Below are 57,671 nucleotides of genomic sequence, written 5' to 3' on the forward strand. Positions count from 1 at the left end.
AAAGTAAATGATGGTCAATTATTTTTAAACTTCGCTTAACCCGAACTCAGGTTAAAATAATACACAGAATGCTTCCGGCAATAAAAAAAGCAACCCTCCGGCTGCTTTTTATTTTTACTGTTGTATCATCTCCTCAGTTCAAATAGAATTCATACTTATTGAGAAGCTGGATCTCCTTAATAAGATCACCGTTCAGATGTACCGAGTGCTTCATTGATTGTACTTCGATATGGGAATCATCTTCAATATTCTTAATAAAAAATTTCAGTTTATGATCACCCCTGTTTTTTTCAAGCACATTTTTGAAAAATTCCAGATCTTCCGGTCTGAAATCCATCACATCCATTACCAGAGAAATGCTTTTAGCAAACCGTTCAAAGGCTTCCTGGAGCTCAATAACTTCATTAACGTTTACAAAAACACGTCCGTCCTTTACCTGAGCAAATTTGATCTTCAGTATCACAAATCTCTGAACTTCAAGCTTTTCCTTTAACCTCATGTAATCCCGGTCTCCCAATCTGAAGGAATAAGACCCGGAATAATCTTCCAAAGTAAGAAAAGCCACCTTTTCACCGCTTTTGAAACCATCCTGAACCCGATATTCTGTAATCAGTCCGGCAACAGTATATTCCTTCCCTGCCCCGCCATTTTCTCTTTCTCTTTGTATCTGTCTCCAGTCTTTTTTCTTTTCTTCAAAAAGCTCTTCCTGCTTATTGGCAAAAGCCTGTTCTTTGTAAGCATCAATCTCATCCAGGTTTAGAAACCCGAAACTTCCTTTCGGCTCTGCTTTTTTTGTAACCTCTTCCATAATTTCCTCCTCTCCGGAAAGAAGCTCGTCAGACACTAATTCTGTAACATCCATAACCTCGTCCCGGGCATCCTGTTCCAGTATAGGAGCCTCATCTATAACTAATTTTTCACCATCATCCTTTTCCAGAACCGCCTTTTTAGAAAGCTGTCCCTGCATAAACTGAAACTGGTATTTGAATTCATCCAAAGGATGCGCGGAAAGGTAAAATCCTATAATTTCCTTTTCCTTATTCAATTTATGCATATTCGGCCATTCCGGACATGGTGCCAGCTTCGGTTGCTCTATCTGTACTTCCTCGGCAAAATCCGCAAAAAGGGAGTTTTCCATTTCATTTTTACTTTCCTGGAAACTTTGCCCATAACGTATCAGCCTTTCCAGATTTGTCCTCCCTGCAGAATCTATGTCAAAATACTGTCCTCTGTGATAAGTATCCAGTTCATCAAAAGCTCCTGCCACCACTAAGCTTTCCGCAACTCTTTTATTCATTTGCGAAGGCGGGATACGCTCAAAGAAATCATAAATATTTTTAAACTTACCGTTTTCCCTTTCTCTTGTAATGGCTTCACTCGGACCTTCTCCGATCCCCTTGATGGCACCCAGGCCAAAACGGATCTGCCCTTTTTCGTTTACGGAAAATTTGTATTGGGATTCATTCACATCCGGTCCTAAAACATCCACTCCCATACTTTTACAATCTTCCATAAACATGGTAATCTGCGCGGTATTGTTAATGTTATTGCTCATTACACTCGCCATATATTCAGCCGGATAATTAGCCTTTAAAAACGCGGTGTGATAAGCAACTAACGCATAACAGGTGGAGTGTGACTTGTTAAAGGCGTATTCCGCAAAAGCCTTCCAGTCATTCCATATTTTATTTAGCTTGTCTTCATCAAGGTTGTTCTTTTTCCCCCCTTCAATGAATTTCGGATACATTTTATTAAGCACATCGATCTGCTTTTTACCCATCGCTTTTCTCAGTGTATCCGCTTCACCTTTGGTAAAATTGGCAAGCTTTTGGGAAAGGAGCATTACCTGCTCCTGGTAAACTGTGATTCCGTAAGTTTCCTTTAAATATTCTTCAGTTTCCGGCAGGTCATATACAATTTCTTCGATCCCGTGCTTTCTGTTGATGAAGTTCGGGATATATTTTATAGGACCGGGACGGTACAAAGCATTCATCGCAATAAGGTCTGCAAAAACCGTTGGTTTAAGCTCCCTCATATATTTTTGCATCCCGGGACTTTCGTATTGGAAAATCCCGATTGTCCTTCCTTCCTTAAATAACTGATACGTCCTGGCATCATCTAACGGGATCTCATCAGGATTGATATCAATTCCATGCCGTTCTTTTACCAGTTTCAACGCATCTTTAATGATCGTCAGCGTACGGAGACCCAGGAAGTCCATTTTCAGCAGGCCTGCGCTTTCAGCCACTGAATTGTCAAACTGGGACACCAGGATATCGGCGTCTTTAGCCGCAATAGTTACCGGAACAAGATTACTTACCTCTTCCGGCGTAATAATAACACCGCAGGCATGAATCCCAGTATTCCTGATACAGCCTTCCATTTTCTTAGCACTTTCGAGTACACTAAAACGCGGGTCATCAGGATTTTCAAGCACCATCCTCATTTCATCAACAAGAGACTGCTCTTCCGGCTTCAATTTATCATATTTTGCGAGAGCTTTTGCAATATTCATTCCCGGGGTAGAGGGAACCAGCTTTGCGATATTATTGGTTTCCGGGATCGGCACATCAAGCACCCTTCCCGCATCCTTAATGGCAGATTTCCCACCCAGAACTGAATAGGTAATGATCTGAGCTACCTGGCTTTGTCCGTACTTTTCAATCACCCATTTGATGATTTTGTCCCGACCTTCATCATCGAAGTCTATATCAATATCAGGCATTGAAATCCTTTCCGGATTCAGGAATCTCTCAAAAAGGAGATCATACTTGATCGGGTCTACGTTTGTAATTCCGATGCAATAAGCTACGGCAGAGCCTGCAGCAGAACCCCGCCCGGGCCCTACCCATACCCCCATCTTCCGGGCCTCATTACAAAAGTCCTGTACAATAAGGAAATACCCGGGATAACCCGTATTCGCAATCACATCCAGCTCGAAATCAAGGCGCTCTTTTATCTCCTCAGTGATTTCGCTATATTTTCTTTTTGCTCCTTCATACGTTAAATGGGTCAGATAAGCCATTTCTCCTCTTTTTCCTCCGTCTACAGCATCTTCCGGATGGATAAATTCTTCCGGAATGTCAAATTTAGGAAGGAGAACATCTCTTTTTAAGGTATACGGGCTGAATTTGGCCAGAAACTCTTCATAGGCTTCAAAGGCATCGGGATAGGCTAAAAAGGCCTCCTTGATCTCATCACTGTTTTTGATGTAATATTCCCCCGTTGCAAGACCTCTTCTTTTACCGAATCCCTTGCCAACAGGGGTCGAAAGCTTTTCTCCGTCTTTAATACAGCTTACGATATCCTGAATATTGGCATCGTCTTTATTGGTATAGAATGTTTCATTCTGAGCGAGGATCTTAACATTGTATTTATCAGCAAAATATAATAGCACCTCGTTCAGGTGCTCTTCCTCGGGAAGCTTATGATTCTGGATCTGAACATAAAAATCATCCTGAAAGGTATCTTTCCACCATTTGAATAGCTCCTCCCCTTTCTGTTCCCCCGTATTAAGGATCGCATCAGGAATATCCCCGTTAATACCGGAAGTAAGCGCGATCAAACCATCCTTATATTGCGCAATTAATTCACGGCTGATCCTTGGGACCCCAAAATAAAATCCTTTTAAAAAGCCGATACTTGAAAGTTTGGCCAGATTTTTATATCCGTTAAAATCTTTGGCCAGAAGAACCACCTGTGTTCTCCTGTCCGGGTCATCTTTTGTAAACTGCTTTTGCTCATACCGGTCTGAAATATAAAATTCACAGCCTACTACAGGGATCAAAGGCTCTGAAACAGGCTCCTCTTCATTGAACTCTTCCCCATTCTCTTCTGCTTCCTGTTTTCCGGCCAGATATTCTTTGTATTTTTTGGCCCGGTCTGCGTTCGTGGATTCTACAGCTGACACAAATTTAAAAGCTCCCATCATGTTGCCAAGATCAACCATTCCTACCGCAGGGAAATTGTCGTCAGTAGCTTTTTTAATTAAATCGGAAATACTTGAGGTAGCGGTTAACGTTGAGAAAACGCTGTGATTATCAAAGTTGAAGTATTTTCCGAGATCTATTTCGTCTATACTTCCGAAATCGGTCTGCTTTTTCTTATTATGGAAATCAGCTACCTGTCTTCTGATAACAATTCCGAAAGGCTGAATCGGGTTTGGGTAAAGAGACTGAAAATACCGTAGCTGGTCTTCTGAAATCCTCAGAATTTCTGATGATATCACCCCTACCCTTATCATTTCAAAAAATACCTGGGCAGTAGCATTAACGTCTGCTGCCGCGTTGTGGGCTTCGTCAAATTTATTTCCGTAAAGCTTTTCATAAAGCTCTTCCAGTTTTGGTGGTTTGAATTTCCCTCCTTTACCTCCTCCGAGCTGACAGAAATCCGTTCCCAGGATCATGGTATCAGCCTTTGGCTTTTCCTGAAGGTTATTCTTAATATTTTTCCTGAAAAACTCAGCTCCTACAATATTATAGTCAAACTCAACATTGTGTCCCGAAACAATGCGTACTTTTTCAAGAACCCTGGAAAATTCCTCCAGGACCTCCTGAAGGTCCCGGCCTTCTTCATGAGCGATTTTGGTTGTAATTCCGTGAATTCTCGCAGCATTGAACGGTATATCATAACCTTCCGGCTTTATTATATAATCCTGGTTTTCAACCAATCTACCATCATCATCATGCAATTGCCAGGCAATCTGCACCATTCTTGGCCAGTTATCCGAATCTGAAAGAGGTGCGTTGAAGTTTTTTGGCAGTCCCGTTGTTTCCGTATCAAAAACTAAATACATGTATTTCTAGCTTTTTTAATTAAAAGAGAATGTAAAGTTACTCTAATTTTTCATATCTCTTCATACTTAAAATTATCATCCATTAAAACATATTCATTGATTTATTTTCAAAATTAAAAGCAATACTACAATAGTAAATTACACACTACAACATTTAATTTAGTATAATTTTGAAATAAATTTCTATTTTTTATATAATAAAATTATATATATACATTATTTTTATATACATTTGTTGATTGTATACTCATTTAATATTTTACTACTATTATGAAGAAACATTTACTTTTGGTCAGCACTTTAGCCATTACTTTAATAAGTGCGCAAAATAATGATGGATTAAAAAGAGAGTTTGAAAGGCGAAATAAGGAGAATAATGAAAAATTTGACTCTTATGTTGCAAGACATTATGGAGCGGACAGGTCTCCTGAAGTTTTAAAAGAAATTGAAGAAAAAAGAAGTAACCTCGCCGGTTTTTTACCTGATGGTAAACCTTATTTTTATAAGACAGAGGACATCAGACAGGTTTATAATGCCAATGTTGACGATCTTAACCTGGCCGGAGTGATCCCCGGATTAACGAATGCCTATAATGGAGAAGGAATAAAATACACTATTTTTGATGGTGGCAGAGTATATGCAAGCCACCCGGCCTTTAATAATGCTACAGGAAGAATAACGAATAAAGAAGCTGCATCCAATATTTACAGTGCACATGCAACAGGTGTTGCCGGTTTTGTTGGTGCCAAAAGTATTACTGTGAGTGGAACAATAGGAGGAGTACCGGTTTCTGGTGATATCCAGGGTGTAGCTATTAATTCCACCATTGATGCCTACAGGTTTGCAACGACTACTTTACCGGGGAATACAGCAACCAGTACTGTATTTCAAAAAATATTAACGGCACAGCCCAATATTTCCAACCACTCCTATGGTGCGAATGTGGGATGGGATATCCAAACTGTTAGCGGTGCCAATGCCTGGATATGGGGCGGTGCCTTCGGAAGCCCTGATACATCTCTGGATTTGCAGGGAACTTATTTTACCAATGACCAGCAATACGATCAGATCGTTTACAATAACCCTTCCTATATCATTGTTAAATCTGCAGGAAATTATTTCGGATTAGGTCCTGATTACCCGGGAACAGCAACATTTCCTAAATATTATTCCGATAACAACGGTAATTTAGTTCAGTTTGCTTCTACAGATACCTTACCTGCGACTAACTGTTCATTGGGCTATGATTGTATCGGGCCTGGCTCATTAGCTAAAAATATAATTGTGGTGGGAGCTACCGATGTTATCTCTACCAACAGTTATAAATACACTTCCCCTTCTGATGTGGTTCATTCCGATTACAGCAGTGCAGGGCCGAGAGATGACGGTGCAATTAAACCGGATATCTCCACCACTGGCACCGATGTATTCTCTGCTGCTACTGCAGAAAACACCGTAGGTAGTACTGCTTATGATTATGGTAGCGGAACCTCCTACTCTGCTCCGGTAGTGACAGGAGTTATCGGATTATGGACCCAGATCCATAAAGATTTGTTTTCCAATCAATTGCTGAATGCCGCCAGTGCTAAAACCCTAATGGTTCATTCCGCGCTGGAAGCCGGAAACGTTGGCCCGGATCCATGGTTCGGATGGGGATATATCAATGCCAAAAAAGGAGCAGAGCTGCTGGTTGGCAAATCAAACAACACGGTCATCTTCAAAGATGAAACTTTAAATAGTGGTGTGATCAATGCTAAGGCGGTTAAGGCATCCGGAAGTGAGCCTATCAAGGTTACCATTTCATGGATCGATCCTGAATATGTAATTCCGGCTAATCTGAGTTGGCAGGCTGCTTATAACAACAGAAGCTCAAGATTGATCAATGACCTGGATTTAAGAGTTATTGATACCGCTACAAATACTGTTTACTATCCATGGAAGCTGAATGCAAACAGCCCGATGACACCGGCTACAAAAGGTGACAATACCGTGGATAACGTTGAGCAGGTAGTAATTGATAATCCGGTTGCCGGAAGAACTTACAGGATCGAAATTTCCAATAAAGGAACGCTGAAGAACAATGCGGGAGTCAATGCGCCGCAAAACTATTCTATCATTGTAACAGGTCATAGTGAGGTTCTTGGAGCCAATGAAGTGAACGGGGTGAAAGAAGGCATTACTGTAGCTCCTACTATTACCAGGGACATTGTAAACGTATTGAAGGCGCCTAAGAAATCTACCTTCAATGTTTATGACTTATCCGGGAAAAAATTACAAAGCGGTGTGATCAACAGTGATAAGGAATCCGTTGATCTGTCATCATACACCAAAGGAATCTACATTATCGAAATAAAAACCGATAAAGATGTGATTTCTAAAAAAGTTATTAAGGAATAATTCAAATATTGACTAATCCTAAATTAATCGTTACAGATAAGTAAGATAAAAAATACTAATATTCATAATATAGTTGCTGGATATCCGGCAACTATATTTGGTTTTATAGGTTATTACTACTTTATTGATGTTTGTCAGGCAGCCTTTAATTCAATAAGAAGGACAGTGCCTTGAAAAGGACTTTCGGTACAACAAATATAATTTTCAACAATAAAACAGAAAATACGAAAAATATAAATAAAAAATGTTAAAATCACATAACTAATTAACAAAAACACAATTAATTAACACCAAATCGAAAATAAATACAATTATTTAATATATTTGATCCTTAATAATATTTTAATAATTCTATAACGTTTATGAAAAAAACATTTATTTCGATCAGCACTATGGCAATTACGTTAATAAGTGCACAAAACAACAATGAGTTTCTGAAAAGAGAATTTGAAAGGCAAAGAATTGAAAATGATAAAAAATTTAATGCCTATATAGACAAACATTACGGGGCCAATAAAAGCCCTGAAGTTTTAAAAAAAATTGAAGAACAAAGAAGTAAACTGGCCGGTTTTTTGCCTGGTGGTACGCCTTACTTTTATAAGACAGAGGACATCAGACAGGTTTATAATGCCAATGTTGATGATCTCAACCAGGCAGGAGTAATATCCGGATTAACCAATGCCTATAATGGAGAAGGAATTAAGTTCACTATTTTCGATGGCGGTAGAGTATATGAAGGTCACCCAGCCTTTAATAATGCTACAGGAAGAATAACGAATAAAGAAGCTGCATCCAATGTTTACAGTGATCATTCAACAGGTGTTGCTGGTTTTATTGGTGCCAAAAGTATTAGTGTGAATGCAATAATAGGAGGAGTACCGGTTTCTGGTGATATCCGGGGAGTAGCTTCTAATTCTACCATTGACTCCTATATGTTTAACGAAACCACTTTACCAGGAAACACAACACCCAGTAACATATTTCAAAAAATATTAACGGCACAGCCCAATATTTCCAACCACTCCTATGGTATGAATTTGGGATGGGATACGGATACAGTCAACAATACCAACGCATGGATATGGTGGGGTAATTTCACAAGTCCTAATACATATCAAGATATGCAGGGAGTTTATTGGACCAATGACCAGCAATACGATCAGATCGTTTATAATAACCCTTCCTATATCATTGTTAAGTCTGCAGGAAATTATTTCGGATTAGGTCCTAATTATCCGGGAACAGCAACATTTCCTAAATATCACCTGTCTAATGGCGTTAATCCAAATAGCATTTTCTCAGGCGCCGTTAATTTAGAACAGTTTACTTCTACGGATACCTTACCTGCGACCAACTGTTCATTAGGCTATGATTGTATCGGCGCTGGCTCATTAGCTAAAAATATAATTGTGGTAGGGGCTACCAATATTATCTCTAGCAATAACTATAAATACACTTCACCTTCTGATGTGGTTCATTCCGATTACAGCAGTGCAGGGCCGAGAGATGACGGTGCAATTAAACCGGATATCTCCACCACTGGTACTAATGTATTCTATCCTTCTAGTAACATCTTTGGTAGTATTTCTTATGCTAATAGTAGCGGGACCTCTTTTTCTGCCCCTATAGTAACAGGAATTATCGGACTGTGGACCCAGATCCATAAAGATTTGTTCTCCAATCAATTGCTGAATGCCGCCAGTGCTAAAACCCTAATGGTTCATTCCGCGCTGGAAGCCGGAAACGTTGGCCCGGATCCATGGTTCGGATGGGGATATATCAATGCCAAAAAAGGAGCAGAGCTGCTGGTTGGCAAATCAAACAACACGGTCATCTTCAAAGACGAAACCTTAAATAATGGTGTGATCAATACTAAAACAGTTAAGGCATCCGGAAGTGAACCTATCAAGGTTACCATTTCATGGATCGATCCTGAATATGTAGTTCCGACTGATGCAAGCTGGCAGGATATTCACAACAACAGAAACTCAAGATTGGTCAATGACCTGGATTTAAGAGTTATCGATACCGCTACAAATACTGTTTACTATCCATGGAAGCTGGATGCAAACAACCCGATGACACCGGCTACAAAAGGTGACAATACCGTGGATAACGTTGAGCAGGTAGTAGTTGATAATCCGGTTGCCGGAGGAACCTACAGGATTGAAATTTCCAATAAAGGAGCGCTGAAGAACAATACACCGCAAAACTATTCTATTATCGTAACAGGTTATAGTGAAGTTCTTGGAACCAATGAAGCAGGAAGCTTAAGCGGTATCGCAGTTGCGCCTACTATTACCAAAGACCTGGTAAATGTTCTAAAAGCCCCTAAAAAGTCGACATTCAATGTGTATGATCTATCAGGTAAGAAATTACAAAGCGGTGTGATCAACAGCGACAAGGAATCCGTTGATCTGTCATCATACACCAAAGGAATCTACATCATTGAAATAAAAACCGATAAGGATGTGATTTCTAAAAAAGTTATTAAGGAATAGCTTAAAAAGTAAATAATAAGTTACAAAATACTAACGGTTGTTAGTATTTTGTTTTTTTATGTATATTTGCTTTCTATGGAAAATACACTTCACGAAAAAGTTTCTCAGGAAATTTTGCTTAAGGCTTATAACCATATGATGCTTGCAAAAGCAATGGCAGATATCTACGAAGAGAACAGAAATATCTGTAAATATGTTCATAGCACATCCAGAGGTCATGAAGCTATCCAATTAGCCACTGCTTATCAATTAAAAAAGGAAGACTGGGTCTCTCCCTACTACAGGGATGAAAGCATTCTTCTCGGGATTGGCTTTGAGCCCTACCAGCTAATGCTTCAGTTACTGGCAAAAACAGATGATCCTTTTTCAGGAGGCAGATCCTATTATTCTCATCCTTCGAGCAGGGATAACGATAAACCCAAGATCATCCATCAAAGCTCAGCTACCGGAATGCAGACTATTCCTACTACAGGGGTAGCTCAGGGGATAAAATATATTCAGGAATTTAACCTGCAAAATTTCGAAAACAATCCGGTTGTGGTATGCAGCCTTGGTGATAATTCAGTAACAGAAGGTGAAGTAAGTGAAGCTTTACAATTTGCCGCCCTGCATCAGCTTCCTGTTATTTTCCTGGTTCAGGACAATGAATGGGGGATTTCCGTAACAAAAGAGGAAGCAAGAACCAGTGATGCCTATGATTTCGTTGCAGGATTCTCAGGATTGAGCAGAATGCGTGTTGATGGCACTGACTTCGTGGAAAGCTTCGAGGTGATGAAAAAAGCCGTAGATTTTGTGAGGACCGAAAGAAAGCCTTTGGTAGTATGTGCCAAAACAGTGCTCATTGGTCATCATACTTCGGGGGTAAGAAGGGAGTTTTACAGAGATGAAGAAGACCTTGCAAAACACAGAGCTAAAGATCCGGGAGAAATTCTGAGAGCACAATTACTGGAGGCCGGAGTTGATGAAGAATTATTAAAACAGATTACGAAAAAAGCAAGGCTTGAGGTTGAAGAAGCCTTCGAAAAAGCTAAAAATGCGGCAGACCCAAAACCCGAAACCGTAATGGATCATGTGTTTGCTCCTACCCCTGTCACAGAAGAGGTGGGAACCCGGGAGCCTGCCGGCGGTGAAAAGATTGTGATGGTAGATGCTGCCATACATGCCATCCAGGAACTGATGTGGAAACATCCTGAAGCTTTACTTTACGGCCAGGATGTAGGCGAAAGGATCGGTGGAGTTTTTCGTGAAACAGTGACTCTGGGTAAAAAGTTCGGGAATAAAAGAGTTTTCAATACGGCCATTCAGGAAGCCTATATCATTGGTTCCACAGTAGGGATGAGTGCCGTTGGCCTAAAACCCATTGTAGAAGTTCAATTTGCAGATTATATCTATCCAGGAATCAATCAGCTGGTAACTGAAATTTCCAAATCCAATTACTTAAGCCACGGGAAATATCCGGTGAGCAATATCATCCGTGTCCCGATCGGGGCTTACGGAGGTGGAGGACCTTACCATAGCGGAAGCGTTGAAAGTATTCTTGCCAACATCAAAGGGATCAAAATAGCGTATCCAAGCAATGCCGCTGACTTTAAAGGACTATTAAAGGCTGCCTATTATGATCCGAATCCGGTCATTATGCTGGAGCATAAAGGTTTGTACTGGAGTAAAGTTCCGGGTACCGAAGATGCGAAAACCATAGAGCCGGCTGAAGATTATATTTTACCTTTCGGAAAAGGAAAAGTGATTATTGAAGCAGATAAGGAAGAAACTGATAAAGGAAGGACCCTGCTGGTTGTCACTTACGGAATGGGAGTTTACTGGGCTAAAGAAGCCGCTAAAAACTTCAGCGGAAGAGTGGAGGTGATCGATTTAAGGACACTGATCCCGTTAGACGAGGAACTGGTGTTTGAAAGGGTAAAAGCCCATGGAAAATGCATTGTCCTTACTGAAGAGCAGCTTAATAACTCCTTTGCAGAAGCCTTTGCACACCGTATTTCTAAAAACTGCTTTAAATACCTGGATGCCCCGGTAGAAGCCATGGGCTCTCTGGATGTTCCTGCCGTTCCGATCAATCTGGTGCTGGAAAGAGAGATGCTTCCGAATGCTGAAAAGCTGACCGGCAAGATTCAGGAAATGCTAAAATACTAATCATACAAGCCTCTGATCCGGAGGCTTTTTTTATGGCTTCTTTTTATAAATTTAAACATTCAATTCTTTTAAAACACTTATTCAGAAAATCCGTTTGCAGAACTGGTGTTTTGATGTTCCTATACTTCCTATAGAAATTGATCTTCTTCAATGATGGAAGAGTATAATCTTCCGGAGCCTATTGCTTCCAAAAACGGGATCCTGATCTGATTTACAGGACAATTGCTGTTGTATTTTTCACCTCAGAAATCATAAAGGAGCTATGGGTGCTTGCAATATGCTGTAAGGTTGTTAATTTCGAAAGCATGAAATTGCGATAATCCTCCATATCTTTCACCCCGATTTTAAGGATATAATCGTAGTCCCCGCTTACATGAAAGCATTCGGTAACTTCCTGCAGATCCATGATCTCTTTTTCAAACTGAAGAACATACTCCTTTTTATGCTGGGTCAGTTTCACATGGCACAATACGATAAAATCCCGGTTGACCTTGTGCCGGTCCAGGATAGCTACATATTTTGAGATCACTCCCGTATTTTCAAGCTTTCTGATGCGTTCGTATACCGCTGTTACGGAAAGACCAAGCTTATAAGACAATTCTTTGGTAGTTTGTTTAGAGTTTTGCTGTAAAAACAAGAGCAGTTTTTTGTCAATCTCATCCATATCCATAGATTATTTTTTGTTAAAAATTACCACTACCCAAATATAATAAACATTTTTTCTACACTTACACCAAACCATAGATTTATAATCTAAAAAAACAAATTTACATTGTAATAATTATTAAAATATCGCAAATTTAAAAACAAAAAAGCTATGAAAGATTTTAATGCAGCCAATGAAATTCAGGATTTGCAATATTTCGGAGAATTCGGCGGAGTGAATCCGTCTATCTCAGACAGCTCCACATATACCTTTCTGTCTGCCAAGACAATGTTCGATACTTTTGAGGGAAATGCAGACGGATGCTATCTGTATTCAAGACATTCATCCCCTATGAATCTCTACCTTTCCCAGGCATTGGCCAAGCTCGAAAATACCGAAGCCGCCAACGTTACGGCTTCAGGAATGGGAGCCATCACCTCTGTCCTGATGCAGATATGTAAAAGCGGTGACCATATCATCTCAAGCAGAACCATCTATGGCGGGACCTACGCCTTTCTGAAAAATTTTTTCCCGGGCTTCAATATTGAAACGACCTTTGTAGATATCAACAATTTTGAATCTGTTGAAAAATCCATAAAGCCGGATACAAAGGTCATTTATTGCGAAAGTGTCAGCAATCCCCTGCTTGAAGTGGCGGATTTAAGAAAACTTTCGGAAATCTGTAAAAAGTATAATCTTAAGCTGGTAGTGGATAACACCTTTTCTCCCCTTTCCATTTCACCTAAGCTGTTAGGGGCAGACATTGTCATCCACAGCCTGACTAAATTCATCAATGGAAGCAGTGATACTGTAGGAGGAGTATATTGCGGTAGTCAGGAATTTATCAATGATACTAAAAATGTAAACTCCGGGGCATGCATGCTGCTTGGCCCTACCATGGACAGCCTTCGCTCAGCAAGTATTCTCAAGAACCTGAGAACATTGCATATCCGGATCAAACAGCATAGCCATAATGCAATGTACCTGGCCGAAAGATTCGAAAAGGACGGCCTGAAAGTGGCATATCCGGGATTGAAATCCCATAAAAATCATGAGCTGATGAAAAGTATGATGCATGAAGAATACGGTTTTGGCGGCCTGCTGACGCTGGATGCTGGAACTACGGAAAAAGCCAATGAGCTGATGGAGCTGATGCAGCAGGAAAATCTGGGCTACCTGGCCGTAAGTCTTGGATTCTATAAGACTCTGTTCTCCTGTTCAGGAAGCTCTACATCTTCTGAAATTCCTGAAGAAGAGCGTGCTGCTATGGGAATTTCCGACGGGCTTATCAGATTTTCCATAGGATTGGATCATGACATCGAAAGAACCTACCTGAAAATGAAAGAATGCATGCTGAAAGTAGGGGTTCTCAACCATGAAGTAACCTCCATATTCTAAATTATAAAAGCTGTTGAGATCATGATCAACAGCTTTATTTTTTCTTTAATTTTTCCTGTAATAATGCTTTGGAAATGCCTCTTCCGGTTTCATCCTGAAAATATTCAGAAGGATCCAGGATTTTAAAAATCCATATCCGTAAGAGAACATCTGAATATAAGTTGAGATTACCGCCATCCCGGCAATACTCATATTCCTTGTTACCCATAAGGCATGAAAAAACACCAGGAAAGTATATAGTCCATAGAAGGCAAGTATAATTCCTTTCCCTAAAATAAAATATTCAATAAAGCCCAATACATACCCCAGTAAAAACAGGGTGGGAAATGCAAAGGAAATTTTCACATAATCAGGGTGCCTCTGGTTCAGGATAGGCCTTGCACATCCGAATTGAAATACCTGTTTTGAAAACTTTCCGAAATCTACCCTTCGCTTATGATATACGGCAATATCATCAAAAAAAGCAGTGGTAAAACCATTTTCCCAAAGGGTCATAGACAGATCCGGGTCCTCTCCTATTCTCATCTCGGAAAAACCTCCCACCTCATTAAAAACAGCTTTCTTCACCCCCATATTAAAACTTCTGGGCTGAAATCTGGATATCGCTTTTTTACTTCCCCGGATTCCCCCTGTGGTAAAAACAGAGGTCATGGAATAGGAAATGGCTTTCTGCATAAGATTAAAGCCTTTATGAGCCTTGTCTGCGCCACCAAAGGCATCACATGGGATCTCTATGATATTCTTTTTGATATTCTCAATATAATCAGTTTCTACAATGACATCACTGTCCACAAAAACCAGCCATTCATTTCCCGCTCTTCTTGCTCCGTAATTTCTTGTCAAGCCCGGACCTGAATTATCCTTTCTGAAATACTGTATGTTTAAAAGTTCCTCAAAGCTGTACACTGTAGGTTTCAGATCTATAAGAGAGCCGTCATCCACAATAATCACTTCAAACTCCTTGTCAGTCTGATGAGTAAGTGAATTAAGCAGCTCAAAAAGCTCGTCTTTACGATTAAAAATAGCAACGATAATGGAAATTGTAGGCTTCAAAATGGAAAATTTCCCAAAAATAATTATTCATGGAAGAATCCACAAACAGTTTAACAGGTTATTCAGAGAAATTAACATAATATAAATCCAAAGCCACAGGAATGGTTAACGGTTAACGGCAAAGGCTGCCTTATACAAATACTCCTGATCTGAAATAAATCCACAACACTATGGAAATAAGTGAAATAATAACCGAACAGCTGAACAACAGGAGCTGAAACAGGTTTTTAAAATAGTAAAGTTCTGAAATATACAGGACAAAAAACAGTAAAAATGAAAGAGAGAGACCTATTACTGAAGCTACGATTACTGTCTGGATAAGATTTTCAGGAGGCAATGGGTCCCTGAATACAAAAAATAATAAGGTACAAGCTATGACAATAAATCCTGAACTGATCTTCTCAATAATATATCTCGCCTTTTTTGACTTGGACCGAACACAAAAACGGTTGCCGGAACCGGTATCTAACAGATTCAGGGCATTAAAAAACATATCCAATAGATCAGGAATATTCCAGGACATAATCACTTTAATTGATTCTGATATAGAAAAATTATAACAAATATTAAGATAATACCTTACGACTTATCCGGACTAGCCAAATGATCATGAAAACGGCAATATAAGAATAGGTGGCTAGCAATGAGGAAACGCCGTAATTTGTCATTCTGCTTTATGTACTTTTTTCGTCCCTTCATACATCTCATATTGCAAAAATCTCGTTTCCAGTTTCCCGTTGAAAAGTTTGATCTTCCTCGACGGACGGAGACCTACCTTTTTTACGGCCTCAAGATCAGAGGTAATCAGCCATGCCAGTGTGTTGGGATAATTATTCTTGAAAGTATCACCGATCTTTTTATAGAAATCGTCATCATTAACGGAGATCCTTTCGTCATATGGCGGATTAAACACCATCAGCAACGGAAAAAGCTCTTTTTTTGAATCAAAGAAATTTTGCTTTTTTACTTCGATTACATCTTCCATTTCCGCTGCTTCAATATTTATTCTTGCGGCATTCAGCATTCTTGCATCGATATCGTAGCCTACTATTTTCCCTTCAAATTCTTTGATCCTGTTGATCCTGAATTCCTTGATCTTTGTAAACAATTCCGCGTCATAGTCCTTCCAGTTCTGGAAGGCAAATTTTTTCCTGAAAATCTGTGCCGGAAGGTCCATTGCGATCATAGCGGCTTCAATTAATAGGGTTCCTGAGCCACACATCGGATCAAGAAAATTCCCTTTTCCATCCCATCCAGCCATCTGAAGCATTCCACTGGCCAAAACCTCATTGATAGGGGCCTGCCCCTGCTCTTTCCTGTACCCTCTTTTAAATAACGGATCTCCTGAAGAATCCAGTGATATGGTCACCAGATCCCTGTCAATATGAAGATGAAATTTAATATCAGGATTCTTTGTTTCCACATTGGGACGCTTTTTAAATTTGAACTGAAAGTAATCTACAATTGCATCCTTCATTTTCAATGTCATAAACTGGGAATGTTTAAAGCGCTCCGAATTTACCGTAGCATCAATGGCAAAGGTCTGATCAATGTCCATATACTCATCCCAGGCAAACCTTGAAAGCTTATCGTAAAATTTATGTTCGTTAAAAGCTTTAAATTCGAAAACCGGGACCAGAATCTTTAAGGCTGTTCTCGCAGAGTAATTTATTTTATACAGGAAGCCCAGGTCTCCTTCGCAGTTTACCGCCCTGTTTTTGATTTCAACTTTCCGGCCGCCAAGCTTTTTAATTTCATCCGCCAGGACAGGTTCCAGTCCAAAAAATGTTTTTATCTGAATTTGTAGATTTTCTGTATCCATAGTCATGAAAAGATATAAAGATTTAAAAATTAAAAGATTAGGCATTTAATTTTTTCATCAATTGAATCTTTCAATATCTCAATGTTAAAAATACTTGCCTTTAACCGCACAAATTTAGTTATTTTTGCGTTATGGAATGGTTTGAATCTTGGTTTGATACCCCTTATTATCATTTGTTATATAGCAACAGAGACTATACGGAAGCTGAAAACTTCATTACAAAATTAACTGCTTACCTGCAGCTTCCACCATCTTCTAAAATCATTGATCTGGCCTGCGGAAAAGGAAGACATTCGGTCTTTCTGAATAAACTGGGATATGATGTTTTAGGGCTCGACCTTTCCAGACAAAGCATAGAATTTGATAAGCAGTTTGAAAACCAGACATTACTTTTTGAGGTCCATGATATGAGAAACCCCATCGATGCAGAGCCTATGGATGCTGTTTTCAATCTTTTTACAAGCTTCGGATATTTTGAAAGTGAAAGTGATGATAAAAAAGTCTTTCAATCGGTTTACCGGGCTTTAAAACCAGGTGGCTTTTTTGTTTTGGATTACCTCAATGAAGCCTATGTAAGGAAAACCATAGTACCGGAATCTGTAATTATCCGGGATCATATCCATTTTAAGATCCGTAAAAAAATTGAAAGAAGATATATTATCAAGGATATCCGTTTTGAAGACAACGGAAAACCTTATCATTTCTTTGAAAAAGTAAAGCTGCATACGCTCGAGGCCATTAATTCCTATGCCGATGAAACTGGCTTCGAAAGAATAAAAATCTGGGGAGATTATCAGCTAAACGCTTTTGATAAGGAAAGTTCTCCCCGTTGTATCAATCTATTTAGAAAAAAAGCATGATAACCGTTACTCTACTTATTTTAAGCGTCCTTGCAGGAGTATTTCTTGGAAAATATTTCGGCAGGAAAGAAAAGCTGGCAAAAAATTTACTGATCTTAAGCGCCGGATTTCTCATTACTATCTGCCTGAATGAAGTATTTCCGCAGGTTTATACTTCCGAAATAAGCCATAACCTTGGTGTTTTTGTGATCATTGGTGTTCTGCTGCAAATGATTCTTGAGGCCTTGACGAAAGGGTTCGAGCATGGCCATTTCCATCATCATAATGAGCATAATATCCTTCCTTTGGCTTTAATGGTGGGGCTTTTTATCCATGCTTTCATCGAAGGTATTCCTCTTGCCAATGAAGACCATGAGCTGTCCCCTTATCTTCTGGGGATTGTTTTTCATAATCTTCCCATTTCATTTATCCTCGGCGCGTTTTTATTCAACCGGAAAAATGAACCGAAAAAAAGGCCTTCATACCCTTCGTTGCTGATCGTAGCCTTATTTGCTCTGGCATCCCCCATGGGAATGTTACTGGGGAATTATTTCAATCCCGAACTACAGCCTTATTTTCTTGCCATCGTAGGAGGTATTTTCTTACATATTTCATCCGTAATCATCTTTGAAAGCAATAAAAACCACAATATTGACTGGACAAAAATAGGATTGGTAATTCTCGGGGTTTCTTCAGCTTTAATCATGCATTTATTCCATCATCATCCGCATTGAACATATAATTAAACCGGTACAAAGTTTAAACCATGTTCCGGATGGTAAATCAGAGCCTGATCCCATTAAAAATAAAAAGCTCCGGACAATCCGGAGCCTTCAATTTAATCACTCATTACACAATCTGGAAATTAGAATTTCCATCCGAATGTAAGAAAGAAGTTATTTCTGCTGTTTTTCACGTCTGAAACAATGTAAGAATCACTTGTTATCAGATTATTTTGTGAATAATAACCAGCCTCTATATTATTTGCAGGATCTACGACCCCTCTCATAAATGGATTACGGTATTTGGACATTACGTTCTGATAGGAAGCATCTATATAAAATGATTTGAAATCATATCCAAGCCCGAAAGACAGAGCGTTTCTGTCATTAAGGATAAGATTGTCATATGATCCGTCCGATACAGAGCCATCGTTAGCAAATCTGCTGATGGTTAATGCATCCAGCGGGTTAGAAGTATAGGCATAACCTCCTCTTATCCTTAGCTGCTTAAGCCTGTATTCCGCTCCTACTCTTACTTCTGATACGTTTTTGTAATTATCCTTAAAGAAATCATTAAGTTCCGTTTCCGCAGGACCATATTCTTTATATTTCGGAGTAGTCAGACCAAGACTGTAATCAACGTTCAAAGCAAAGCTTTTATTTGCGATGAAAGCGGCGCTCACTGTAGCTTTAAGCGGAGAGGTGAACTTTCTGTTTTCAATCGCTATGTCATCACCATATACAGGATCATTATAAAAATTATAGCTTCTGTCAATATTCCAGAAAGTAGGGGTTTCAAGGGCAGCACCCAAACGGAAGTTAGGACTTACCTTTCCGATTACTCCCAGGGATGCGGAGAAACCATTCCCTCTTTCATAAAAAGGCGTATTCTGCTTGCTGAAATATTCGGATGATCCGTTCTGAAGAGAATTAAAAATAGCTGTATCAGACTGATCAACCGATGAATTGAAGAAGTTGAATCCTGCTCCGATATATAAGCTATGATTATAGTTGGCACCTACCCCGAAGCTCGTTTTGGATATATAACCATATCTGTCATACGCATGCCTTGCATAAGATGAGCTGTTACTATCATCAAAGTCATAGATGATATTACTGTTTCCGGGAGTCTCTACATAATTTTCAATAGACTGGTTGGAAAAATTCACTCCGATGTTGATAAATTTCCATGCACTCTCTGTCTGTAATTGAAAAGTCATTACCCCTCCGGCATTTCCAAGGTCTCCCTTGGTTAAAGAATATCCGTAGGAGGAACCGGCAAGTGAAGACGTATTTTTATTGTTCATTATAGATAACGTCCCTGAAATCTCTCCGGAAATAGCAACCCCCAAACCAGCCGGGTTGGTCAGCAAAGAATTGGCATCACCTCCCAAAGCCCCGTTAGATCCAGCCATCGCATTAAACTTGGCTGACCCTATATTCGGAGAATTAGAATAAACATCTATAGAATTTCTTATGACAGAAATATCCTGAGCCTGCACAAAAAAAGCTGCAGAAATGCTCATTATAGCTAAAGTTTTTTTTAACATTATTTTTTTGAATAGTTATTGTTTTGAATTTTATCTTCCTCCTCTGAAGCCTCCGCCGCCTCCGCCGGATCTGAAGCCGCCACCTCCGGAACTACCGCCACCAAATCCGCCCGAGTTAAAACCTCCGGATCTGAAGCCGCCACTGTTGTTGTTCCTGAAGCCGCTATCATTTCTGAAGCCACTGTCATTACTTCGGTATCTAGGCTGATTATAGCCGGGATTGGTACGATATCCGGACTGATTTCTGAAACCTCCGTTGGCATTTCCTTGTCTGAATCCGCCATTGGTATTTCTGAAGCCGCCGGTGTTCCCTTGTCTGAAACCACCTGTGTTGGTTCTGAAGCCAGAAGTATTGCCTTTGCTTAAGCCTCCTGCATTATAGCTGTTGAATCCTCTTCCGTCTGCTCCGCTTCTTCTGTAAATAGGCCTGTAGTAATTACCCCAGTAGCCGCCGTTCCATCCCCAGTAAGGATATCCATAATAGCCACCCCAGAAAGGATCATATCCCCAGAAAGGTGAATATCCGAATCCCCAGCTCCAATATGGGTTGTAGCCCCAGCCGCCTCCCCAGCCCCAGGACAGACCTATGCCCCAGCCCCAGCCTCTGTTCCATCCCCAATATGGGCTATAATAACCATATCCCCAAGGATATCCCCATCCCCAGGAGTTATCATAATAATTGGTTACATTTCCGGCAAAAGTTCCCCAGTCAGAATCGGTAGCATTTCCGTTCCATGAAGTTCCGCTCCACGCGTTATACCTATTGTCCTGTTCCTGGGTATTTATTTCGGCATTTTGAATGATATTTGAATCGTCTTGATAATAATCATAATATTCCCCTACCCTGTTCCCATTGTTATTAATAATTACGCCTTCAGGTAGTGTATCTTTATTGGGATCATAATAGACCCCGTCTGTCTCGCTGTACCCTCCCATCTGGGCGCCACAAGACATCAGTAGTAATCCGCCTGCAATTGCCAAAACACCTTTTGATTTTAGCATTCCAAGCAAATTTTTATGTATATTTCTTTTCATGATAACGTAAAAATTTTTAATTTAAATTATATTTGCAATCTGTACCAAAAATGTACCAAATAACTGGTAAAAAAATCTATCAAAAATAGATTTTTATTTTTAGATGACAATAAAAGAAAAAAGTTAAAAAAATTTTAAAAAATAATGGCAAAATTAACCTCAAGAAGCGAAGATTACAGCAAATGGTATAATGAGTTGGTGGTAAAAGCTGACTTAGCTGAAAATTCCGGAGTGCGGGGGTGCATGGTAATCAAACCATACGGCTATGCAATCTGGGAAAAAATGCGTGATGAAATGGACAGAAAGTTCAAGGAAACCGGTCACGTTAATGCTTATTTCCCGCTTTTTGTGCCCAAAAGCTTGTTTGAGGCTGAAGAAAAAAATGCAGAAGGTTTTGCAAAAGAATGTGCGGTAGTCACCCATTACAGATTAAAAACGGATCCGGACAACCCTCAGAAGCTGATTGTGGATCCTGAAGCAAAACTGGAAGAAGAGCTGATCGTGCGTCCTACTTCAGAAGCGATTATTTGGAATACCTATAAGAATTGGATCCAGTCTTACAGAGATCTTCCGATCCTGATCAACCAATGGGCCAATGTGGTGCGATGGGAGATGAGAACACGCCTGTTCCTGAGAACTGCGGAATTTCTATGGCAGGAAGGCCACACCGCGCATGCTACCCGTGAGGAGGCAATAGAAGAAACGGAGAAAATGATCGATGTATATGCCGATTTTGCCGAAAACTTTATGGCAATGCCTGTGATTAAAGGATTAAAAACACCTTCCGAAAGATTTGCGGGAGCAGACGAAACCTATTGTATAGAAGCCTTGATGCAGGACGGGAAAGCTCTACAGGCAGGAACCTCCCACTTCCTGGGACAGAATTTCGCAAAAGCCTTTGACGTGAAATTTACCAATAAAGAAGGAAAAATTGAACATGCATGGGCCACCTCATGGGGGACATCTACCCGTCTGATGGGCGCCCTTATCATGACCCATTCGGATGATTTCGGATTGGTATTGCCTCCTACCCTGGCTCCAATTCAGGTAGTGATTGTTCCTATCTTTAAAGGGGAAGAACAATTGAACCAGATCAGTGAAGTTGCCATGGATATCCAGGCTAAGCTGAGAATGAAAGGCATTTCCGTGAAATTTGATAATGACACCCAGAACAAACCGGGATGGAAATTTGCAGAATATGAGCTGAAGGGAGTTCCGGTACGAATTGCCATAGGCCCTAAGGATCTGGAAAACAAATCCGTAGAAATTGCAAGAAGAGATAACCTTACAAAAGAGGTTCGTTCAATTGAAGGTCTGGACTCTTATATTGAGGAATTACTGAAAACGATACAAAAAGATATCTACAATAAAGCCCTTAATTTCAGAAAGGATAATATCACTAAAGTTGATTCTTACGAAGAGTTCAAGAAAGTGCTGGAAGAAAAAGGAGGCTTTATCTATGCCCACTGGGATGGTACCGCGGAAGAAGAAGAGCAGATCAAGGAAGAAACCAAGGCCACCATCAGATGTATTCCTTTGGATGATGATATTGAGGAAGGAGTGTCCCTTATTTCCGGTAAACCTTCAAAAAGACGTGTATTATTCGCTAAAGCATATTAATTTTTTTAATGATTTATCAAACATTTCCGAAAAAAATAGATAATAATTAAAAAAAAATAACATTTAGAGATTTTTTTATTTAAATTTATATCACATTAATCTCAAAATAAATTTATTATGTCTTTAAATGTCATTGATTTAATTAAAGGACAATTGGGTCCCGCTTTAGTATCTCAGGCTGCTTCTCAATATGGAGAAAGCGAATCAGGAATTTCAAAAGCAATTGGAGGTTTATTACCTGTAGTTGTGGGTGGGCTGGCCAATAATTCGGACAACCCTAACGTCTTAGATGCCATATCAAACGCCTCATCCAGCGGAATTTTAGGAAATTTATTAGGTGGTAGCACTAACAATTCCCTTATCTCTAATTTATTGTCCTCAATTTTTGGTGACAAAATCAGCGGAATAATCAACACTATTGCTACATACGCAGGAGTAAGCAATAATACTTCCAGTTCTTTGCTAAGCCTGGTAACAGGAGCAACGGTAGGTTCCATAGGAAAATATGCCGCTGATAACAACCTGGATAGATCAGGGATTTCCGGTTTATTGAATGACCAGAAAGGCATCATTTCCGGCCTGCTTCCTGCAGGGCTTTCCCTGGCTTCCTTGAACATAGGGGATTGGGCTAAAAGATATCAGTTTGATAACGATAAGGATGCCATAAACACCCCACATGAAGAACCTAAAATAGAGGTTACAAGAAGTACAACACCTACAGGGACCTATCCTGACCGGAACAATGACGGCGGAGGCTCCATCTGGAAATGGCTTCTGCCGCTTTTACTGCTAATTGCGGCTGCGTATTTCCTTTGGAAACAATGTGATAAAAAAGAAACTACCACTACCGCTACAGCCACGGATTCAACCGGGGTAGCAACCGATACGGCAAGCGCAGTTTCTCCAACTGCCGATACAGCAAGCGCAGGCGCAGCCACTTCGGCAAAGGTGGATGAAAATATTGATCTGAACGGAACCACACTTAAAGGATATAAAGGGGGTATGGAAGACAGGATGATCACCTTTTTAAAATCCGGCGGTTATGAAAATGCAGCGGATGACAGCGCTTTAAAGGATACATGGTATGATTTTGATCATGTGAACTTCAAAATGGGAAGCTCAACTGAGCTGGAAGCAGGGTCCCAGGGACAATTGGACAACCTGGTTGCCATTTTAAAGGCATTTCCTGATGCTAAAATCAAAATCGGCGGCTATACTGATAAAACAGGAAATGAAGCCGGCAACCTGAAATTATCTCAGGCAAGGGCAGATTATATTAAAAATGCACTTGCAAAAGCCGGAGTAGGCAGTCAGGTGCTGGGTGCCGAAGGCTATGGAAGCAAATTCGCTACTGTTGATGCCAACGCTTCTGATGCTGAGAGAGCCGTAGACAGAAAAATGTCTGTAAGATTTGCAAAGTAATTACAACTTAAAAAATATTAATCCCGGAAGTGCTTCCGGGATTTTTTATTTCCGGTTTTCATATTTCGATTTATTTAATTAAATTTGTTAGTCATTTCTAACATTTATGAATTTAAAAAACGCCTGGCGCAAAAATAAAACATTACATTCATTACCTGAGGTTTACTCATCAATTAAAGTACCCGAAAAAGCAAGTTTCTGGAGAAAGTACCTTGCTTTTGCAGGACCCGGGTTAATGGTTGCCGTAGGATATATGGACCCGGGAAACTGGGCTACTGATATTGCCGGAGGAGCTCGGTTCGGATATACCCTGCTCTCTGTAATTCTGATATCCAATATCTTTGCAATGGTTCTGCAGCATCTTTCGGTAAAACTCGGAGTAGTTGCAGAAAGAGATCTTGCACAGGCTTGCAGAGATCATTTCAGCCCTGCTACCAACTTTATATTATGGATATTCTGTGAAATAGCTATAGCCGCCTGCGACCTTGCAGAGGTCATAGGCTCCGCCATTGCCCTTAATCTGCTGTTTCATATCCCTTTGACATGGGGGATTGTAATCACCACCATCGATGTATTGATTATCCTGCTCCTCCAGGCAAAAGGATTCAGGTGGATTGAAAGCATTGTAGGCGGCCTTATATTTATTATTCTCGCCTGCTTCATCTATGAGATCGTGATTTCAAAGCCGGCTTTTAATGAAATCCTGGGGGGCTTGATTCCTCAAAAGGAGATCATTCAGAACCCCTCCATGCTGTATATTGCCATTGGTATCCTGGGAGCCACCGTAATGCCCCATAACCTCTATCTGCACAGCAGTATCGTTCAGACCAGGAATTATCCCCGGACTAAAGAAGGAAAAAAAGAGGCTATAAAATTTGCGACCTTAGACAGTACCGTATCGCTGATGCTCGCCTTCTTTATTAATGGCGCCATACTCATTCTGGCAGCCGCTACCTTCCACATTACAGGTAACAAGCATGTGGCTGATATACACGATGCCTATAAAATGCTTACCCCCATATTGGGAGCATCCATGGCCAGTATTGCCTTTGCAATTGCATTACTGGCCTCGGGACAAAATTCAACGCTCACAGGAACACTGGCCGGCCAGATCGTAATGGAAGGATTTTTAAACATCAGATTAAAACCATGGCTAAGAAGGCTTATTACCAGACTTATTGCCGTGATCCCGGCCCTTATCGTCACCATTATCTACGGTGAAAGGGGAACCACTGAATTACTGGTTCTGAGCCAGGTCATCCTGTCAATGCAACTGAGCTTTGCCGTTGTCCCTCTGGTGATGTTTACCAGCGATAAAGCCAAAATGGGGGAATTTGTAAATAAACCATTCATGAAGACCTGTGTATGGATTATTTCCTTTATCATCATTATCCTGAATCTATACCTTTTATTTCAGACCTTTTTGGAGAGTAATAGTGAGTGGTTTACTGTATCCGTCAATGATTGGGAAACTTCAATCATCTTATTTTTCTGACTATATGTCCTGATTTTTTATTTGGCAGACTCTTTGTCAAACAATAAGGAAAATAAATATTGAATTATGGAAAATCAGGATATCAACGAAGAAAGCATTAATAATCAGGAAGAAAACAATATTCAGGGCGAGGCAAATTCTGAAGAAAATGTGACAGCCACACCTTCTGCTGAGGAACTTTTGGCAGAAGAGAAAGACCGTTACATCAGATTATATGCTGAGTTTGAAAATTACAAAAAAAGAACCGCCAAGGAAAAAATGGAATTCTTCCAATATGCCAATCAGGATATGATGATTTCTATGCTTGGTGTTTTAGATGATTTTGAAAGAGCTTTGAAAGAAATCGCTAAAAACGGAAATCCTGCTGACCTTCAAGGGGTAGAGCTTATCTACCAGAAATTTAAAAATAAGCTGGGTGAAAAAGGATTAAAACCTATGGAAGTGAAAGCCGGAGACAGTTTCAATGTGGATCTTCACGAGGCCATTACTCAGATTCCTGCACCTTCGGAAGATCTGAAAGGCAAAATCGTAGATGTTATTGAGACCGGTTATACTTTGAATGATAAAGTTATCCGCTTTGCAAAAGTAGTAACAGGAAATTAATATTAATAAGCGATAAATGATGAGTGATAATTGATGAAAACTACGGTCATACACTCTTTAATATCTGTTATCATTTATCAATAATCAATTATAAATGTCATGTCAAAAAGAGATTATTACGAGGTTCTTGGAGTAAGCAAATCTGCATCAGCCGACGAGATAAAGAAAGCCTATCGTAAAATGGCCATCAAATATCACCCTGATAAAAATCCCGGTGATAAGGACGCGGAAGAGAAATTTAAAGAAGCCGCGGAAGCGTATGAAGTATTGAGCGATGACCAGAAGCGTTCAAGATATGATCAGTTCGGTCATGCCGGTGTAGGAGGAAACGGTGGATACGGCGGTTTCGGCGGCGGAATGAATATGGAGGATATCTTCAGCCAGTTTGGGGATATCTTCGGAGGGCATTTCGGCGGAGGATTCGGAGGATTTGGCGGTGGAGGCCGTCAGCAGGTAAAAGGCTCCAATTTGAGGATCAGAATCAAGCTGAATCTTGAAGAAATGGTGAACGGAACCCAAAAAACCATCAAGGTAAAGAAAATGAAGCTGGCGGAAGGGGCTACTTCAAAAACCTGTCCTACCTGCAACGGTTCCGGTGTTCAGGTAAAGGTTATGAATACCATGTTCGGGCAAATGCAGACCCAGACCACCTGCGGAACATGTCAGGGAATAGGTAAGGTTGCGGATAAGATCCCGGCCGGTGCCAACGCGCAGGGTCTCGTTAAGGATGAGGAGGAAGTTACCATTAATATTCCTGCGGGAGCAAGAGACGGAATCCAGCTCAATGTAAGAGGAAAAGGAAATGATGCGCCTTTTGGCGGAGTTCCCGGTGATTTGCTGGTGATCATTGAAGAAGAGGTGGATAAAACCATCAAGAGAGAGGGAGATAATCTGCATCAGGAATTATATATTTCGTTTGCCGAGGCTGCTCTGGGAACTAAAAAAGAAGTTCCTACAGTTGGCGGAAAAGTGAAGATCACCATTGACCCAGGCACACAGTCCGGTAAAATCCTGAGACTGGCTGGAAAAGGACTTCCTAGTATAGACAGCTATGGAAAAGGTGATATGTTCATCCATATCAATGTATGGACACCTCAAACTCTTACGAAGGAACAAAAAGAATTTTTTGAAAAACAGATGTTAAGCGGTGAAATGGTGGCAGAACCTTCCGGAAAAGAAAAGACTTTCTTCGATAAAGTAAAAGATCTGTTTAATTGATTCGGATACAACAGACATAAAAAAACTTGCAACGATTTTGTTGCAGGTTTTTTATTGAATCCGTCTTATCTATTTACGTGTTGCGACGGAATATATTTTCTTACCTGCGGTAAAGAGTAGCACCATTATCAAACCTCCTGCTAATCCAAAGGTAAATTCTTTCAGTATGGAAGGCCATGTAGGAAGCATGTGATGAAGATATTCGATATTATGATCAAAAATCCCTCCTGAAACCAGGATCAGAGCGATCGTTCCCACTACTCCCAAAAACTTGATGATGATTGGTAATGCTTTCACCAGAAAATGTCCGAGCTTAGAGAAAAAGCCTTTATCATTACTTTTCTTGATCAGCTTAAAACCAGCATCGTCCATTCTCACGATAAGGGCCACAATTCCGTACACCCCTACGGTTGCCAGAAATGCGACAAAAGTAACGGTAAGAATCTGTATCAGCAAATCATTTTCCTGAATCACAGTTCCCAAAGCAATGATTACAATTTCTATGGAAAGGATAAAGTCTGTGGCAATAGCAGATTTAATCTTTGATTTTTCAGAATCTTCAGAGCTTTCACCTGCCTTACTTTCTTCCACCACTTCATGCCCTTTTTTAGATCTGTGGAACAGGAATTCTATAATTTTTTCAACTCCCTCAAAAGCCAGATAAAGCCCTCCTAAAACAAGAATAATCTCAATAGCCGGTTTATAAAGCCAATTCAGCAGAAACGCCACGGGCAGGATAATAAGCTTGTTGATAAAAGATCCTTTTGTAATAGCCCATAAAACAGGCAATTCACGGGAAGAAAGGAAGCCGGTTGCCTTTTCTGCATTTACGGCAAGATCATCCCCTAAAATACCCGCTGTCTTTTGAGTTGCTATTTTACTTGTTACAGCCACATCATCCATTAAAGCCGCGATGTCGTCCAAAATAGCGAAAAAACCAGATGCCATATTATTTTAATATTTTTTTAATAGTTGTTAAAACAAAAATACTTATTTAATTCGATTTACTTACATTGATTAATAATATAATGCCTTTTTTATCGGTAAAAATAATCACTCATATTTTATATTCTTATGATCCTGATTAAATATTTTTCATTATGGCTTTTAAGAACCGAACGCTGTAGATCCGGATTTCGGAATATTTTGTATATTCGTCTGACATAAGCAGTGAATATCTAAAACTGACTCTTGCATTGGTCTAAACTTATTTTCTGATAATGAATATCATCGCATGAAAAAGCTGATCCTCAAATACCCTTTTTTTGCTTTAGGATGTCTCAGCTTTATTCTGAATTCCTGCAATACAAAATTCAGGGTCTGGGTAGGGACACATAATGATCAAAAAATCTACAACCTGAAATACGGTGAGCACAAAAAGCAGAAAATGGACGTCTTTTTACCGTCAGCATATCCGGAAACATCTCTTGTAGTTCTAATCATTCATGGCGGTGCCTGGAAATATGGCCGGAAAGAGCATATGATCCAGATTCAGAAAATGCTTTTTAAAAATAATATTCCAAGCATCAATATGAATTACAGGCTAGTATCGAAAAACATAACTTACAGGCAGCAGTTAGAAGATATCAGCCTGGCTATTGACAAGTTCAATTCTTTAGCCCATAAAGCGGAATTGCAGCCCAATAATTACATCCTTCTGGGTGAAAGTGCAGGCGGCCACCTGGCATTGCTTTATGGTTACCAGAATCCTGATCAGATAAAAAAAATTATCTCCCTGAGCGGACCAACAGATTTTTATTCTGAAAAGTATCTGAACTCATTCTATTCCAGATATACTTCTTCAACTGTTCAAAAGATGGTAGGAACCAGATTCAGACGGGAAAAGCTGTCTGAGGAATTTAAAAAAGCAAGCCCCGTCGCCAGTGTCACCAATGTTCCCACTTTATTGTTTCAGGGAAACAGGGATTTTCTGGTCAACCAGCATCAGGGATTATCCCTGGATTCCGTTTTAACGCGGGAAAACATTCCTCATAAACTGGTTTTCATGAAAAATGCCGGGCACGCCCCAAGGTTTTTCAGTAAGAGAAAAAGGGACAGCATCATCTATCCTAATATCCTGAAATGGATCAGAAATCAATAACAAAAAAACCACCCTTACGGATGGTTTTATATTTTTATTTTTCAATTCTTTATTTATTCAAAATTCTGATCTTCATATTTGGAAAAGTCCTCCTTTTTTCCAAACAGGAACTTAATAACGATCGGTAAAGTGGTCACCAGAACTATTACAATAATAATCAGCTCAAGTTTTTTCTTCAGGTCGATACCAAATTGCTCTATAAATAGCTTATCAAGGTAATGGCCTGCAAAGATCAAAAGGAAAGACCATAAAACAGCTCCGATAATGTTATCCCTCAGAAATTCTTTTTTATCCATTTTAACAATTCCTGCAACAATCGGGGTAAAGGTTCTTACCACAGGTAAAAATCTGGCCATGATCACCGCCAGGGCACCATGTTTTTCAAAGAAATCATGAGCCTGGTACAGGTATTTTTTCTTAAAGAGCATGGTATCTTTTCTTTTATACAGAGCAGGTCCTGCTTTCAGGCCGAAATAGTATCCTACCTCATTTCCTACGATGGCTGCCACAGCAACACTGGTGGCGAGAAGAGTGGTATCCATGAAATCGCTCCCTGTGGAGCCAAAAGTCTCTTTGATGATATCAACAGCATAAATTCCTGAAACGAAAAGTAATGAATCTCCTGGTAAAAAAAATCCTACAAAAAGACCTGTTTCAGCAAAAATAATAAATAAAATCAACCAAAACCCTCCTAGCTTAATATAAAACTCCGGGTTTAATAAATCTTTCCAGCTATTGAAATCTTCCATATATATTCTTGAATAGCAAAAATAAGCCTAAAAAACCTGAAAAGGAAATTAATTAAGAGTTTTTAACTAAATATTACAGCTCTGAATCATCATCGGAAACTGCGGTTCCGTCTGCCATCAGAAAAGCTTTAAGAAACGGGGTGATATTTCCGTTCATTACAGCATCCACATCCGAAGTTTCATAGCCTGAGCGTACATCTTTCACCAGCTTGTAAGGATGCATTACATAATTCCTGATCTGGCTCCCCCACTCGATCTTCATTTTATTGGCTTCTATCTCGTTACGGGCTTTCATACGTTCTTCAAGCTCCATTTCGTATAGCCTTGAACGGAGCAACTGCATTGCTTTTTCTTTATTTTGGAGCTGTGACCTGGACTCTGAATTTTCAATAATAATCCCTGTAGGAGCGTGACGGAGACGAACTGCTGTTTCCACCTTGTTTACGTTCTGCCCTCCGGCCCCGGAAGCCCTCATTGTTTCAAAAGTGATATCGGCAGGGTTGATATTAATTTCAATTGTGTCATCCACCAATGGGTATACATATACCGAAACAAAGCTTGTATGGCGTTTTGCATTGCTGTCGAAAGGTGAAATCCTCACCAGTCTGTGCACTCCGTTTTCCCCTTTCAGATATCCGAAGGCATACTCCCCGTCAATTTCCAAAGTAACCGTTTTTACTCCTGCAACATCTCCTTCCTGGAAGTTTAATTCACGGATCTTATATCCCTGCTTTTCAGCCCACATTGTGTACATCCGCATAAGCATGGCAGCCCAGTCGCAGCTTTCAGTACCTCCGGCCCCTGCCGTGATCTGTAATACCGCAGAGAGCTCATCTCCCTCATTGGAAAGCATATTTTTGAATTCCAGGTCCTCTATTTTTTCTACCAGCTTCGGAAAGGTTTCGTCCAGCTCTTTTTCGGAATCCGGATCTTCCCTGGCAAATTCCACAAGCACCTGCAGATCTTCAAACTGAGTACTTATTTCCTCATAATCTTCCACCCATTTCTTTTTGGAGCGAAGCTGCTTCAAAAAGGCTTCGGCTTCTTTCGGGTTATCCCAAAATTCAGGAGCAGCCGTTTTTTCATCATCATTGGCTATTTCTATCTTCTTTTTTTCAATCTGAAGGTATCTGTGCAGATCTTCTATTCTCGATTGGGTTTCTTTTATCTGGTCGTTGCTAATCACGTATTTTCATTTTTTGCAAAAATACGGATAAAATTATGAGTAATAAATAACGGGAACAGATTTTCAGTGGTAAGACCGAAGGATGTCCTTGAACGGCATGAGGCTATCCTGCGGAATCATTCTCCGTATCTTCCCCATTATGATGGAAACCGATGGCCCTTCTTGGTTCCTCAACAACCTGATAAGTTTCCAGCTCAGCTTTCAAAGCCCTGATCCGATATTGGAAATCATCAAAATTATTGATGATCATATCATTCAGAAATCTTGCCACCTGATCGAGGTATTCTTCCGTAAGCTTGGCTGCCGCCTCTCTTAAAGCTCCGTTTAAAAGATTCTGATCAATTCTCAGATTTTTATTTCTTGTTCTCTGGTAAAGCTTTTTGATACGTTTTTTCAGGCTTTGGGTAAAATCAATGATCATCGTATTGCTGAAGACTTTCATTTTTGATGAAATGTCATGCCAGAAAGGAACTTTGTCTGCTTTATTATTTTTAAGAATTTTATATAACAGGGAATCTGATTCAAGATTTCTGGTCATGGCATAGAGAATGATTTCTGATCTTTCGGAAAGGTTGGGCGGAAAAACCGGGATCATCACATCAAATCTTCCCGGCGCAAGAATATCCTCATTGATCTCTGCAACAGAGTTGGCTGATCCCACCATCAATATTTCTTCCTGCTCAAATTTGCTGATATAGTGTAAAATAATTTCCTGGGTTTCAAGATTACATGCCGCCACATCTGTTTCCGCTCTTCTTTCCATCATGATCTCATCAAAATCTTCCATAAAAAGAAGTACTTTATCTTCCTTCATCATGGTCACAAGGTAATCGTTAAAATTAGTTTTGTTACCGTCAACAAAAGAAGTTCCGAGATAATGCTTTTTAACTTCCTTGAACTGGAAGCCGATAATTTCTGCAATCTTATTGGCCCAGAAAATCTTACCGCTACCCGGCGGGCCATATAAAATGATTCCTGCCGGTTTATTGATACCCCAGTCTTTAATCTGCTGCGGGTTTAAAAATGGCTCCAGCACTGCCGAGATATAGAAAAACAGATCTCTGTAACCTATGAAATCCCTGTGCTGAAGGCTGGTCTTATGACCAAAATAATCGTATACAAACTGGTAATTTCCGCCTAATTTATTATCGATCCCGTAACTGGAGATTGAGGATTTGAAAATTCCGTTGTCAAAGATATTCGGATTAATGTCTTTTATAACCTTTTCTACTTTTTCTTTAGGCTGGTTGATGGTTTTGGCAATCTGGTCCAGCGTTTTGTTTTTATCAAGGTCTTTTTCATAAAGCCTCAAAAATTCTGCATTCTCACGGGCAAACTTTTCAAAATCTTCCTTTATTTCAAAATTGGTACTGATACATTCTACAAGCTCGAGATCAAAATCCTGAATGAATTGTTTTATAGCTTCTGCAGAAACATTTAATTCTTTGGCAAGTTCAATTAACTTCATAATAACCGATTAATTCTACCAAATTTAATATTTAATCTTAAAACTTAGTTGATATATTATATAAAATTGCAACAATCCATTAAATTTATTTAGGCCACCGCTATGCCATCCTTCCGATAGGTTCCTGAAGATCAAACCATTAATATCAGCAGTTACAACAGACTGTTCTGATCACTTTACTCTGAGCTTAAGGCTGTTTCATTCGGTTTTTGACCAAACAACAGCCATGAAAGCTTTGCGTCCGGAACTTTATGGTAATTATTTTACCTGCTGCTTTCTTCGCACTAACAAATTTGTGCCATTTTTCGGGATTTTATCTATTTCAATATCGGTACGAAAGGTTCCAAAATAAAAAGACCGCCTTCCGGCGGTCCTTTCATCTTACTTTCTATCTTTTTCCAGTAAGGGAAGATATTCTCCATATCCTTTTTTCTCCATTTCCTCCTTTGGAATAAATTTCAGGGAAGCACTGTTGATACAATAGCGTAAGCCTCCTTTATCAGCCGGCCCGTCTGTGAAAACATGCCCCAGATGTGCATCTCCGGTCTTGCTTCTTACCTCTACCCTGGTCATCCCGAAAGATTTATCCAGTTTTTCATCAATTAATTTCTTCGTGATAGGTTTTGAAAAGCTTGGCCATCCGCAACCGGATTCAAATTTATCTGTTGAGACAAACAATGGTTCTCCCGTAGTAATATCTACATAGATCCCATCCCGGAACTCGTTCCAGTATTCATTCTGGAAAGGTTTTTCTGTGGCATTTTCCTGTGTTACACGGTACTGCTCCGCAGTAAGTTTTTCTTTCAGCACTTTTTTATCCTGCTTCTGATATTTGGCTTTTGGAAGAGGATTGGCCTTCCTTGCCATTTCAAAAAGCCCGGGCTCAATATGGCAGTACCCCCCCGGATTCTTATCCAGGTAATCCTGATGATAATCTTCCGCCCTATAAAAGTTTTTAAGCGGAATAGTCTCCACCACTACAGGCTCGCTGTAATTTTTAGACAATCTCTCCACCTCTCCCTTCACTAATGCTTCATCTTCTTTATCCGTGAAATAAATACCTGTTCTGTACTGGTCACCTCTGTCATTACCTTGTTTATTGATGCTGGTAGGGTCAATAGTTTTAAAGTACAGGTCAATCAAAAGTTTCAGATCTACCTGCTCCGGATCATACTTTACTTTTACGGTCTCTGCAAATCCCGTAGTATGGCTTATTACCTGTTCATAAGTTGGATTTTCTGTGTTACCGTTGGCATAGCCCACTTCAGTTCCCACAACCCCGCGGATTTGCTGGAAAAAGTGCTCAGTTCCCCAAAAGCATCCGCCTGCAAAATAAATCTCTTTTACGTTTTTGTTATCCATAATGGTCTCATTTTCTTTTTTCACTTCTTTTACGGCTCCGGAATTTTTTAAAAACCCCGTTTTTGCCGCAAAAACGATTATCCCCAGAGCGACTCCGAGTATTATCAATAAATTTCTCATTTTTATTTTATTATTCATTTCTTTTATGGTTGATGATGATTAACCCGAATCCCAAAAGCATGATATCTTTCAGAATAAAAAAGTCTGTTACGGGAATCCCGTCTACAATTTTCCAGATTCCGGGAGTGGTGAACAGGTAACTTAACGTAACCAGGAAAGTGATCACCATTCCTATTCCGGCATACCTTGTCAGGAATGCAAATTTCACACTAAATACCAGCAGGAGGGCAATGATAATTTCTATCATTCCGATAGCATTAGACACCGTCTGAATACCTGCCATATGATATAGGGTAGAGGTAAGAAAATGGTTCTCTATCAGAGGTTTTATAGCTGCGGCTTCAGTAGGGGTAAATTTAAATATCCCGATCCACAATAGCAGGAGGGCTGCTCCAAACAGTGAAACATAATATCCCAGTTTGTAAATTCTGCTCTGTGGGTAGATCTGCTGTGATGCTCCATTTCTGTTCATGACTTTGAATACTTTATTATTGGCAAGAGTATAGTCGGAACAGTTTCAAAATCCTGACAGTATTTTTACTAATCTTTGAACTTTCGGATTATTTTATCTTTAAATGACTGAATATCAACATCATTAAATTCAGATATTTCTTCCCGGGAAAATTTTTGTTTCAAAATATTATCTAAAACTTCAAGTTTTTCTTTATAGGCCCTGCACCATTTGCAGATTTTCAAATGCACGGAAAGTCTCCAGTTCTCTTTTAAAGAAATGGTGTCTGCATTCCGTTTTTCCATAAGCAGTGTGGCTTCACTGCACGGTAAAAATAATATATGGATCAAGTTTTTCAACATTTTGGATCATTATGATTTTGTAAACCAATTAAATTCCAGGCATTCCCTCAACTGCATACGGCCTCTTTGCAAGATCTTCCATAGATTAGTCGTAGAAATATCCAGTTCCTGACTTACATCTGAAGCTTTTTTTTCCAGAAGGTAGTACATTTTCAAAGGAATTTTCCATCTGGCAGGCAAATCTTCAATGCAGTCCTCCAGGATTTTATGGAAATCATTGTCATTCAAAAGCTCCGATTCATTATGCTCCGTATCCCAGTCCCTTAGAACATTATCGCGTTTCCATGAGCCGGTCTCGTCAAAGAAATGGCTAAGGTTTATATTGGGCTCTGATCTATATTTCTTACGGTAAAAATCGGCGATCTTCCGGTTCAGAATGCTCATCAGCCAGGTAAGAGGCCGGCTTTTCCCTTCAAAAGAATCATAGGATGAAAAAGCGGATAAAAAAACTTCCTGAACAATATCTTCTGCCTCATTCTTATCAGAAAGCAAATAAGCCGCTCTTTTTAAGAGTGATCCGGAATATTGGTCCACCCAGCTTTTCAGCACTTCATCTTTTTTCATCTGTTTTGCTGTTTTTTAATTTATTTCCACAAATAAGCATCTCAAAAGGATCACACCATTTCATCTGTATCCCTCCCTCGGGATGTTCCATGTAATCTGGAGAACTAAGATAATAAGTTTCAATTAAAAAACATTATTTCCAAATCCGGTAAAAATCTTAAATTTGCATCTTATCAAAAATTTGATCAATAAGCAAAGCAATATTATGACATCACAAGAGATCCGTCAAAAATTTTTAGATTATTTTAAAAGCAAAGGCCACCTGATCGTCACTTCTGCTCCTATTGTGCTTAAGGACGACCCTACTTTAATGTTTTCCAATTCAGGAATGACACAGTTTAAAGATTTTTTCCTGGGTTATAAGGAGCCTGCTGCCCCAAGAATCGCTGACACGCAGAAGTGCCTTAGGGTTTCCGGAAAGCATAATGATCTTGATGACGTAGGCAGGGACACTTATCACCACACTATGTTTGAAATGCTGGGGAACTGGTCTTTTGGGGATTATTTCAAAAAAGATGCTATTGCTTTTGCCTGGGAGCTGTTGACAGAAGTTTACGGAATCCCGAAAGAAAACCTCTATGTAACCATTTTTGAAGGGGATGCTTCCGAAAATCTGGAAAGAGACCAGGATGCCTATAATTTCTGGAAATCCCATATTGCTGAAGACAGAATCATCAATGGAAATAAAAAAGACAATTTCTGGGAGATGGGAGAAAGCGGGCCGTGCGGACCTTGCTCTGAAATCCATGTGGATCTGAGAACAGCGGAAGAAAAGGCGAAAGTTCCGGGAATTGAGCTGGTAAACAATGACCACCCGCAGGTAGTGGAGGTATGGAACCTGGTTTTCATGGAGTTTAACAGAAAAGCTGACGGAAGCCTGGAAAAACTTCCCAAACAGCATGTAGACACCGGAATGGGATTTGAACGTCTCTGCATGGCACTTCAGGGAAAATCTTCCAATTACGATACCGATGTTTTCACTCCGCTGATCTCCAAAGTCGAGGAGCTTTCCGGAAAGAAATATACAGGGGCTTTGGAGAATGAAAAGGATATTGCCATCCGTGTTGTGGTAGACCACATCAGAGCTGTCTCTTTTGCTATTGCAGACGGGCAGCTGCCATCCAACGGAGGAGCCGGATATGTGATCCGAAGAATTTTAAGAAGAGCTATTTCTTATTCCTACAGATTCCTGGAGATGAAGGAGCCTTTCCTTTTTGAGCTGGTGACCGTGCTTAGGGATCAGATGGGCCAATTCTTCCCGGAAATTGAAAAACAGGGGAAATTGGTTGCAGAGGTTATCAGAGAGGAAGAAAATTCTTTCCTAAGGACCATTGAAAACGGATTGATCAGAGTTGAAAAATTAATTCAGCAGACCCTTGCCGGTAATTTAAAGGTGTTACCCAGCGAGGAGGTTTTTGAGCTGTACGATACTTACGGATTCCCTGATGACCTGACGAGGATCATTGCGGAAGAGAAAGGCCTTACCATCGATGAGGCTGGTTTCAGGGCTGAAATGGAAAAACAAAAACAGCGCTCTAAAAAAGACTCCGCCTCCAAGGTGTATGACTGGGTTGTTTTAGAGGAGAAACCTGAAACTTTCGTGGGATACGACCAGACTGAAACTGAAACGTATATTACCCGATACAGAAAAGTAGAGAACAAAGACGGCGAATTTTACCAGGTGGTATTGAGCCAGTCTCCTTTCTACCCTGAAGGTGGCGGGCAGATCGGGGACAAGGGGGTTCTTGAAAATGCTGTGGAAAGTTTTGAAGTTTTGGATACTAAAAAGGAAAACGGACTGATCATTTCCCTGATCAACGGACTTCCGAGGGATCCGGGTGCAGTTTTCTATGCCAGGGTAAATACCGCCGACAGAAAAAACACGCAGGCCAACCACTCCGTAACGCACCTTTTACATGAAGCTTTAAGGGAAGTTTTAGGAACGCATGTTGAACAGAAAGGGTCCTATGTGGGTCCTGATTATCTCCGTTTCGACTTTTCTCATTTCAGTAAAATGACAGAGGATGAGCTGGCTCTGGTAGAAGAAAAAGTAAATAGAAAAATAAAAGAAAGTATCGCTTTGCAGGAATTCAGGAATATCCCTATTCAGGAGGCCCTGGATAAAGGAGCGATGGCCCTGTTCGGGGAAAAGTATGGGGATACCGTAAGGATGATCCAGTTCGGAACCTCTATGGAGCTTTGCGGCGGAACCCACGTAAGGAACACCAGCGAGATCGGCCACTTCAAGATAGTTTCAGAAAGCTCTACAGCAGCCGGAATCAGAAGGATAGAAGCTATTTCGGGGGATAAGGCCGATGAATATTTTAAAAGCCTAGAAAAACAGATCGCAGAAATTTCCCAGCTTCTGAAATCCAAGGATGTGGTAAAGTCTATCGAGAAATTAATTGAGGAAAACACCGCATTAAGATCTGAAGCAGAAGCCCTGAAAAAGGAAAAAGCGAAAGGAGAAATTAACGAATGGAAAAACGCTTATGAACAAAAAGGCAATAAGCAATTATTGGTTAAAAAGACCTCTTTAGATGCCGGCACTGTAAAGGATATCGTGTTTCAGCTTAAGAAAGAGATCCCTGCTTCTGTTACTGTTGTCCTGTCTGATGCAGACGGGAAGCCAATGATCACTGTAGGTGTTTCTGATGATCTGGCGGCCGAATATCAGGCAGGAAGTATCGTAAAGGAACTGGCCAGAGAAATCCAGGGCGGCGGCGGTGGAAACCCGGGCTTTGCAACTGCCGGAGGAAAAAACACCGCCGGTCTCGAAAATGCCTATCAGAAGGCCCTCAGCCTGTAAATACAGCCGCAGTCCGGGAAACAGTACAACGTTTCCATATTGGGAAACCACAATGTGGAAGCTCAGATACCAGTTTCTCTGCACAGCTGAAAAAAATAAACTCCCGGAATCTTCCGGGAGTTTTTCATAGGAGCTTCATATTAAGAATTCTTAAAAAGTTTTCTTGAAAAAGAAATATTAGTAATTTTGACCCAACATTTTCATGGGAAGGGTCTTATTATTTATATTTTTTTTGGCATATATTTTTGGTTATCCGCAATCAAAAATTAAAGTCATTGACGAAATAAGTAAGGCACCTGTCTCCAATGCCAAAGTTTCGTGCAAGGATAAAATACTCGGCTATACGGATCCGTCAGGCAGCCTTGAATTCAATACGTCATGCAAGAGCATCGAGGTTCAGGCCCAGAATTATCAGCAGGAAACTGTTCTCACCGAAGATTATATGCAGGTTTCCCTGCTCAGGACCTCATCCAAAACCGCCTTTATTGAAACGGTGATTATTGAGGACAAAAGTGATCCGAGAGCTCTGGAGATTCTAAAGAAAGTCAACCAGCTGTTCAAAAAAAACTCTCCGAAAAGTTTAGAATCCTACTCCTTCAAATCTTACGAAAAGGTATCACTGGATATTGATGAAGACAGCATTTCCCAGTTCAATGAGCTTTTCCAGGACAGCAACCTGTTCAAAAGAAAAAGAAAAAAGGATTCGCTTAATAATATTTCTGCAAGACAGATATTTTCGAAAAGCAAACTGTTTCTTTGGGAAAGGGCTCAGGAGTTTCTGTATTCCCAAAAATATGGTGAAAAGATCAATATCCTTGACAACCGTATTTCAGGGCTGAAGCAGCCGATCTATGAGATGATCGCTCTCCAACAGAGCAACAGAGACAAGATTCCGGCCCAGATCAGGCAGGAAAACAGAGGGTTGTACAGATTCTTCCTTACAGATACCATTGAGATGGACGGAAGAAAGAATTTTGTGATCCGCTTCCGTGAAGTGAGCTATAAAAAAGCTGATAAGAAAAGGAAATATAACGGGGCCATTTATATAGACACCGAAACATACGGAATAAAGAAGATTGAAAATTTCAGCAAGAATAAAAATGACGGGATCATCACCAGTACCTGGATTTTCTATAATAACAAGTGGTTCTTGGCCCATGAAAAGGTAAAGCTCAGAATGAGCAAAATGGCCATGGAAGAGGATAATAAGGAACACTCCGAAGAAAATTCCGTGGAAACAAAAAATAAAAGAAGTTTTGGCACCTATGCCTTTCTCACCTCAAAGTATTTTGACTTCCGATCTCCTATTGAAGAGAACCGCAAAGACTTCAAAGGCTATACTTTCACAGTAAAAAATGCCGACGGGAAATCTCTCGACCTGTACAGAACCGATCCGCTTACCGAACGGGAAAAGAATACCTATACTACGATCGATAGTCTAGGGAAAATCTATAATATTGACAACAAAGCAAAAGTACTAACCGGCTTGATCAACGGTCAGATAAGGATAGGTATCATGGATTTTGCCGTAGACGAAATTGTAAATTACAACCTGTATGAAGGTTTCAGAGTCGGGTTAAAAGCCAAGCTTAATGAGACCTTTAATCCTTATTTTTCACCTGATTATTACTTTGCCTACGGTTTTAAGGATGACCGCTGGAAATACGGAATAGGAATGGATATGAAAACCACTCTTGAAAAAAATTCCTTTTTCAGGATTGAATATTACAATGATGTAACGGCCTCCGGAGAGTTTTACAGGAGACTCTGGAACTTTAAAATGAGGATGATGAATTATGGAAACAATCTTAATAATGACAAGTATTACCGCTACAGAGGCGCTTCCCTGTCTTATTTAAATGATATCACGAACGGGCTCACCCTGGTCTTCGCCGCGAAAAGAAATCATGAGGAAGCCATGTTTGATTATCGGTTCCGGGATAAAGGCCCTGCCTTTGAAAACTTCAATACTTTGTTTACTCTGAAGTTCTCCCCTAACTCCACCAATATCATGACCCCTCAGGGAAAATCTCTTATCGACCAGAAATATCCCGAGCTTTATCTTAATTATGAGCAGAGCTACAAGCTTTTTGGCGGTGATTTCAACTATACCCGCTTCGATGCGCTTTTTGTTCATAACTTCAAAACGATAGCAGGAACAACAGGTTTCAGGATTTACGGCGGATTGGTTCTGGGCGATGCTCCGATCTGGAAACATTTCACGATGAACGGGCTCGCTTCTCCGGGAAGGGATATCAACTTCAACCTTACCTCATATCTGGGCTTCGCTACACTGGAAGGCGGGAAGTATTACAATGATAAGTTCATCGCCTACTATCTTACCCATAAGCTTCCGCTGTATCTAAAAAGTTTCGGGCAGCATATATCAAGCTTTGATTTTGTCTTAAGGGGAACAATCGGAAATATGGCACACCCGGAGTATCAGCAGTTCAAATTCAGGAAACTTGATCATTTGTATCAGGAAGTAGGCCTTGAATGGAACAATTTCCTTTCCAGCTATTTCAATCTGGGATTATTTTACAGGGTCGGATATTATACCACTCCAAATTTTAAACAAAATTTCGCAATACAGTTCAAGCTGAAACTATTGGAGTTTTAAGCCAAATAAATATACAGTACTATGCAGATAATAGAAATAAAGGCAGAACAGTTTTTTGAATTATTGAAATTAAAGGATACCTCAATGTGGGAAATTTTCTCACAACTGATTGACGGCAGGGAAAAGGAGATCATTTTCTTAGACCATGACAGTAAGGTCTTATTCAATTATATATTACCGTCTGACCAGGAAAAACTGGAAGAAGACCGGAAAGTATTCTCTAAACAGTTCGCAGAAAAATTATCCGGACTGAATTAACAGCAATACAAGGCTTTACAACGGTGAATCTTTTTCATCACCAGGGTTTCGTTTCAGGCCTGATCATCGTCTCTATTCTTTTCTGTGTAGCAATAAAAAGCCGCTTTCAAAAGGAAACGGCTCATAGTTTTATTCGCTTTTTATTTACAATACCGCTTCCTACTATTGTTAAAGGCAATAGTCCGGATAAAGAAAACGATAATGATATTTTCCGATTGCTAAGATTCATCCTTTTAAATGCATTATTCTTTAAATCTTTGCGAGCCTTAATGTTTTTACTCTTTTTGTCTTTCCATTTCATATTCCATGATGGTATTTTTTGCAGCTGAAACATCATGCACCCTTAAGATCTTAGCACCCTGCCTTAAAACTTTTAAATGCAGCTTTTGTGTTTCATCTTCTATATCCATCGGGGATTTGCCCAGAGGTTTATAGATAAATGACTTTCTGGAAATCCCAATTAATAAAGGAATTTTCCCAAAGCTAAAATATTTTACCTCATCCAGCATTTTCATCTGGTCTTCAACAGTTTTCCCAAATCCAAAGCCAGGATCAAGGATGATATCACGAACACCTTTCTGCAGTAACTCATTTGTTTTTTCAGAAAAATATTGATTGACGGATAAAGTGATATCGGCAAACCTCACCTTATCATGCATGGTATCATAGGAAGGATTTATATGCATCAGTATATAAGGAAGTCCTGTTTCCGCAACGGTATCAAACATTTTCTTATCATACTGCCCGCCTGAAATATCGTTAATGATATCAATCCCTTCATTGAACCCGAATTTCACCGTATCTGAATAAAAGGTATCCAGGGAAATGAATGCCTCAGGAAACTCTGTTTTAATTTTTGAGATGATATTTCCAAGTCTCCTGATCTCTTCACCACTGCCTAGAAATTCAGCTCCGGGTCGTGTGGATTGCGGTCCGATGTCAATAATATCGGCACCTTCCTTTAATAAATTCTCCGCATGCTTCAGAGCGGATATTTCGGAATTAAATTTTCCTCCATCAGAGAATGAATCCGGAGTAAGGTTCAGGATCCCCATGATCCTGGGAGTATTCAGGCTGAGCAATCTCCCGTTGCAGTTGATCGAGTAAAAGTCTTTGGAGTTCGGCAATTCTGAAAGCATAGTCTTTGGAATGAAATGATTTATCCTGCAAAATTAACAACTAAATTGTATAGTATTGATAAGGATAAAAACAAGGACAAAGGTAAAAGATAAAAGACCACTCAAACTAATAATTAACAGCTTGCCACTCACAACTCATAATTCATAACTTATCACCCCTTTCCACCCTATAATCAAAAATCTAAGTTCTGATTCCCGCTACCTAAAAGCTTATTCGTATATTTGGAAGATTAAGAAAATTTATGCTAAAGACTTCAATACAGTTTCAGAAAATTATTTCGGATTGCCGTGATCTTTTCAGTAAAAAGCTACAGGATTATGGCGCGGCGTGGAGGGTATTAAGACCCAGTTCCATTACGGATCAGATCTATATTAAGGTAAACAGAATCCGGACATTGCAGATGACCGATAAAAAAATGATAGATGAAAGTGAGGAGGATGAATTTATCGCTATTGTAAATTACTCTATCGTGGGGCTTATTCAGCTTGAAAAGGGTTTTTCCAATGATTTCAATGAAAATAATGATGAAATTTTAAGCCTGTATGACAGGTATGCCAATGAAGCCAGGGTTCTGATGGAGAAGAAAAACCATGATTATGGTGAGGCATGGAGGGATATGAGGATTTCTTCCATTACAGACCTTATTTACCAGAAGGTTCTCAGAACCAAGCAGATTGAAGACAACCAGGGAAAAACCATAGTTTCGGAAGGCCTGGCGGCCAACTATTTTGATATGCTGAATTACGCGGTTTTCTGCCTGATAAAATTTTCTGAACAAGAAAACAATTTCCAACCCAAAATTATCTGATATGATCAAAGGTGTATTACGCTTCATTATCGCTGTTATTTTTATCCTGTCCGGTTTTGTAAAGGCGGTAGACCTGGTAGGCTTTTCGTTTAAAATGGAAGAATACTTCTCGCCTCCTGTTTTCAACGTCCCTTTTCTTGAAAGATTTGCCCTGCTGTTCTCTGTAATTGTGGTAGTGCTTGAGCTTTTTCTCGGTCTTATGCTTTTATTGAAACTGAGATTGAAATTTACCCTTTCAGCATTGATTGTCCTTTGCGTATTTTTCGGGTTTCTTACCTTTTATTCCGCTTATTTTAATGCGGTGACCGACTGTGGATGTTTTGGCGATGCCATCAAATTTACTCCATGGCAGAGCTTTATTAAAGATATCGTCCTGCTGGCCGGGCTCATTATTTTGTTCCTGCTGTACCGGAAGGATTTTAAAAGCAATAAAAGCCAGAGCCCTGGTGAAAAGAGATCCGGAAGCAGATTCAAATACTGGGTTCTGGGGATATTCTCACTGATCATGATCTATATCATGGCCCAGGGAATCATGCATGAACCGGTTATTGATTTCCGGGATTATAAGATAGGGACAGATCTGAAAGCCGAAAAAGAGAAAATAAATAAAAATCCATCCGAATACAAAACATTTTATTCCCTTAAAAACCAGAAAACCGGTGAAATATTAAAGGTAAACCAGGATGACTATATCAACGAGAAAAAATACTGGGAAGAAGGATCCCCGTGGAAAATAGAGGAAGGGAAAAACGAATCTGTCCTGGTAAAGGAAGGCTATCAGTCTGAAATTACCAAATTCAAGATTGAGGATCCTATGGGTATGGAAGTGACGGAAGAAGTCATCAACGCACCTAAAGCGATCCTGGTTTTCTCCTATCATCCCCAGGATATTGCTCCTGATATGATCCAAAAAATCGAGGCTAAAGTCAATACTCAAAAAGATGCGGTCATTTATGGGGTTTCCACAGATCCCAATACGTTTAAGACCATTAAAAATGCAATGATGGATGGTACTGCCATTAAAACCATAGCCAGAAGCAATCCGTTCATATTGGTACTGCAAAATGGGAAAATTATAGACAAACAGCCTGCAAAAGATTATCTCAAACAATAATAAAATTTAAACTTTAAACGATAAACTTTAAACTTACATTAATGCAAAAATCGAATAAGCCCATTGCCGGGTATCATTTACTGATGATTCTTTCATCTGTTGATGGAGAATTTGCCCCCGAAGAGGGAATGGTTGTTCAACAATATTTAGCGGAAGAATTTCCATTCAGAATGAATCTGGATAATGAACTGGAAACTCTTGCTTTACTGAAACCTGAAGAGTGGAAGGATCATTTTGAATTTCATGCGCGTTGTTTTTATGATGATTCCACGGAGGAAGAGCGTAAAAAATTCATCACCTTTGCCAAAACCCTGATCAAGGCAGACCATAAAGTAACTGAGGAAGAGCATACGTTTTACAAGCTTTTGAAAAACATGTGGAATATTCAATAATATAAAAGATAACCAACTATGAGAAGAAAAATAGTAGCAGGTAACTGGAAAATGAATAAAAATGTAATTGATGCCCAACAGCTGATGATTCAATTACTAAGCTATAAAAACAGCAATACCACGAATTGCGAAGTCTGGATCGCCCCACCATCACTTTATCTGATGATGGCCAAAGATATCTTTGAAAAAGATGAGATCGGAGTTTTCGCCCAGGATATGAGCGAGCATGAAAGCGGAGCCTATACGGGAGAAATTTCCGCGGATATGCTGGAATCCATTGATGTTAACGGCTCACTGATAGGACATTCCGAAAGAAGACAGTACCACGGTGAAACAGATTCTCATTGCAACAGGAAGATCAAGCTGGCTTTGGATAAAGGCTTAATTCCTGTGTACTGTAACGGCGAGACCCTGGAGCAGAGAAAAGCCGGACAGCACCTGGAAGTGGTAAAGAATCAGACTGAAGTTGCGCTTTTCACCCTTTCGGCAGAAGAGATCAAGAAGGTGGTGATTGCCTATGAACCTGTTTGGGCCATAGGTACAGGAGAAACAGCCACGCCGGAGCAGGCTCAGGAAATCCACGCCCATATCCGAAATATCATCGCTGAAAAGTACGGAAGAGAAGTTGCTGAAGAAGTGTCTATCCTTTACGGCGGTTCTGTAAAGCCGGACAATGCCAGAGATATTTTTTCCCAGCCCGACATCGATGGGGGACTCATCGGCGGAGCCTCTTTAAAATCTGAAGATTTTGCTAAAATTATCGAAGCTTTCAATAACTAGCGGATATTTTATAAGAATAAGAAACGGCGGCGGAATCTACGATTCCGCCGCCGCTTTACAAAATCTATTTTACTGAATATCGACTACATACATTGTTCCTTTGTCCTGTTTGCCCGTTTTAGGCAGTATTTTAGTTTTGGGGTTCCCGTTTCCGTCATCAGCAACCCCAAAATCATCATCATTAAAAACGGCTACTTTATTATTCCCCAGATACACCAGCCCTTCAAATTTATCATGCTCATAACCCAGCTTTGCCACAAGGTCCACCGCCAGAGATTTTGAAACAGGCTGCAAACCGGTAGCGGTAATTTCATTCCAGGTACATTCTTCCAACGCCTTACCGTTGATTTTCATTCCGTCAACAGCCGCAAGATCTGTTCCACTCACGTCGGATGCTCCCGAAAGATTGATTCTGTACACCTTTTTGATCCCACCCTGGGAACCGAAATTGCCATCCCTTTCGATGACTAAAAACTCATTATTGCTGACCGCCGTAATATCGCATACGGAATCAGAGGCTCCTCCATCCTGTTTATATAAATATTGCTTTGTTTTTCCGGTTGCTATATCGAAAGTTACAATTCTTATCAATGTTTTGTTGGTTGCCAGAACTTTAGTGGGAACATACATCATAGACTGCATGGTACCTACCAGCGTTTTTCCGTCCGGGGTCATGCACATACCCTCCATTCCCCTGTTAGGCCTCCTTTTTGCCAAAACGGCAGGCAGTTTTCTTGTACCGGTATTCACCCCGATCGGGCTTATCCTTTCCATTTCCACTCCATCGGCACTGTAATGGACAATATGAGGTCCGTATTCATCGGAAACCCAGAATGTACCGTCGGCAGCTGCTACAATACTTTCGCTGTCCAGCCCATAATTATCCGTACCCAGAACATTCCCATCGGCTCCATAGGCAATTTCTCCCGTACTTCCCATTCCCACCGGGTTTGGAAGGCCTGTAATAGGCTGCCCGGAAGGGTTTTTAAGTTTAATATATTTAAGTACTTCAATATTTCCCTCAGCATTAATTTTAAAGTGCATAATGGTAGGGGTAAAGTTAGGGACCAGGATTTTGATTCCGTCCAGATAAGCTACATTCGGACCACGGTCTGTGATCACATAGAACTCTCCTTTGCGTGTTGGGTGGGCAGTGGCACCGGACCCAAAGCCTCCGTTGATAACCTGGGTACCATTGATGGTTGCCAGATTTGAAAAAGGAAACTCCTGCGGCAGCTTGGAATAATTGATATCTTGGTTATTTATATTGTCATCATCACTACAGCCTGTGATTGCTGTAAGCATCAGAGCAGATAATAGTATTTTTTTCATATCCATTTTCATGGCCACGAAAGTAAACACCATTTGTGAATTATCTTTAAATGGAATAATAAATGATTCTAAATATTTTAAAAATATAAGCTGATTCGTCAGGCCAACAAAAAAAGCATTTGCTTACGCAAATGCTTTTCCATTCCTGTTCCGGAAATATTTTATTTGTCTGTTGATCTTTGAAGAACCTCATCTACCATTCCGTAGCCTTTAGCCTCTTCGGAAGTCATCCAGTAATCCCTGTCAGAAGATTTTTCAACCCACTCATAGGTTTGACCGGAGTGATGGGCAATAATTTCGTAAAGCTCCTGCTTTAGCTTCAACATTTCTCTCAGGTTGATCTCCATATCGGAAGCAACTCCCTGGGCGCCTCCTGAAGGCTGGTGAATCATTACTCTTGAATGTTTCAGTGCAGAACGTTTTCCTTTTTCACCTGCTACCAATAATACTGCACCCATAGAGGCGGCCATACCTGTACAGATCGTCGCTACGTCCGGCTTGATGATCTGCATGGTATCATAAATGCCTAATCCCGCATAAACACTACCACCCGGAGAGTTAATATAAATCTGAATATCTTTTGAAGGATCAGCGCTTTCCAGGAATAAAAGCTGTGCTGTTACGATATTGGCTACCTGGTCATCAATACCTGTACCCAGAAAAATGATCCTGTCCATCATCAGACGGGAAAAAACATCCATCTGGGCTACATTCAGCCTTCTTTCCTCCATAATATACGGAGTAAGATTCGTAGGACCATACATCCCCATATACTGATCGGTAACAAGACCGTTGTTTCCTAAATGTTTTACAGAGAAATCTCTGAATTCTTTTTTAATGTCCATATTTCTATTGTGTATTATTAAATATTTTCGGAATTTAAATTACAACTTTTGTTCCTAAAATTTTATAGGACTTTTTGTCACAGGGGACCATCCTATTTTTTCTATGATTTTCTTGGAAAGCTCATGCAGCATCATGATTTTCCTGATGGATTCAAAATATTTCTCCTGATCCGTATCCCGGTGGTCTTCCAGCTCAACAGTCAGTTGCCTCATCATAAAATGAATGTAGTAATATTTATGAATCAGGATATTCGCCTCTACTTCCGTGGCAATATGATCCCCCATAGCGGGAGGATAAATATTCCGGCTCGACCAGTCGCTCAGTTCATCAGGAACAATCAGCGCGTCGGCAACTTTTGAGGTGATATCTTCATCCATTAAAGTTATGAAGAAATTTCCTGCACGAAGCTCATCATGCTCGATACCTTCTTTTATGCTCTCAATAATCTTCCTGTTGGTTTCTACCTGAAATTCATATTGTTCTTCCTCAAAGTGGTGAAGGATCTCTTCTATTACCGTCACCTCATATTTCTCCTGTTTTTCGTTTCTTCTCTGGAGTACCACATCACCGAACATCAGCATGGTATTGATCAGTTTATTTTCCTGGTGAAGAATATTAAACTGTACGGAATCAATCTCCAGCTCCGGCTGCTTCGGAACCACTTCCAGCCTGGCAGGCTTATTACTTTCTTTCTGATGCTGGGCATTCTGATTCTGGTTCTGGTTGATCTGCTTCTGAACATCCAGCTCATTGAACAGGCTCTGCTCAGATAATCCGAACTTGGCGGAAACCTCCTTCAGATAAACTTCTCTTTTAAGAGCATTTTGCACAAAAGCCACAGATTTTACGATATTCCTGATAGCTTCTGCTTTTTTAATGGGGTCGTTTCCTGCTTCCTTTAAAAGGATTTCCGCTTTGAAATCAATAAAGTCGGTGGCCTCATCTTCTATGAACTTTTCAACATAATCCTGCGGATGCTTTCTTGAAAAAGAATCCGGATCATCACCCTCGGGAAAAAGCAGTACACGGATGTTCATTCCCTCCGTGAGCAGCATATCTATACTCCGGAAGCTGGCTTTAATCCCTGCATTATCTCCGTCGAAAAGAATGGTTACATTTTCCGTAAGCCTTTTGATAAGCTTAATCTGCTCAGTGGTCAGGGAAGTTCCGGAGCTTGCCACCACATTTTCTATCCCGGCCATGTGAAGTGATATCACATCCATATAGCCTTCCACCAAAAGACAGACGTTCTTCCTTGAAATAGCCTGTTTACTCTGGTTCAGGCCATAAAGAACATTTGATTTATGATAAATTTCTGTTTCGGGGGAATTGAGATATTTGGCCGTTTTGACATTATTTTTTAAAATCCTGGCTCCAAAGCCTAACACCCTTCCCGAGAAACTGTGAATGGGAAATATCACTCTTTCACGGAAACGGTCTATTCCGGAAGGAGTGTTTTCCGGGAAGATGGAAAGCCCGGATTTCTCCAGTACGTCCTTAGAATATCCTTTGTCCAGGGCATAAGACGTAAAGGCGTTTTTCTTTTCAGGGGAATAGCCCAGCTGAAATTTTCTGATGATATCGTCTTTAAGCTCCCGTTCTCTGAAATAGGCCAGGCCTATGCTTTTTCCTTCATCAGAGTCCCAGAGCGTTTCCTGGAAATAATTATTGGCAACCTCATGGATCTTGTACAGCTGGTCTTTTTCTGTCTGAGCGCTTCTCGCTTCTTCAGAAAGCTCCTGCTGATTTTCTTCAATCTCAATACCATATTTTTTAGCTGCATGACGAAGTGCCTCAGGGTAGGTGAAATTTTCGATCTCCATAAGGAAAGAAATGGCAGTACCGCCTTTTCCTGTAGAGAAATCCTTCCAGATCTGTTTGCTCGGTGACACGACAAAACTAGGTGTCTTTTCATCATGAAACGGACTGAGTCCCTTGTAGTTAGACCCTGCCCTTTTCAGCTGAACGTACTCGCCTACAATCTCTTCTACCCGTATCGTCGAGAAAATCTTATCTATGGTCTGTTTGGAAATCATAATGTAAAAATAAGATATTTATCCTCCTTCAACAAAAAAACAATCTGTACAATAAATCACAGCCCACCGTATGACAAATCCCGGAAGCCGCTCCATAATACCTTTTTCCAAAAAAAAGCCGGAAAATTCCGGCTTTAACATCATCTTACGCAAAATTAATTCCTGATGAATGATACTCTGTTTTATCGCATATCTATGTTGATCATAATTTCCTTTTAAAGTATTGAAAAAACTGCCTAACTTAATACTTTTCTCCATTGCTATGACATCATGGTCATTGTCCCTGACTGGTCAATCACCTGGGAAAGGATCTCATTTTCTCATCCGAAAGCCTGCTTGTGGTTACGAAAGTCGTTTACATCCGGCATTACGGTTTCCTTGGTTATAATGAATTACCGATAAGCATGACCTCTGTGTGGTAAAGAATGGTTTTTTCCATTATAGTCCGGAGAGACGGCATCACATAAAATCTTTTTCCCAATAAAGCGGTTGAGATAGCTCAGAAACAATGAGTCTGGCTCCCACAAGCTTGTGCACGAAAGCTGCCGGAACAAAGCTTACCCAGGAAAGCAATTAAAATACAGTAACATAATTTTTTTCATAATTTGATTTTTAGTGATATAAATATAATGCACTATCCCGTGAAAATTATTCTTTTACTTTATAAAAAAAATGCCTGACATAATTAAACTTCTGAAACACCGATCAGATTAACAATTCATTTAAGTCTTTCCCCAAATTACATTTAAATTAGCCAACTAATCATTATTTTTGTCTTTAAATAACGAACATGCAGTTTCAAGCTTCCCATATCAACGACTGGAAAAATATAGCAGAAGAGATTTCAGGCAACCTGAAGCATTCCATCCTTTTACTTAAAGGAAATTTAGGTGCCGGAAAAACCACTTTTACCCAGTTTCTGCTTAAAAGCTTAGGCAGTAAAGACGAAGTAAGCTCTCCTACCTATTCCATCGTCAATGAATATGATACCCCAAAAGGGAAAGTATATCATTTTGACCTGTACCGCTTAAAAAATATTCAGGAGGTCTACGATATCGGCATTGAAGAATACCTGGATAACAGCTTCCTGTGCATTATCGAATGGCCGGAAGTATATGAGGAGGAGCTTTACGGGCTCAAATACCACACCATGAGCATTATAAATACCGGAGAAACAAGAGAGATTTCATTCGATTAAATATTCTGTATCTTTGCTGAATGAATTCAATTGTAAAATAACTATCTGTAAGACCTAATTTATTAAAGAATGAGTACTACAAATATTTTTACTCCTTTTACCGAGGAAGAATTAATGCCGAAGGAAGAAAAACTGGAAGTCATAAAAAAGGGTAAGCAATTCAGCATTGGTATCCCTAAAGAAACCAGCCTTCATGAAAGAAGAACCTGCATTACACCGGATGCAGTACAGGTATTGGTAGAGCACGGGCATGAAATAATCATCGAATCGGGAGCAGGACAAGGCTCATTTTTTACAGATTTACAATATTCCGAGTCAGGGGCAAAAATCACAAATGACCCTAAAGAAGCTTTCGGACAGGACCTGGTTCTTAAGATCAATCCCCCTACGGATGAGGAAATTGAATACATGAGACCCAATACCTATCTGGTTTCAGCGCTCCAGATCAACCTTAGAGATAAGGAATATTTCCTGAAACTTGCAGAGAGAAAGATCAATGCTATTGCATTTGAATTTATTGTTGACGAATATAAGCAATTGGCTCTGGTAAGGCTGGTTGGCGAAATTGCAGGAACAGTTTCCATCTTATATGCCTCTGAGCTTCTGGCTTTATCCAACGGGCTGATGCTGGGTGGGATCACCGGAGTAAGGCCCACTGAAGTGGTTATTCTGGGTGCGGGCATCGTAGGAGAGTTTGCCACCAAGGCTGCCATAGGGCTCGGTGCCAGTGTAAGGGTCTTTGATAATTCCCTTTCCAAGCTGAGAAGGCTTCATACCATCGTTGACAGCAGGGTGCCTACCTCCATTATAGATCCGAAAGAGCTGAGTAAGGCATTAAGGCGTGCTGATGTTGTCATCGGTGCTCTTCCGAGACTCAACATGACCCCCATCGTAACCGAAGATATGGTCATGAAAATGAAAAAAGGTAGTGTAATCATTGACATTACCATCGATAACGGTAAAGTGATCGAAACATCCGAGCTTACCACAATGGAAGACCCTTATGTGATCAAACACGGTGTCATCCACTGTGGCCTTCCAAATCTTACTTCAAAAATGCCAAGAACCACAACAAAGGCGATCTCGAATTTCTTCCTCTCCTATATTTTGAATTATGATGAAGAAGGCGGCTTTGAAAATATGCTCATCCGCAAAAATGAGATGAAGCAAAGCCTGTATATGTATAAAGGCAGACATACTAAGAAAATCATCTGCGACCGTTTCGGACTTACTTATCACGATATCAACCTATTAATCTTCTAATGAGAAAACTAAAATTCTATATCATCGGCCTTATCCCCGGATTAATCATCGTGTTTTTTATCCTGAACAAAAAAGGGGCAAGCTGCAGCGGATATCTGCCAAACAGCCGTGTCATTGCAGAAACACTCTCCAAGGATTTTAAATATTCAGAAAATTTTAAAAACCAGATGGCTACCTATGCAATAGACGAAAAGCTCCTGAAAGACAGCATTATTACCCACGGAAGAATAGATTTCGACAAAAGCCATGCCCAGAAACAGCCATGCCCGGACTACCTGCTGATGTATCCGGAAAAAAGCCCTGTTTATGAGATTACTTTTGAAAAATGCGAGGAAAACGTGACGATGACCAACCTGAAGAAACTCAAGTAGCGTATGGAAGGCAATTACTACATGATTCATGATTATCTGATATTCATTGGAGTTTTTGCTATTTTCTTCTTTCTCACGGTAAACATTTATCTTCTGGCTCAGAATAAAAGGCTGAAACAAAGAAATGCCAAGCTGACCGAAGCCCATAAAATCATTGAACAAAGGCTGAATGAGGTTCAGCTGGAGCATATCGGAACCAAGCTAAATCCCCATTTATTTAAAAACATATTAAATTCGGTTCAGTCACATGCCTACCAGACCTATATGTCTCTGGATAAGCTTGCCAATGTTCTGGACTATATTTTATATGAGAGCAACAACAAATTCGTAAGTCCTAAGGATGAACTGAATTTCGCCTTAAGCCTTATCGAGATCAATAAAATCAAGGTGAATCCACTATTTGATTTCAGGACCAGGTTCAAGATCAATAAATCTGATGCTATCTACGAGGAAAAAGTTTTCGCTCCCTTAATTTCTGTGGACCTTATAGAGAACGCTTTTAAGCACACGGATTTTCTTGCACAGGATTCATTCATCTCCATCCATATGGAGCTTGAAAACAGAATTTTCACAATGAAGGTCAGCAATAAGGCTTCTTTGAAAAGCACTCTTGAAAAGGAAAAGAGCGGCTTCGGAAGCCAGTCTCTGGATCAGCGGCTGAAAATGATCTACAACAATCACTACCAGCTGGATAAAAGTTCAAAAAACGGTATCTTCACGGCAGAATTAAAAATCTATTTGGGAGAATTTTATGATAAAATGCGTTATTCTTGATGATGAATTGCTGGCTATCAGCTATCTGAAGCTTCTGTGTGAGCAGATTGATCATGTGGAAGTGATAAAGGCATTCAATGATCCCAAGATTTTTCTGAACGAAATTGACCGTCTCGACTGCAATGTCTGTATCCTCGATATTGAAATGCCCGGTATGAACGGCCTTCAGGTTGCCGAATTAATTTCCGGATCAAAAAAAATCATCTTTACAACCGCTTACAAGGAATATGCTGCCGAAGCTTTTGATCTGAATGTGGTGGATTATGTAAGGAAGCCCATAAAAAAAGAAAGGCTCATCCAGGCTTTTGAGAAGGCAAAAGAGGTACTTGCCAGCCCGCAGAAAAAAGATTTCATCGAATGGAACACCAATATCGGCAAGACCATTATCTTCACTCATGAGATCGTTTATATTAAAACATCCGACATAGACAGCCGTGATAAGGATATTCTTCTGAGTGACGGAACTACCATCGTCCTGAAGAACCTCAGCTTCAAAAATCTTCTGGAGATGCTTCCCGCCAGAGACTTTGCCCAGGTAAACAAAAAAGAGATCATTGCTCTCTCCGCCATCAAAGTATTTTCCACCAGTGAAATCATTACCGCTATCCCCGTTGAAGGCGAGCATTTCCTGAAATTGCAGATCGGTGAAGCCTATAAAAATTCTCTGACAGAGCTGTTTGGGAATAACCTGACGAAGCCGTAAAAATTTTATTGCAGAATTTACCGTTTTTATTACATTTTAAAATTATTTTTATTTTTCATACCGGTATTCTTACCAAATTTGCATCAAAATAATGGAGTTATGAATTTGGGAAAATACAGAAATATCATTTTTTATATCGCTACTATCGCTGTTTTCTCGTGTCTGATGTACTTTTTCATTATAGAGGGACAGACACTGGAGATCAAAGAAAATATAGTGACCAAAGCCAATACAGGCTCCAGCTGGGAAAACTTTACGGAATCTTTTAAGGTCAACCTTCATCATCCGCTCGCCCTGCTATTGGCACAAATTGTTACTATCATTCTTGTAGCCCGGCTTTTTGGATGGATATGCATGAAAATAAAGCAGCCGACCGTCATCGGAGAAATGATCGCGGGTATTGTTCTGGGACCATCACTCGTAGGAATGTACTTCCCGGAATTTTCTGCGTTTCTCTTCCCCAAGGAATCCTTAGGCAATCTGCAGTTTCTTAGCCAGATCGGGCTTATTTTGTTTATGTACATCGTAGGAATGGAGCTGGATCTGAGCGTTTTAAGAAAGAAAGCCCATGATGCCGTAGTGATCAGCCATGCAAGCATCATCATCCCGTTCGCTTTAGGGATAGGCCTTTCTTATTTTATCTATCAGGAGTTTGCTCCGGAAGGGATACAGTTCACATCTTTTGCCCTGTTTATTGCCATTGCCATGAGCATTACGGCATTTCCTGTGCTGGCAAGGATCGTTCAGGAGCGTAATCTTCATAAGACAAAAATAGGTACCATTGTTATCACCTGTGCTGCGGCTGATGATATTACGGCCTGGTGTATTTTGGCAACTGTAATCGCCATAGTAAAGGCAGGCTCTTTCTCGGGCTCAATATTCGTTATTGTAATGGCCATCCTATACGTCTTTATCATGATAAAAGCCGTAAGACCATTCCTGAACAGGATCGCTGAATCCCAGAAAGGAAAAGGCTTCATCAGCAAAGCCCTGGTCGCTATATTCTTCCTGATACTGATCATTTCCTCCTATGCAACAGAGGTTATCGGGATTCATGCGCTTTTCGGGGCCTTTATGGCAGGAGCTATAATGCCTGAAAACGTAAAATTCAGAAACCTTTTTATAGAAAAGATTGAAGATGTCGCCCTGGTTCTATTGCTTCCCCTGTTTTTTGTTTTTACAGGATTAAGAACCCAGATCGGCTTGTTAAATGACAGCCACCTCTGGAAAATAGGCGGATTCATCATACTTACAGCTGTGATCGGGAAATTCGTGGGAAGCGCCCTCACGGCAAAATTCCTGAAAATAAGCTGGAAAGACAGCCTTACCATAGGCGCCTTAATGAATACAAGAGGACTTACCGAACTTATTGTTCTTAATATCGGTTATGATTTAGGGGTTTTAGGGCCGGAATTGTTTGCTATGCTTGTGATCATGGCTTTGTTTACAACTTTTATGACAGGACCCTGCCTGGATCTCATCAACTATCTTTTCAAAGGAAAAAAATCAATGATAGAAGATGAGCGGGAAGACGATGCCAAATACAGGGTACTGCTTTCTTTCGAGACTGCAGAGTCCGGGAGTACATTGCTGAAGCTTGCCGACAGCTTCACCCGTAAAATGAACGGAAACAAAAGCGTGACAGCAATGAATATCGCCCCTGTTGATGAACTGCATGCCTTTGACATAGACAATTATGAAAAAGAGCAATTTGAAAATGTGATCGAAACCTCCCATGACCTCAAACTGGAAGTAACTACCCTTTTCAAGGCGTCCACCGATATTGAAAATGATCTTACCAACATCACGAACAAAGGAAACTATGACCTGCTTCTGATCATGCTGGGAAAATCAATGTATGAAGGCAGCTTATTGGGAAGGCTGTTAGGATTTACCACCAAAATCATCAATCCGGAAAAACTTCTCAATACGGTAAAAGGGAAAGGGAACATCTTCAACAACTCTCCTTTTGACGATTTCACTCTTCAGATTTTAGACAAAACCAATATTCCCGTAGGGGTCCTGGTTGAGAAGAACTTCAAATCCGCGGACAAAGTCTTTGTCCCGATCTTCAACCTCAGCGATTTTTACCTGTTGGAATATGCCAAAAGACTGATCAATAATAATAATTCACAGATCATCATCCTTGATGTGGCCGGGCAGATCCGTACCAATATCGAAGTGAAGGAATTGATCAGAAGTATTGAACAGGTAGCGCCAAACCACATTACCCTTTACAACGAAAAAAAGATTGAAAAAGACTTCCTGAATTCCCAGGACCTGATGCTGATCAGCAGCAAAAGCTGGAAAAATCTCATAGATTCCAAAAGCCTGTGGTTATCGGATATTCCTTCAACCCTGATTATTTCCAATCCGTAAATTATTATCCATAATATCTGAGATCCATAAACCGCTTATTTCATTCCACAGAAAGATATTTCATATTTGAAAATTATTTTATACCTTCGTATCATGATTGCTGATAACAGAACATATTATTACAGAATTTTTACCTCGGAACCGGGATAGGAATTCTTATGCATATAGCTTAAAACCTCGTCCTGGGACGGGGTTTTTTTATTTAAAAAAATAGAAAGATGAAAATAAGTATTATCGGTGTAGGATTAATCGGCGGCTCCATTGCCCTAAAACTGAAGAAAAAAGGAATCGCGGATTTCGTTTACGGAATTGACAACAGTAATAAGCATCTGAATGATGCATTAGACTTGAAAATAATTGATGCCAAAGTAGATCTGGAATACGGGATCAGAAATTCTGATCTGGTCATTATGGCCATCCCCGTAGATGCCGCCAGAGAGCTGCTGCCCAAAGTCCTGGATCTGCTAACACCTGCCCAAACGGTAATGGATGTGGGCTCTACAAAAGCGGGGATTGTAGATGCCGTAAAAGGCCACCACAGCCGTTCAAGGTTCGTAGCTTTTCACCCGATGTGGGGAACGGAGAACAGTGGCCCTGAATCTGCTGTTACAGACAGCTTTTCGGGAAGGGCGGGAGTGATCTGCAACAAGGAGGAATCAGCCGAAGATGCACTGAAGCTGATTGAAAAGATTGTCGTAAGCCTGGATATGCATTTAATCTATATGAATGCGGAAGACCATGATATTCATACTGCCTATATTTCCCATATTTCTCATATTACCTCTTATGCCCTGGCGAATACTGTCCTGGAAAAGGAACGTGAGGAAGAAACCATTTTCCAGCTGGCAAGTTCCGGTTTTTCAAGCACCGTACGTCTGGCCAAATCGCATCCTGAAATGTGGGTCCCTATTTTCAGGCAAAACAAGGAAAATGTTCTGGATGTTTTAAATGAGCATATCACTCAGCTTAGAAAATTCAAATCCGCTTTGGAAAAGGAAAATTATGAATATCTGGAAGAATTGATCACCAATGCCAATAAAATAAGAGGAATACTGGATAAGTAATCCTCTTATTTTATTTAAGATTATTTTTTAAATATTAAGGGGCATTTTAGCATTCCGGCACATTGACCGCAATAGCCAATCCGCCTTCGGAAGTTTCTTTAAACCTGTCGTTCATGGATTGGGCGGTTTCCCACATCGTCTGGATAACCTCATCCAG

At 40.2% G+C, this 57,671-nt stretch carries 45 protein-coding genes (1 of these 45 running past the window's edge); 26 read left to right on the plus strand and 19 right to left on the minus strand.

Features of this window, described 5'->3' with window-relative positions; all coding sequences use genetic code 11:
- Nucleotides 1–133: 133 nt before the first annotated feature.
- A complete protein-coding gene (gene dnaE, locus ABMQ40_RS04705) occupies nt 134–4,795 on the minus strand; it encodes a DNA polymerase III subunit alpha (protein WP_370897061.1) in 4,662 nt (1,553 codons plus the stop codon).
- A 270-nt stretch (nt 4,796–5,065) separates the two neighbouring features.
- Here dnaE and ABMQ40_RS04710 point away from each other — a divergent pair, with 270 nt between their 5' ends.
- The 3 genes from ABMQ40_RS04710 (at nt 5,066) to ABMQ40_RS04720 (ending at nt 11,841) form a co-directional block, all read left to right on the plus strand.
- Nucleotides 5,066–7,192 carry a S8 family peptidase gene (locus tag ABMQ40_RS04710; RefSeq protein WP_370897063.1) on the plus strand — a complete coding sequence of 709 codons (2,127 nt, stop codon included), beginning with the start codon at nt 5,066–5,068 and terminating at the stop codon, nt 7,190–7,192.
- A gap of 362 nt (nt 7,193–7,554) precedes the next feature.
- Complete coding sequence (locus tag ABMQ40_RS04715; protein ID WP_370897065.1) at nt 7,555–9,693, plus strand: S8 family peptidase; 2,139 nt, start codon at nt 7,555–7,557, stop codon at nt 9,691–9,693.
- Between the two features lie 75 nt (nt 9,694–9,768).
- The gene (locus tag ABMQ40_RS04720; protein WP_370897067.1) at nt 9,769–11,841 is read left to right on the plus strand and encodes an alpha-ketoacid dehydrogenase subunit alpha/beta; all 2,073 of its coding nucleotides are present in this window, start codon (nt 9,769–9,771) and stop codon (nt 11,839–11,841) included.
- A gap of 211 nt (nt 11,842–12,052) precedes the next feature.
- On the opposite strand, the gene ABMQ40_RS04725 is transcribed toward ABMQ40_RS04720, so the two are convergent.
- Nucleotides 12,053–12,511, minus strand: coding sequence for an Lrp/AsnC family transcriptional regulator (locus ABMQ40_RS04725; RefSeq protein WP_370897069.1), 459 nt, complete (start codon nt 12,509–12,511; stop codon nt 12,053–12,055).
- Between the two features lie 147 nt (nt 12,512–12,658).
- Here ABMQ40_RS04725 and ABMQ40_RS04730 point away from each other — a divergent pair, with 147 nt between their 5' ends.
- Nucleotides 12,659–13,885: an aminotransferase class I/II-fold pyridoxal phosphate-dependent enzyme gene (locus ABMQ40_RS04730; protein WP_370897071.1), complete on the plus strand. Its 1,227-nt coding sequence runs from the start codon at nt 12,659–12,661 to the stop codon at nt 13,883–13,885.
- A 45-nt stretch (nt 13,886–13,930) separates the two neighbouring features.
- Here the strand turns inward: ABMQ40_RS04730 and ABMQ40_RS04735 are convergent, their stop codons facing one another.
- Both ABMQ40_RS04735 and ABMQ40_RS04740 read right to left on the minus strand, forming a co-directional pair.
- Entirely contained in the window at nt 13,931–14,938 is a 1,008-nt protein-coding gene (locus ABMQ40_RS04735) for a glycosyltransferase family 2 protein (protein WP_370897073.1), read from the minus strand.
- A 664-nt stretch (nt 14,939–15,602) separates the two neighbouring features.
- Nucleotides 15,603–16,760, minus strand: a complete 1,158-nt coding sequence (locus tag ABMQ40_RS04740) for a THUMP domain-containing class I SAM-dependent RNA methyltransferase (protein WP_370897075.1) — start codon at nt 16,758–16,760, stop codon at nt 15,603–15,605.
- 131 nt (nt 16,761–16,891) lie between these two features.
- Between ABMQ40_RS04740 and ABMQ40_RS04745 the strand changes: the two genes are divergently transcribed.
- Both ABMQ40_RS04745 and ABMQ40_RS04750 read left to right on the plus strand, forming a co-directional pair.
- On the plus strand, nt 16,892–17,620 hold the full coding sequence (locus tag ABMQ40_RS04745; protein WP_370897077.1) for a class I SAM-dependent methyltransferase: 729 nt from the start codon (nt 16,892–16,894) through the stop codon (nt 17,618–17,620).
- Complete coding sequence (locus tag ABMQ40_RS04750; RefSeq protein ID WP_370897255.1) at nt 17,620–18,333, plus strand: ZIP family metal transporter; 714 nt, start codon at nt 17,620–17,622, stop codon at nt 18,331–18,333. Before ABMQ40_RS04745 ends, ABMQ40_RS04750 begins: the two co-directional genes overlap by 1 nt.
- Nucleotides 18,334–18,464: 131 nt before the next feature.
- On the opposite strand, the gene ABMQ40_RS04755 is transcribed toward ABMQ40_RS04750, so the two are convergent.
- Both ABMQ40_RS04755 and ABMQ40_RS04760 read right to left on the minus strand, forming a co-directional pair.
- On the minus strand, nt 18,465–19,847 hold the full coding sequence (locus ABMQ40_RS04755; RefSeq protein ID WP_370897079.1) for an OmpP1/FadL family transporter: 1,383 nt from the start codon (nt 19,845–19,847) through the stop codon (nt 18,465–18,467).
- 54 nt (nt 19,848–19,901) lie between these two features.
- Nucleotides 19,902–20,873 carry a prolyl-tRNA synthetase gene (locus ABMQ40_RS04760; RefSeq protein ID WP_370897081.1) on the minus strand — a complete coding sequence of 324 codons (972 nt, stop codon included), beginning with the start codon at nt 20,871–20,873 and terminating at the stop codon, nt 19,902–19,904.
- Between the two features lie 177 nt (nt 20,874–21,050).
- Here ABMQ40_RS04760 and proS point away from each other — a divergent pair, with 177 nt between their 5' ends.
- The 5 genes from proS to dnaJ all read left to right on the plus strand — a co-directional run bounded on the left by proS (nt 21,051) and on the right by dnaJ (nt 27,264).
- Complete coding sequence (gene proS / locus ABMQ40_RS04765) at nt 21,051–22,526, plus strand: proline--tRNA ligase (RefSeq protein ID WP_370897083.1); 1,476 nt, start codon at nt 21,051–21,053, stop codon at nt 22,524–22,526.
- 117 nt (nt 22,527–22,643) lie between these two features.
- Entirely contained in the window at nt 22,644–23,948 is a 1,305-nt protein-coding gene (locus ABMQ40_RS04770; protein ID WP_370897085.1) for an OmpA family protein, read from the plus strand.
- Nucleotides 23,949–24,054: 106 nt separating this feature from the next.
- Entirely contained in the window at nt 24,055–25,443 is a 1,389-nt protein-coding gene (locus ABMQ40_RS04775) for an Nramp family divalent metal transporter (RefSeq protein WP_370897087.1), read from the plus strand.
- A gap of 63 nt (nt 25,444–25,506) precedes the next feature.
- Nucleotides 25,507–26,046: a nucleotide exchange factor GrpE gene (locus ABMQ40_RS04780; RefSeq protein ID WP_370897257.1), complete on the plus strand. Its 540-nt coding sequence runs from the start codon at nt 25,507–25,509 to the stop codon at nt 26,044–26,046.
- 99 nt (nt 26,047–26,145) lie between these two features.
- Nucleotides 26,146–27,264, plus strand: coding sequence for a molecular chaperone DnaJ (gene dnaJ / locus ABMQ40_RS04785; RefSeq protein WP_370897089.1), 1,119 nt, complete (start codon nt 26,146–26,148; stop codon nt 27,262–27,264).
- 69 nt (nt 27,265–27,333) lie between these two features.
- Here the strand turns inward: dnaJ and ABMQ40_RS04790 are convergent, their stop codons facing one another.
- Nucleotides 27,334–28,212 (minus strand): DUF808 domain-containing protein, encoded by an 879-nt coding sequence (locus ABMQ40_RS04790; protein ID WP_370897091.1) that lies wholly within the window; start codon nt 28,210–28,212, stop codon nt 27,334–27,336.
- A gap of 286 nt (nt 28,213–28,498) precedes the next feature.
- Here ABMQ40_RS04790 and ABMQ40_RS04795 point away from each other — a divergent pair, with 286 nt between their 5' ends.
- On the plus strand, nt 28,499–29,365 hold the full coding sequence (locus ABMQ40_RS04795) for an alpha/beta hydrolase (protein ID WP_370897093.1): 867 nt from the start codon (nt 28,499–28,501) through the stop codon (nt 29,363–29,365).
- A 53-nt stretch (nt 29,366–29,418) separates the two neighbouring features.
- Here the strand turns inward: ABMQ40_RS04795 and ABMQ40_RS04800 are convergent, their stop codons facing one another.
- The 7 genes from ABMQ40_RS04800 to ABMQ40_RS04830 all read right to left on the minus strand — a co-directional run bounded on the left by ABMQ40_RS04800 (nt 29,419) and on the right by ABMQ40_RS04830 (nt 35,627).
- Nucleotides 29,419–30,114, minus strand: coding sequence for a DedA family protein (locus tag ABMQ40_RS04800; RefSeq protein ID WP_370897095.1), 696 nt, complete (start codon nt 30,112–30,114; stop codon nt 29,419–29,421).
- 73 nt (nt 30,115–30,187) lie between these two features.
- Entirely contained in the window at nt 30,188–31,300 is a 1,113-nt protein-coding gene (gene prfB / locus ABMQ40_RS04805; protein WP_370897097.1) for a peptide chain release factor 2, read from the minus strand.
- Nucleotides 31,301–31,403: 103 nt separating this feature from the next.
- Entirely contained in the window at nt 31,404–32,768 is a 1,365-nt protein-coding gene (locus ABMQ40_RS04810; protein WP_370897099.1) for an AAA family ATPase, read from the minus strand.
- A gap of 381 nt (nt 32,769–33,149) precedes the next feature.
- Entirely contained in the window at nt 33,150–34,130 is a 981-nt protein-coding gene (gene msrB / locus ABMQ40_RS04815) for a peptide-methionine (R)-S-oxide reductase MsrB (RefSeq protein ID WP_370897259.1), read from the minus strand.
- 130 nt (nt 34,131–34,260) lie between these two features.
- Nucleotides 34,261–34,722: a DUF417 family protein gene (locus ABMQ40_RS04820; protein WP_370897101.1), complete on the minus strand. Its 462-nt coding sequence runs from the start codon at nt 34,720–34,722 to the stop codon at nt 34,261–34,263.
- A 68-nt stretch (nt 34,723–34,790) separates the two neighbouring features.
- Complete coding sequence (locus ABMQ40_RS04825) at nt 34,791–35,006, minus strand: hypothetical protein (protein WP_370897103.1); 216 nt, start codon at nt 35,004–35,006, stop codon at nt 34,791–34,793.
- Between the two features lie 66 nt (nt 35,007–35,072).
- The gene (locus ABMQ40_RS04830) at nt 35,073–35,627 is read right to left on the minus strand and encodes a sigma-70 family RNA polymerase sigma factor (RefSeq protein ID WP_370897105.1); all 555 of its coding nucleotides are present in this window, start codon (nt 35,625–35,627) and stop codon (nt 35,073–35,075) included.
- A gap of 205 nt (nt 35,628–35,832) precedes the next feature.
- Here ABMQ40_RS04830 and alaS point away from each other — a divergent pair, with 205 nt between their 5' ends.
- From alaS to ABMQ40_RS04845, 3 genes are all read left to right on the plus strand, one after another.
- Nucleotides 35,833–38,436 carry an alanine--tRNA ligase gene (gene alaS / locus ABMQ40_RS04835; protein ID WP_370897261.1) on the plus strand — a complete coding sequence of 868 codons (2,604 nt, stop codon included), beginning with the start codon at nt 35,833–35,835 and terminating at the stop codon, nt 38,434–38,436.
- A gap of 232 nt (nt 38,437–38,668) precedes the next feature.
- A complete protein-coding gene (locus ABMQ40_RS04840) occupies nt 38,669–41,056 on the plus strand; it encodes a hypothetical protein (protein WP_370897107.1) in 2,388 nt (795 codons plus the stop codon).
- Nucleotides 41,057–41,077: 21 nt separating this feature from the next.
- Nucleotides 41,078–41,314, plus strand: a complete 237-nt coding sequence (locus ABMQ40_RS04845) for a hypothetical protein (RefSeq protein ID WP_370897109.1) — start codon at nt 41,078–41,080, stop codon at nt 41,312–41,314.
- 275 nt (nt 41,315–41,589) lie between these two features.
- On the opposite strand, the gene folP is transcribed toward ABMQ40_RS04845, so the two are convergent.
- Nucleotides 41,590–42,453 carry a dihydropteroate synthase gene (folP, locus tag ABMQ40_RS04850; protein WP_370897111.1) on the minus strand — a complete coding sequence of 288 codons (864 nt, stop codon included), beginning with the start codon at nt 42,451–42,453 and terminating at the stop codon, nt 41,590–41,592.
- Nucleotides 42,454–42,695: 242 nt separating this feature from the next.
- Between folP and ABMQ40_RS04855 the strand changes: the two genes are divergently transcribed.
- From ABMQ40_RS04855 to tpiA, 4 genes are read left to right on the plus strand one after another with little or no spacing between them, the layout of a single operon-like run.
- The gene (locus tag ABMQ40_RS04855) at nt 42,696–43,262 is read left to right on the plus strand and encodes a DUF1599 domain-containing protein (RefSeq protein WP_370897113.1); all 567 of its coding nucleotides are present in this window, start codon (nt 42,696–42,698) and stop codon (nt 43,260–43,262) included.
- A 1-nt stretch (nt 43,263) separates the two neighbouring features.
- Complete coding sequence (locus tag ABMQ40_RS04860; RefSeq protein ID WP_370897115.1) at nt 43,264–44,376, plus strand: BT_3928 family protein; 1,113 nt, start codon at nt 43,264–43,266, stop codon at nt 44,374–44,376.
- 41 nt (nt 44,377–44,417) lie between these two features.
- On the plus strand, nt 44,418–44,768 hold the full coding sequence (locus ABMQ40_RS04865) for a tellurite resistance TerB family protein (protein ID WP_370897117.1): 351 nt from the start codon (nt 44,418–44,420) through the stop codon (nt 44,766–44,768).
- A gap of 18 nt (nt 44,769–44,786) precedes the next feature.
- Nucleotides 44,787–45,548, plus strand: coding sequence for a triose-phosphate isomerase (gene tpiA, locus ABMQ40_RS04870; protein ID WP_370897119.1), 762 nt, complete (start codon nt 44,787–44,789; stop codon nt 45,546–45,548).
- Between the two features lie 69 nt (nt 45,549–45,617).
- On the opposite strand, the gene ABMQ40_RS04875 is transcribed toward tpiA, so the two are convergent.
- From ABMQ40_RS04875 to dnaG, 3 genes are all read right to left on the minus strand, one after another.
- Complete coding sequence (locus ABMQ40_RS04875) at nt 45,618–46,880, minus strand: esterase-like activity of phytase family protein (protein ID WP_370897121.1); 1,263 nt, start codon at nt 46,878–46,880, stop codon at nt 45,618–45,620.
- 161 nt (nt 46,881–47,041) lie between these two features.
- Nucleotides 47,042–47,725 (minus strand): ATP-dependent Clp endopeptidase proteolytic subunit ClpP, encoded by a 684-nt coding sequence (clpP, locus tag ABMQ40_RS04880; RefSeq protein ID WP_370897123.1) that lies wholly within the window; start codon nt 47,723–47,725, stop codon nt 47,042–47,044.
- Between the two features lie 54 nt (nt 47,726–47,779).
- A complete protein-coding gene (gene dnaG / locus ABMQ40_RS04885; RefSeq protein ID WP_370897125.1) occupies nt 47,780–49,762 on the minus strand; it encodes a DNA primase in 1,983 nt (660 codons plus the stop codon).
- Between the two features lie 790 nt (nt 49,763–50,552).
- Between dnaG and tsaE the strand changes: the two genes are divergently transcribed.
- From tsaE to ABMQ40_RS04920, 7 genes are all read left to right on the plus strand, one after another.
- The gene (gene tsaE, locus ABMQ40_RS04890; protein ID WP_370897127.1) at nt 50,553–50,960 is read left to right on the plus strand and encodes a tRNA (adenosine(37)-N6)-threonylcarbamoyltransferase complex ATPase subunit type 1 TsaE; all 408 of its coding nucleotides are present in this window, start codon (nt 50,553–50,555) and stop codon (nt 50,958–50,960) included.
- Nucleotides 50,961–51,029: 69 nt separating this feature from the next.
- Nucleotides 51,030–52,223, plus strand: a complete 1,194-nt coding sequence (locus tag ABMQ40_RS04895; RefSeq protein ID WP_370897129.1) for an alanine dehydrogenase — start codon at nt 51,030–51,032, stop codon at nt 52,221–52,223.
- A complete protein-coding gene (locus ABMQ40_RS04900; protein ID WP_370897131.1) occupies nt 52,223–52,594 on the plus strand; it encodes a hypothetical protein in 372 nt (123 codons plus the stop codon). The genes ABMQ40_RS04895 and ABMQ40_RS04900 overlap by 1 nt, the downstream gene beginning before the upstream one ends.
- A 3-nt stretch (nt 52,595–52,597) precedes the next feature.
- Complete coding sequence (locus ABMQ40_RS04905; RefSeq protein ID WP_370897133.1) at nt 52,598–53,368, plus strand: histidine kinase; 771 nt, start codon at nt 52,598–52,600, stop codon at nt 53,366–53,368.
- Nucleotides 53,346–54,071 carry a LytR/AlgR family response regulator transcription factor gene (locus ABMQ40_RS04910; protein ID WP_370897135.1) on the plus strand — a complete coding sequence of 242 codons (726 nt, stop codon included), beginning with the start codon at nt 53,346–53,348 and terminating at the stop codon, nt 54,069–54,071. Before ABMQ40_RS04905 ends, ABMQ40_RS04910 begins: the two co-directional genes overlap by 23 nt.
- A 99-nt stretch (nt 54,072–54,170) precedes the next feature.
- Nucleotides 54,171–56,450, plus strand: coding sequence for a cation:proton antiporter (locus ABMQ40_RS04915; RefSeq protein ID WP_370897137.1), 2,280 nt, complete (start codon nt 54,171–54,173; stop codon nt 56,448–56,450).
- Nucleotides 56,451–56,668: 218 nt separating this feature from the next.
- The gene (locus tag ABMQ40_RS04920) at nt 56,669–57,514 is read left to right on the plus strand and encodes a prephenate dehydrogenase (RefSeq protein WP_370897140.1); all 846 of its coding nucleotides are present in this window, start codon (nt 56,669–56,671) and stop codon (nt 57,512–57,514) included.
- Between the two features lie 46 nt (nt 57,515–57,560).
- Here the strand turns inward: ABMQ40_RS04920 and ABMQ40_RS04925 are convergent, their stop codons facing one another.
- Nucleotides 57,561–57,671: the 3' portion of an L-serine ammonia-lyase gene (locus tag ABMQ40_RS04925; protein WP_370897142.1), read on the minus strand. It continues 1,308 nt past the right edge of the window; the window shows 111 of its 1,419 coding nt (coding positions 1,309–1,419); its start codon lies beyond the right edge, outside the window; the stop codon is at nt 57,561–57,563.

It is taken from the genome of Chryseobacterium gossypii (assembly GCF_041361455.1).
Taxonomy (GTDB): Bacteria; Bacteroidota; Bacteroidia; order Flavobacteriales; family Weeksellaceae; genus Chryseobacterium; species Chryseobacterium gossypii.

What these genes read in the sequence shown, in the direction of transcription:
- dnaE (WP_370897061.1), bottom strand. Translation starts at nt 4,795, where the DNA reads ATGTATTTAGTTTTTGATACGGAAACAACGGGACTGCCAAAAAACTTC.
- ABMQ40_RS04710 (WP_370897063.1), top strand. Translation starts at nt 5,066, where the DNA reads ATGAAGAAACATTTACTTTTGGTCAGCACTTTAGCCATTACTTTAATA.
- ABMQ40_RS04715 (WP_370897065.1), top strand. Translation starts at nt 7,555, where the DNA reads ATGAAAAAAACATTTATTTCGATCAGCACTATGGCAATTACGTTAATA.
- ABMQ40_RS04720 (WP_370897067.1), top strand. Translation starts at nt 9,769, where the DNA reads ATGGAAAATACACTTCACGAAAAAGTTTCTCAGGAAATTTTGCTTAAG.
- ABMQ40_RS04725 (WP_370897069.1), bottom strand. Translation starts at nt 12,511, where the DNA reads ATGGATATGGATGAGATTGACAAAAAACTGCTCTTGTTTTTACAGCAA.
- ABMQ40_RS04730 (WP_370897071.1), top strand. Translation starts at nt 12,659, where the DNA reads ATGAAAGATTTTAATGCAGCCAATGAAATTCAGGATTTGCAATATTTC.
- ABMQ40_RS04740 (WP_370897075.1), bottom strand. Translation starts at nt 16,760, where the DNA reads ATGGATACAGAAAATCTACAAATTCAGATAAAAACATTTTTTGGACTG.
- ABMQ40_RS04745 (WP_370897077.1), top strand. Translation starts at nt 16,892, where the DNA reads ATGGAATGGTTTGAATCTTGGTTTGATACCCCTTATTATCATTTGTTA.
- ABMQ40_RS04755 (WP_370897079.1), bottom strand. Translation starts at nt 19,847, where the DNA reads ATGAGCATTTCTGCAGCTTTTTTTGTGCAGGCTCAGGATATTTCTGTC.
- ABMQ40_RS04760 (WP_370897081.1), bottom strand. Translation starts at nt 20,873, where the DNA reads ATGCTAAAATCAAAAGGTGTTTTGGCAATTGCAGGCGGATTACTACTG.
- proS (WP_370897083.1), top strand. Translation starts at nt 21,051, where the DNA reads ATGGCAAAATTAACCTCAAGAAGCGAAGATTACAGCAAATGGTATAAT.
- ABMQ40_RS04770 (WP_370897085.1), top strand. Translation starts at nt 22,644, where the DNA reads ATGTCTTTAAATGTCATTGATTTAATTAAAGGACAATTGGGTCCCGCT.
- ABMQ40_RS04775 (WP_370897087.1), top strand. Translation starts at nt 24,055, where the DNA reads ATGAATTTAAAAAACGCCTGGCGCAAAAATAAAACATTACATTCATTA.
- dnaJ (WP_370897089.1), top strand. Translation starts at nt 26,146, where the DNA reads ATGTCAAAAAGAGATTATTACGAGGTTCTTGGAGTAAGCAAATCTGCA.
- ABMQ40_RS04790 (WP_370897091.1), bottom strand. Translation starts at nt 28,212, where the DNA reads ATGGCATCTGGTTTTTTCGCTATTTTGGACGACATCGCGGCTTTAATG.
- ABMQ40_RS04795 (WP_370897093.1), top strand. Translation starts at nt 28,499, where the DNA reads ATGAAAAAGCTGATCCTCAAATACCCTTTTTTTGCTTTAGGATGTCTC.
- ABMQ40_RS04800 (WP_370897095.1), bottom strand. Translation starts at nt 30,114, where the DNA reads ATGGAAGATTTCAATAGCTGGAAAGATTTATTAAACCCGGAGTTTTAT.
- ABMQ40_RS04810 (WP_370897099.1), bottom strand. Translation starts at nt 32,768, where the DNA reads ATGAAGTTAATTGAACTTGCCAAAGAATTAAATGTTTCTGCAGAAGCT.
- msrB (WP_370897259.1), bottom strand. Translation starts at nt 34,130, where the DNA reads ATGGATAACAAAAACGTAAAAGAGATTTATTTTGCAGGCGGATGCTTT.
- ABMQ40_RS04820 (WP_370897101.1), bottom strand. Translation starts at nt 34,722, where the DNA reads ATGAACAGAAATGGAGCATCACAGCAGATCTACCCACAGAGCAGAATT.
- ABMQ40_RS04825 (WP_370897103.1), bottom strand. Translation starts at nt 35,006, where the DNA reads ATGGAAAAACGGAATGCAGACACCATTTCTTTAAAAGAGAACTGGAGA.
- ABMQ40_RS04830 (WP_370897105.1), bottom strand. Translation starts at nt 35,627, where the DNA reads ATGAAAAAAGATGAAGTGCTGAAAAGCTGGGTGGACCAATATTCCGGA.
- alaS (WP_370897261.1), top strand. Translation starts at nt 35,833, where the DNA reads ATGACATCACAAGAGATCCGTCAAAAATTTTTAGATTATTTTAAAAGC.
- ABMQ40_RS04845 (WP_370897109.1), top strand. Translation starts at nt 41,078, where the DNA reads ATGCAGATAATAGAAATAAAGGCAGAACAGTTTTTTGAATTATTGAAA.
- folP (WP_370897111.1), bottom strand. Translation starts at nt 42,453, where the DNA reads ATGCTTTCAGAATTGCCGAACTCCAAAGACTTTTACTCGATCAACTGC.
- ABMQ40_RS04855 (WP_370897113.1), top strand. Translation starts at nt 42,696, where the DNA reads ATGCTAAAGACTTCAATACAGTTTCAGAAAATTATTTCGGATTGCCGT.
- ABMQ40_RS04860 (WP_370897115.1), top strand. Translation starts at nt 43,264, where the DNA reads ATGATCAAAGGTGTATTACGCTTCATTATCGCTGTTATTTTTATCCTG.
- ABMQ40_RS04865 (WP_370897117.1), top strand. Translation starts at nt 44,418, where the DNA reads ATGCAAAAATCGAATAAGCCCATTGCCGGGTATCATTTACTGATGATT.
- tpiA (WP_370897119.1), top strand. Translation starts at nt 44,787, where the DNA reads ATGAGAAGAAAAATAGTAGCAGGTAACTGGAAAATGAATAAAAATGTA.
- ABMQ40_RS04875 (WP_370897121.1), bottom strand. Translation starts at nt 46,880, where the DNA reads ATGAAAAAAATACTATTATCTGCTCTGATGCTTACAGCAATCACAGGC.
- clpP (WP_370897123.1), bottom strand. Translation starts at nt 47,725, where the DNA reads ATGGACATTAAAAAAGAATTCAGAGATTTCTCTGTAAAACATTTAGGA.
- dnaG (WP_370897125.1), bottom strand. Translation starts at nt 49,762, where the DNA reads ATGATTTCCAAACAGACCATAGATAAGATTTTCTCGACGATACGGGTA.
- tsaE (WP_370897127.1), top strand. Translation starts at nt 50,553, where the DNA reads ATGCAGTTTCAAGCTTCCCATATCAACGACTGGAAAAATATAGCAGAA.
- ABMQ40_RS04895 (WP_370897129.1), top strand. Translation starts at nt 51,030, where the DNA reads ATGAGTACTACAAATATTTTTACTCCTTTTACCGAGGAAGAATTAATG.
- ABMQ40_RS04900 (WP_370897131.1), top strand. Translation starts at nt 52,223, where the DNA reads ATGAGAAAACTAAAATTCTATATCATCGGCCTTATCCCCGGATTAATC.
- ABMQ40_RS04905 (WP_370897133.1), top strand. Translation starts at nt 52,598, where the DNA reads ATGGAAGGCAATTACTACATGATTCATGATTATCTGATATTCATTGGA.
- ABMQ40_RS04910 (WP_370897135.1), top strand. Translation starts at nt 53,346, where the DNA reads ATGATAAAATGCGTTATTCTTGATGATGAATTGCTGGCTATCAGCTAT.
- ABMQ40_RS04915 (WP_370897137.1), top strand. Translation starts at nt 54,171, where the DNA reads ATGAATTTGGGAAAATACAGAAATATCATTTTTTATATCGCTACTATC.
- ABMQ40_RS04920 (WP_370897140.1), top strand. Translation starts at nt 56,669, where the DNA reads ATGAAAATAAGTATTATCGGTGTAGGATTAATCGGCGGCTCCATTGCC.